The sequence below is a fragment of the Pseudomonas sp. FSL L8-0168 genome, from assembly GCF_037976155.1.
Lineage (GTDB): Bacteria > Pseudomonadota > Gammaproteobacteria > Pseudomonadales > Pseudomonadaceae > Aquipseudomonas > Aquipseudomonas paracarnis.
The window spans coordinates 2202515-2259858 of record NZ_CP150262.1; the positions used below are offsets into that span (position 1 = coordinate 2202515).

Consider the following 57344-nt stretch of genomic DNA (forward strand, 5'->3'; position numbering starts at 1 on the left):
GTAGAGCGCACTCATCTAATTTCTCCGCATTTCAATCCAATGCCTGAAGACTCAAACCTGCCCGCGGCCTAACCCGCATTGCGATCCAACCATTGCCCAGCCAGGGCTCGGGCCTTGGTGTCAGCCTCGAACACCGCCTCCAGGTCATTCACTGCCACTACCGGCTCACGCGCCAGGACGTCCTCGATGATACTCGCGATCTGCGGAAAGCGGATGCGCCGTTCAAGAAACGCCGCCACGGCCACTTCGTTGGCCGCGTTAAGCATCGCCGGGGCACTGTTACCCGCCTCGGCCGCTTGCCGCGCCAGGCGCAAACAAGGGAAACGCTGCTCGTCTGGAGCTTCGAAGTCCAGGCGCGCAATTGCAAACAGGTCCAACGGTGCTACGCCGGAATCAATCCGCTCAGGCCACGCCAAGGCGTTGGCGATCGGTGTGCGCATGTCCGGGTTACCCAACTGCGCCAACACCGAGCCATCCACGTAATCGACCAGGGAATGGATCACACTTTGTGGGTGAATGACCACCTCAACCTGGTCAGGCCGCGCATCGAACAGCCAGCATGCCTCGATCAACTCCAGGCCCTTGTTCATCATGCTCGCCGAATCCACGGAGATTTTGCGCCCCATGGACCAGTTCGGGTGAGCGCATGCCTGATCGGGAGACACATGGTCCAGCTCGGCCGACGGAGTCTGGCGGAATGGGCCACCCGATGCCGTCAGCAAAATCCGGCGCACGCCGACCTGGCTCAAGCCGCGGGCAAAATCACCGGGCATGCACTGGAAGATGGCGTTGTGCTCGCTGTCCAGAGGCAGCAGCACCGCGCCGCTCTTACGCACCGCCTGCATAAAGAGTGCGCCGGACATGACCAACGCTTCTTTGTTGGCCAGCAGGATTTTCTTGCCAGCATCGACTGCCGCCAAGGTCGGGCGCAAACCGGCTGCACCGACAATCGCCGCCACGACGGTATCCACGTCCGCATCGGCCGAGACCTGGCACAACCCTGCCTCGCCGACCAATACCTGAGTAGCCAGCCCGGCAGCCCGCAGATCCTCCTGCAGATTACGAGCCGCAGCCGCCTCAGGCACCACGGCAAAGCGCGGCGAGTGACGCACGCACAAGGCCAGCAACTCGCGCAAACGCGTGAAGCCGGTCAGGGCGAAAACTTGATAGCGATCGGGGTGACGCGCTATGACATCAAGGGTACTGAGCCCGACCGAGCCGGTCGCGCCCAGCACCGTAACCTGCTGCAGGCGGCTCACGAAGCGATCATCCACAACAGCACGGCAAAAATAGGCAGCGCAGCGGTGAGGCTGTCGATACGGTCAAGCACACCGCCATGGCCTGGCAGCAGGTTACTGCTGTCCTTGATGCCCGCCTGGCGTTTGAACATGCTCTCGGTAAGGTCGCCCACCACCGAGATGAAGACGACAATAGCCGTCCCCAGCAAGGCCAGAAGCACTTCCTTTACCGACCAGTTACGCACCACACCGACCACCAAGGTGATCAGCAGCGTCAAGGCCAGGCCGCCGTATACGCCTTCCCAGCTCTTGCCGGGGCTTACGGCCGGGGCCAGCTTGCGTTTGCCAAAGGCTCTACCCGAGAAGTAGGCGCCAATATCAGCACCCCATACCAATACCATTACAGCCAGGATCAATTCGTTGCCCAGCGGGTAACGCTTGATTTCCACCAGCCCTTGCCAGGCCGGCAACAGGATCGCCAGGCCGATCACCAGCTTGCAGGCCACGCTGGACCATTGGCCACTGGTGCGTGGATAGGTGAGTACCAGGAACGTCGCCAACGCCCACCACAACACTGCTGCTCCCAGCACCCAGGGCGCGATGTCCGGCAGGATGTACATGAAGAACAACAACAGCGCGACCACGGCGGCGTAGGCCACACGCGGCAACTGGTTGACGAAACCTGCCAGGCGCGCCCATTCCCACGCCCCAAGGGTCACGACCAAGCCGATGAACAGCGCAAAGCCGGAACCGTCGAGCAGGAAAAAACCGCACAAGGCAATCGGCAGCAGGATCAGCGCCGTGATGATTCGTTGTTTAAGCATTTAAACCCGGGCTCCAGCTTCGATCTGCTCGCTCGTTTTACCGAAACGACGCTGACGGGAAGCGAAATCGGCCAGTGCATTACGCATGGCATCGTGTTTGAAGTCCGGCCAGAACAGGTCGGAGAAGTACAGCTCGGTGTAGGCCAGCTGCCACAGCAGGAAATTGCTGATGCGATGCTCGCCACCGGTACGAATGCACAAGTCCGGCAACGGTAGGTCGCCGGTCACCAGGCAGGTTTGCAACAGTTCGGGCGTGATGTCGTCCGGGCGCAGATGGCCGGCCTGCACTTCGCGGGCCAGCCGCTGTGCAGCCTGGGCGATATCCCACTGGCCACCGTAGTTGGCTGCGATCTGCAGTACAAAACGGTTACTGCCGGCAGTGATGGCCTCGGCTTCGCGCATGGCCGTTTGCAGCTCCGGATGGAACCGCGAACGATCACCAATGATGCGCAGACTGATGTTGTTGTCATTGAGGCGCTTGGCCTCACGACGCAAGGCCTTGAAGAACAGGTCCATCAAGGCGCTGACCTCATCGGCAGGCCGCTGCCAGTTCTCACTGGAGAACGCGAACAAGGTCAGCACTTCGACCTTGGCCTCGGCGCACACTTCAATCACCGCCCTTACCGCGTCAACACCCGCTTTATGCCCGGCAACACCCGGCATAAAGCGTTTTTTCGCCCAGCGATTATTCCCATCCATGATGATCGCGACATGGCGCGGCACCACGGAGGGCACAGTCTGCTTGGTCTTTTCCATGAAGGCGTCCTGACCCCTTATACGGCCATCAGGTCCTTTTCTTTTTCTTCGGTCGCCTTGGTAATTTGGGCTTCGGCGTCCTTGGTCAGCTTGTCGATATCAGCGACGGCACGGCGCTCTTCGTCTTCGCTGATTTCCTTATCCTTGACCAGTTTCTTCAGGTCGCCCAGCGCATCGCGGCGGATGTTACGCACGGCAACGCGCGCATCTTCAGCAGCACTGCGCGCCTGCTTGGTGAAGCCCTTTCGGGTTTCTTCGGTCAGGGCTGGCATGGAGATCAGCAGCAACTCGCCCAGGTTGGTCGGGTTGAGGTTCAGGCCGGCACTCTGGATAGCCTTGTCGACAGCCGCGAGCATGTTGCGCTCGAAGGCCACAACTTGCAGGGTGCGCGAATCCTTCACGGTCACGTTGGCTACACCGCTCAGCGGGGTGTCGGAACCGTAGTAAGGCACCATCACGCTGCCCAGGATGCTTGGGTGCGCCTTGCCAGTACGGATCTGGCCAAAGGCGTGGCTCAAGGATTCCAGGGATTTCTGCATACGCGCCTGGGCGTCTTTCTTGATTTCGTTGATCATTGTTGGCCTTCCTCGATCAGAGTCCCTTCTGCGCCGCCGTGTACGATATTCAGCAGGGCGCCGGGCTTGTTCATGTTAAATACGCGCAGCGGCATCTTGTGGTCGCGGCACAGGCAGATAGCGGTCAGGTCCATGACACCCAGCTTGCGATCCAGTACTTCATCGTAGGTCAGATGATCGAACTTCTCGGCATGCGGGTCTTTGAATGGGTCTGCAGTGTAAACGCCATCCACCTTGGTCGCTTTCAACACCACGTCGGCATCGATTTCGATAGCACGCAGGCATGCGGCCGAGTCGGTGGTGAAGAACGGGTTACCTGTGCCAGCGGCAAAGATCACCACTTCCTTGGAGTTCAGGTGGCGCATGGCTTTGCGGCGATCATAATGATCGGTCACGCCAACCATGGAAATAGCCGACATCACAATGGCCGAGATATTGGCGCGCTCCAAGGCGTCGCGCATGGCCAAGGCGTTCATCACAGTGGCCAGCATGCCCATGTGGTCGCCGGTAACCCGGTCCATACCGGCAGCACTGAGTGCCGCACCGCGGAACAGGTTGCCACCACCAATCACCAGGCCGACCTGCACACCGATACCGACCAATTGGCCGACTTCCAGCGCCATGCGGTCAAGCACCTTGGGGTCGATCCCGAACTCTTCCGAGCCCATCAGGGCCTCGCCGCTGAGCTTGAGTAGAATGCGTTTATAGCGAGCCTGATAACCACTGCCCTGCTGAGCCATTGCGAATCTCTCCTGCGGCGTATTTTTTAAAAATTCTTGGCGAGCCGTTTTACGGCTTGCGTTCACTCTAGCTGGACGCTGTCACAGCGCCATCGGAACACGGCTTTGTAAGCCAGTTCCGAGAGGAAACCAAATAAAATTGGCCTTCCCATTTGAAAAGAGGCTGCGCGCGTGAGCGGGCAGCCTCTTTCGGCGACAGTTTGGAACTGTCTTATTGCTTGGCGGCAGCCAGCTGGGCAGCAACTTCTTCAGCGAAGTTGTCGACCGGCTTCTCGATGCCTTCGCCTACTTTGAAGTAAGTGAAGGAAACGATTTCAGCACCGGCTTTCTTGGCCAGTTCGCCAACCTTGATTTCAGGGTTCTTGACGAACGCCTGCTCAACCAGGCTTGCTTCGGCCAGGAACTTGCTGATACGGCCCTTGACCATGTTCTCAACAATGTTTTCTGGCTTGCCTTTGATTTTTTCTTCGTTCAGCTGCAGGAACACAGCTTTTTCACGCTCGATCGCTTCGGCCGAAACTTCCGAAGGCAGCAGGAACTCAGGGTTGCTTGCAGCAACGTGCATCGCGATGTCTTTGGCCAGCTCAACGTCGCCGCCTTTCAGAACAACTGCAACACCGATTTTGTTGCCGTGCAGGTAGCCACCAACTACGTCACCTTCAACGCGAACCAGGCGACGGATGTTGACGTTTTCGCCAACCTTGCCGACCAGTACCAGGCGAGCTGCTTCTTGAGCTTCGATCAGAGGCTCAACAGTGGTCAGCTTGTCAGCGAAAGCTTTTTCGACGCTGGCAGCAACGAATGCTTTGAAGTCGTCCTGCAGAGCCAGGAAGTCGGTCTGGGAGTTCACTTCCAGCAGAACGGCGGATTTGCCGTCTTCTTTCAGAGCGATAGCGCCTTCAGCAGCCACGTTGCCTGCTTTCTTGGCAGCCTTGATGGCGCCGGAAGCACGCATGTCATCAATGGCTTTTTCGATGTCGCCGCCGGCCTTGGTCAAGGCCTTTTTGCAATCCATCATGCCTTCGCCAGTACGCTCACGCAGTTCTTTAACCAACGCTGCAGTAATCTCTGCCATTTCAAAATCCTCTTGGATAGGTTTTCAACCATTCCACCCGATCAAACGGGCGATCAATTCTTCCCGAATCTCCGTTGTAGGCCGCTGCACGTTACAAATAATGTAGCTGCGCTGCCGACAAATGGTTTTCGAGGTGGCAAAAAGGGGGCCAAGCCCCCTTTTTGCTTACTGAGTCAACGCCAGGGCGTCAGTTACTCAGCGGCAGCTACCGGAGCTTCTTCAACGAACTGCTCGGTACCGCCAGCAACGTGGTTGCGGCCACGGATTACAGCGTCAGCCATCGAACCCATGTACAGCTGGATAGCGCGGATTGCGTCATCGTTGCCTGGGATGATGTAGTCAACGCCTTCCGGGCTGCTGTTGGTATCGACTACGCCGATAACCGGGATGCCCAGCTTGTTGGCTTCGGTGATCGCGATGCGCTCGTGATCAACGTCGATCACGAACAGTGCGTCAGGCAGACCGCCCATGTCCTTGATACCACCCAGGGAACGATCGAGCTTTTCCAGGTCACGGGAGCGCATCAGCGCTTCTTTCTTGGTCAGCTTGGCGAAAGTACCGTCTTCGGCTTGTACTTCAAGGTCACGCAGACGCTTGATGGAAGCACGGATGGTTTTGAAGTTGGTCAGCATGCCGCCCAACCAGCGGTGATCGACGTACGGCGAACCGCAACGTGCTGCTTCTTCAGCGACGATCTTGCCAGCGGAACGCTTGGTGCCGACGAACAGGATCTTGTTTTTGCCCTGGGCCAGACGCTCTACGAAAGTCAGCGCTTCGTTGAACATTGGCAGGGTTTTTTCAAGGTTGATAATGTGAATCTTGTTACGCGCGCCGAAAATGTACTTACCCATTTTCGGATTCCAGTAACGGGTCTGGTGACCGAAGTGCACACCGGCCTTCAGCATATCGCGCATGTTGACTTGGGACATGATAGTTCCTTAATAAGTCGGGTTTGGCCTCCACGTATCCCAATGACCAACCAGCGGCATCAAGGCCTCCGGCACCCAGGTCATCGTGTCGACACGTGTGTGGATTTAAGCTTTGCGGGGTATCCCCGGAAAGCGGCGCATTTTATACCACAGCATCGGCAAAAACGAAACCCGCAATCACATTTGCCGGTCGCCGCCTTTGCGTAAGCACTTGAATACAGCCAACATGCCTCTACCTCATAGAGAGAAGCGATCACCAGACGCGCATGATTTGCCAGCATCGTCTGTTAGAATCGCGTTTTTTGGGACTTGCGCGAATGTTGTAACCCTTTGTCGCGCCCCCCGTGAACCGTATTGATTTCAGCGCGTCGCGCTAGAGAGAGCCTGTATGACCGTTACCTTGAAAACCGCCGAAGACATCGCAGGCATGCGCGTTGCCGGCAAACTGGCTGCCGACGTGCTGGAAATGATCGCCGAACACGTCAAGCCCGGCGTCACCACTGAAGCGCTGGACCGTATCTGCCACGACTATATAGTCGACGTGCAAAAAGCCATCCCTGCCCCGCTGAATTACAAAGGTTTCCCCAAGTCGATCTGCACCTCGATCAACCACGTGGTCTGCCACGGCATTCCGGGCGACAAACCACTGAAAGACGGCGACACCCTGAACATCGACGTTACGGTGATCAAGGATGGTTACCACGGCGATACCAGCCGCATGTTCCACGTCGGTAACGTGCCGGTGTGGGCCGAGCGCCTGTCCCAGGTCACCCAGGAATGCATGTACAAGGCCATCGAGATCGTCAAACCCGGCTGCCGCCTGGGTGACATTGGCGAAGTGATCCAGAAGCACGCGGAAAAGAACGGCTTCTCGGTGGTGCGCGAATTCTGCGGCCATGGTATCGGCAAAGTGTTCCACGAAGAGCCGCAGATTCTGCACTACGGCCGTGCGGGCACCGGCATGGAACTCAAGGCCGGCATGACCTTCACCATCGAACCGATGATCAACCAGGGCAAGGCCGACACCAAGGTGTTGGGCGACGGCTGGACCGCCATCACCAAGGACCGCAAGCTCTCGGCCCAGTGGGAACACACCTTGCTGGTCACCGACACCGGTTATGAGATCTTCACCCTGCGCGCCGACGACACCATTCCACGCGTTTCGGCCTGAAGGCTGCCCAGGTTTTCCCACAGCGTGTTGTGACTGACTGATAGATAGAAAGGAAAGCCGATCGATGCCCCAGGTGGATCCCGAACTCTTCGACCGTGGCCAGTTCCAGGCCGAACTGGCATTGAAGGCAAGCCCCATCGCCGCCTTCAAGAAGGCCATCCGCCAAGCCCGCGAGGTGCTCGATGCGCGCTTTCGCAGTGGCCGGGATATTCGCCGCCTGATCGAAGACCGCGCCTGGTTCGTCGATAACATCCTGCAAAAGGCCTGGGAGCAGTTCAATTGGAGTTTCGACGCCGATATCGCCCTGGTGGCGGTCGGCGGCTACGGTCGCGGCGAACTGCACCCCTACTCCGACATTGACCTGCTGATCCTGCTGGACAAAGCCGATCACGAGACCTTTCGCGATTCCATCGAGCGCTTTCTGACGTTGCTGTGGGACATCGGCCTGGAAGTCGGCCAGAGCGTACGCTCGGTGGACGAATGCGCGGAAGAGGCCCGTGCGGACCTGACGGTGGTCACCAACCTGATGGAAAGCCGCACCATCTGTGGCCCCGAGCGCCTGCGCCAGCGCATGCTCGAAGTCACCAGCACCGCACACATGTGGCCAAGCAAAGACTTTTTCCTGGCCAAGCGCGCCGAACAAAAAGCCCGGCACCACAAGTACAACGACACCGAATACAACCTGGAACCCAACGTCAAAGGCTCACCGGGCGGGCTGCGGGATATCCAGACGATTTTGTGGGTAGCGCGCCGCCAATACGGCACGCTGAACCTGCGCGCCCTGGCTGGCGAAGGCTTTCTGGTGGAGAGCGAAAACACTCTGCTGGCATCGTCCCAGGAATTCCTGTGGAAGGTGCGCTACGCCCTGCACATGCTGGCTGGTCGTTCCGAAGACCGCCTGCTCTTCGACCACCAGCGCTCTATCGCTACCCTTCTGGGCTTTGAAGGCGAAGATGCGAAGACCAGCATTGAAAGCTTCATGCAGCAGTACTACCGGGTGGTCATGAGCATTGCTCAGCTCAGCGACTTGATTATCCAGCACTTCGAAGAAGTGATCCTGGCTCCCGAAGATGAAGCGCCGCCGCAGCCGATCAACGCGCGTTTCCAACTGCATGACGGCTATATCGAAGCGCGTAACGACAACGTGTTCCGCCGCACACCGTTCGCCATGCTGGAAATCTTTGTGTTGATGGCCCAGCAGCCGGAGATCAAAGGCGTGCGCGCCGACACCATCCGCTTGCTGCGGGAAAACCGTCACCTGATCGACGACGACTTTCGCAACGATATCCGCAACACCAGCCTGTTTATCGAGCTGTTCAAGTGCCGCATCGGCATCCATCGCAACCTGCGGCGCATGAACCGCTACGGCATTCTCGGGCGCTACCTGCCGGAGTTCGGCTTTATCGTCGGGCAGATGCAACACGACCTGTTCCATATCTATACCGTCGATGCCCACACCCTGAACCTGATCAAGCATCTGCGTAAGTTGCAGTACACCCAGGTGTCAGAGAAATTCCCGCTGGCCAGTAAGCTGATGGCCAAGCTGCCCAAGCCCGAGTTGATTTACCTGGCCGGCTTGTACCACGACATCGGCAAGGGCAGGCATGGCGACCACTCGGAGATCGGCGCGGTCGATGCCGAAGCCTTCTGCCAGCGCCACCAGTTGCCGGTGTGGGACAGCCGCCTGATTGTCTGGCTGGTGCAGAACCACCTGGTGATGTCGACCACGGCCCAGCGCAAGGACTTGTCCGACCCGCAGGTGATCCACGACTTTGCCGGCATCGTCGGCGATGAAACCCGCTTGGATTACCTGTATGTGCTGACCGTCTCCGACATCAACGCCACCAACCCGACGCTGTGGAACTCCTGGCGCGCCAGCCTGTTGCGCCAGCTGTACACCGAGACCAAGCGCGCCCTGCGCCGTGGCCTGGAGAACCCGGTGGACCGCGAAGAGCAGATCCGCCGTACCCAAAGCGCAGCCCTGGATATCCTGGTGCGCGGCGGTAACGACCCGGACGACGTCGAGCAACTCTGGTCGCAACTGGGTGACGATTACTTCCTGCGCCACACCGCCGGCGACGTGGCCTGGCACAGCGACGCGATCCTGCAGCAACCCGCCGATGGCGGCCCGTTGGTCCTGATCAAGGAAACCACCCAGCGCGAATTCGAAGGCGGCACGCAGATCTTCATCTACGCCCCCGACCAGCACGACTTCTTTGCCGTGACCGTGGCGGCCATGGACCAGCTCAACCTGAACATCCACGACGCCCGGGTCATCACCTCCAGCAGCCAGTTCACCCTCGACACCTACATCGTGCTCGACACCGACGGCGACTCAATTGGCGATAACCCGGCGCGGGTGAAAAAGATCCGCGAAGGTCTTACCGAAGCCCTGCGCAACCCCGACGACTACCCCACCATCATCCAGCGCCGGGTGCCGCGCCAGCTCAAGCACTTTGCCTTTGCGCCCCAGGTGACCATCTCCAACGACGCACAGCGACCGGTGACGGTGCTGGAGCTCAGCGCACCGGATCGCCCGGGCCTGCTGGCACGCATCGGCGGGATTTTCCTGGAGTTCGACCTGTCGTTGCAGAACGCCAAGATTGCGACCCTGGGCGAGCGTGTGGAAGACGTGTTCTTTATCACCGATGCCGATAACCAGCCGCTGTCCGACCCGCAGCTGTGCCTGCGCTTGCAAGCGGCGATCGTGGAGCAATTGAGCGTGAGCCAGGAACCCGGCGTCGAGCTGACACGCCTGACCATTTGAATTCTTAACTTTGTGAACAGGAGTCATGTGGGAGCTGGCTTGCCTGCGATGCAGACACCTCGGTGCGTCAGGTCGACCGCAGTGAGGCCATCGCAGGCAAGCCAGCTCCCACAGGATCCGCGCTCACCGTGACAGAGGCTTATATGAACAACGCCCTTAACCAGTTGCAGCCCTACCCCTTCGAGAAACTGCGCGCTCTGCTCGGCAGCGTGACGCCGAACCCGGACAAGCGCCCGATTGCGCTATCCATCGGCGAGCCCAAGCACACCTCACCGGCCTTCGTTGCCGAGGCCTTGAGCAATAACCTCGATCAAATGGCGGTGTACCCCACCACCTTGGGTATTCCGGCCCTGCGCGAAGCCATCGGCGCCTGGTGCGAACGTCGCTTCAACGTGCCCAAGGGCTGGCTGGACCCGGCACGCAACATCCTGCCGGTCAACGGTACGCGCGAGGCGCTGTTTGCCTTCACCCAGACCGTGGTCAACCGTGGCGACGACGCGCTGGTGGTGAGCCCCAACCCGTTCTACCAGATCTACGAAGGCGCCGCGTTCCTGGCCGGGGCCAAGCCGCATTACCTGCCGTGCCTGGACAGCAATGGCTTCAACCCGGACTTCGACGCCGTCTCCCCCGACATCTGGAAACGTTGCCAGATCCTGTTCCTGTGCTCCCCAGGCAACCCGACCGGCGCGCTGATCCCGGTCGACACCCTGAAAAAACTCATCGCCCTGGCCGACGAATATGACTTCGTCATCGCCGCCGACGAGTGCTACAGCGAGTTGTACTTCGACGAGCAAACCCCACCGCCGGGCCTGCTCAGCGCCTGCGTCGAGCTGGGGCGCCAGGACTTCAAGCGTTGCGTGGTGTTCCACAGCCTGTCCAAGCGCTCCAACCTGCCAGGCCTGCGCTCAGGCTTCGTGGCCGGCGACGCCGAGATCCTCAAGGCCTTTTTGCTGTACCGCACCTACCACGGCTGCGCGATGCCCGTGCAAACCCAGCTTGCAAGCATTGCGGCCTGGCAGGACGAAGCCCACGTACTGGCCAACCGTGACCTGTACCGCGAGAAATTCGACGCGGTGCTGGCGATCCTCAAGCCGGTGCTGGACGTGCAAAGCCCGGACGGCGGCTTTTACCTGTGGCCGAATGTAGAGGGTGACGACGCCACTTTCTGCCGCGATTTGTTCGTGGAAGAACATGTGACGGTGGTGCCGGGCTCTTACCTGTCGCGCGAAGTGGACGGCTTTAACCCTGGCGCGGGGCGTGTGCGCCTGGCATTGGTTGCGCCGTTAGCCGAATGCGTGGAAGCGGCTGAGCGGATTCGCGACTTTATCCAGCGTCGCCGTTAAGGGCCTACCGGTCACTTCATGTGACCCAAATTCGCCTCGCTCATATCCAACTCCGCCAACACCTCCCTCAACACGTCATCACCAATCTGGTGATGACGGCTCAAGCTGTACAACTCCAACCGTTGCGCGCGTAGGGCCTTGAGCCGCAGCTTGCGCTCCAATTGGTCCATCTGCAGCGCCAGCGCCTGGGCTTCAGCCGAATCATTAAACACGTCCAGTTGATGACGATACTCCGCCATCAGCCGCGCCTTGAGCTCGGTGGCCAGTGCCGCTTGAGCGGCGTCCGGTGTTTCGGCTTCAGCGGGTTCCTGGGCCTCCAGTGCATGGATTGCAGCCACGGCGGTCTTTTTCCAGGCCTCGCGCACTTCGTTGTGGCGTTTTTCATCCGGGCCTTTTTCGACGCCACGCAGCAGTAACGGCAGCGCGATGCAGGCAGCGACCAGCGACAGCAGGATCACCCCGGCAGCGATAAAGATCAGCAGGTCACGCTCAGGGAAATCCTGGCCCGGCGCCAGCAACAAGGGCACCGACATGACGCCCGCCAGGGTCACCGCTCCGCGAACACCGCCGACGGTCAGTAACCAGCAGGAGCGGGCCGTCGGCACCAGGGTCAGCGCGCTTTTGCCACGCAGCCTGCGCAGCAACCCCGACAGCCGCCAGATGCTCTGCACCCAGATAAAGCGCAATACCACCAGCACCAGGAAGATCGCCACCACATCCAGGCAGCGATACATCAAGGTGGGCCACAGCGTGGTTTCATGACTGACCACAGCCTTGATGATGTCCGGCAATTGCAGGCCGAGCAGCAGGAAAATCAGGCCATTGAAGGCAAACTCCAGCAGCGACCAGACGCTGCGGTTGAGCAAACGCGTGCTGGTCTGGCGCGGCAGCAGGTCGAGCCAGCTTTGCATCATGCCCGCCGCCACCGCCGAGAGAATGCCGGACGCGCCCAGGCGTTCAGCCAGTACGTACGCAGCAAAGGGCAGCAGCAACATGAACACCACATGGGTCGCCGGGTCATCCCAACCGCGCGCGATCATCCAGGCGCGCAGGCGGCCGACCAGCCAGCTCAGCGCCACGCCGATCGCCAACCCACCCACTGCCACCAGTACAAACGTCAGGCTGGCATCCGCCAGGGAAAAGACCCCGGTCAACGCCGCGGCCAGGGCAAATTTGAAGGTCACCAGGCCCGACGCGTCATTCATCAAGGCTTCGCCCTGGAGCATGTGCATCAGCGGCTTGGGCAAACGATTCTGGGAAATGGCCGACACTGCCACGGCGTCCGTCGGGGATAAAACCGCTGCCAGGGCAAAGGCCACCGGCAAGGGGATCGAGGGCAGCAACCAATGAATAAAGTAACCAGCGCCCACCACGGTGAACAGCACCAGCCCCACCGCCAACGTCAGGATCGGACCACGCAGGCGCCACAACTCGCGCTTGGGCATGCGCCAACCATCGGAAAACAGCAGCGGTGGCAGGAACAGAAACAGGAACAGCTCCGGGTCCAGCGCCACATGCAGCCCCAACGTGGGCCAGGCCAGCAAGGCGCCGGCGGCGATCTGCACCAGGGGCAACGGCAGTGGGATGATGCGCCCGACCAGGCGCGAAAGGCTGACCAGCATCAGCAGGATAAGAACGGTGTAGGCGGTTTGCATAACGCGGGTTTCCCGGACAATCGACTTGCAACGACACATCAGGCAACAACTGGCCGTTGAAGTGCCATATTACCCGGCTATGTTACCTGGCTATGTTACTCGCCTATGCTGCGCACTGGCACTTTGCGCAAAAGTCGCACGCTATTGACGAGCGGCGCCGAAACCCGCTGGTCGTGGCATAATCGGCGATCTTTCATTTTCATACGTCCAAAGGGGGGCAATTCCTTGAGTGCTTCAAGCAAAACCTTGCACCTTTTCGGCATCAAAGCCTGCGACACCATGAAAAAGGCGCGCACCTGGCTCGATGAGCACGGGGTGAGCTATGAGTTCCATGACTACAAAACAGCCGGTATCGACCGCGAACACTTGACCCAATGGTGCAACGAGCACGGTTGGCAGGTGGTTTTGAACCGTGCGGGCACCACCTTTCGCAAACTCGAAGACGAACGCAAAGCCGATCTCGATCAGTCGAAAGCCATTGAATTGATGCTCGCACAACCCTCGATGATCAAGCGCCCGGTGCTCGATCTCGGTGACAGAACCCTGATTGGCTTCAAGCCAGATAGTTATTCGGCGGCCCTCAAGTAGGCCAGCCTTCCATTTTTGTAGAGGTAACAGCATGTCCAATTCCCTGTTCAGCCTGGGCTTCGGCGTCGGCACTCAGAACCGCCAAGGTGCTTGGCTGGAAGTGTTTTACGCACAGCCCTTGCTCAACCCGTCGGCTGAAATCGTTGCCGCCATCGCACCGATCCTCGGTTACACCGAAGGCAACCAGGCGATCACCTTCACCGTGAGCCAGGCCCTGCAACTGGCCGACGCGCTCAAAGGCGTCGATGCTACCCAGGCCGCCCTGCTCAGCCGCCTGGCCGAAAGCCACACGCCGCTGGTCGCGACCTTGCTGGCCGAAGACGCAGCGCTGACCTCCACGCCTGAGGCCTACCTCAAGCTGCACCTGCTGTCCCATCGCCTGGTCAAGCCCCACGGCCTGAGCCTGGCCGGCGTGTTCCCGCAGTTGCCGAACGTGGCCTGGACCAGCCAGGGCGCTATCGACATCAATGAACTGGCCGAGCGCCAACTGGAAGCGCGCCTGCGTGGCGACCTGCTGGAAGTGTTCTCGGTGGACAAGTTCCCGAAAATGACCGACTACGTCGTACCGGCTGGCGTGCGTATCGCTGACGCTGCTCGTATCCGCCTGGGCGCGTACGTAGGCGAAGGCACCACCGTGATGCACGAAGGCTTCGTCAACTTCAACGCGGGCACCGAAGGCCCGGGCATGATCGAAGGCCGCGTATCGGCGGGCGTATTCGTCGGCAAGGGCTCGGACCTGGGCGGCGGTTGCTCCACCATGGGCACCCTGTCGGGCGGCGGCAATATCGTGATCAAGGTGGGCGAAGGCTGCCTGATCGGCGCCAACGCCGGTACCGGTATCCCATTGGGCGACCGCAACACCGTGGAGTCGGGCCTCTACATCACCGCCGGCACCAAGGTTGCCCTGCTGGATGAGCAGAACCAACTGGTCAAGGTGGTCAAGGCGCGTGAGTTGGCTGGCCAGCCAGACCTGCTGTTCCGTCGTAACTCCGAGACCGGTGCCGTGGAGTGCAAAACCCACAAATCGGCCATCGAACTGAACGAAGCGCTGCACGCTCACAACTAAGCAGCCACTCGATGCCACTAGCGGGCCGCACCTTCGGGGGCGGCTCGCTTATACGAGTCTTGATCACCATGCTTGTGCCCTCCCCCTGGCGCGCCGATTTCCCGGCCATCGCCACCCTGCAACGGCAAGACCAGACCTATCTGGACAGCGCCGCCACCACGCAAAAACCCCAAGCCCTGCTGGATGCCATCAGTCATTACTACGCCAATGGCGCAGCCAATGTGCACCGTGCTCAGCATTTGCCCGGAGCCCATGCGACCCAGGCGTTCGAAGACAGCCGCAGCAAGGTCGCGCAGTGGTTGAACGCAGGTGACAGCGGGCAGGTCGTGTTTACCCACGGCGCAACCTCTGCGCTGAACCTCCTGGCCTATGGCCTGGAGCACTTATTCAATGCGGGCGATGAGATTGCCATCAGCGCCCTGGAACACCACGCCAACCTGTTGCCCTGGCAGCAATTGGCCAAACGCCGCGCACTCACACTGGTGGTCTTGCCTCTGGACGATGACGGCGTCATCGACCTGGACGCCGCGGCCAGCTTGATTGGCCCACGCACACGCTTGCTGGCGGTGAGCCAGTTATCCAACGTGCTCGGTGCCTGGCAGCCGCTGCCAGCCTTGCTGATGATGGCCCAGGCACACGGCGCCCTCACGGTGGTGGACGGCGCCCAAGGCATCGTCCATGGCCGTCACGACGTGCAGGCCCTGGGCTGCGACTTCTACGTATTTTCCAGCCACAAACTCTACGGCCCGGACGGCGTGGGTGTGCTGTATGGCCGTAATGAGGCCCTGCACCACCTGCGCCACTGGCAGTTCGGCGGCGAGATGGTGCAACAGGCCGACTACCACAGCGCCAGCTTTCGCCCCGCGCCGCTGGGTTTCGAGGCCGGCACTCCTCCGATTGCCAGTGTGATCGGCCTGGGCGCGAGCCTGGATTACCTGAGTTCACTGGATCCCTCGGCGGTGATCGCCCACGAAGCCGCCCTGCATGACTACCTGCTGCGTGGGCTTAAGGCCCGCAATGGCGTACGCGTGCTGGGATCGCCGCAGGTGGCGCTGGTGAGTTTTGTGGTGGCGGGCGTGCACAACGCCGACCTCGCCCACCTGCTGACCGAGCAAGGCATTGCTGTGCGTGCCGGTCACCACTGCGCAATGCCGCTGTTGAAGGCGATGAATCTGTCAGGCGCCATCCGCGTTTCACTGGCGCTCTACAACGATTCCGACGACCTGGAGCGCTTTTTTGAAGCGTTGGACCAGGCGCTGGACATGCTGCGATGAGCTTGCCGCTGGAGGCACACGCCGCACTGCAAGCCTTCCAGGCCATTGGCAGTTGGGAGCAGCGCGCCCGGGTGCTGATGCAATGGGGTGAACGCTTGCCCGCCCTGGCCGATGATGAAAAGGTCGACGCCAACCTGGTGCAAGGTTGCGAAAGCCTGGTGTGGCTGGTGGGGCGGTTGCAGGACGGCCATTGGCAGTTTACGGCGAGCAGCGAGGCGCGGATGATTCGTGGGTTGGTGGCGTTGCTGCTGGCGCGGGTCAATGGGCTGTCGGCTGATGAACTGCAAGCGGTTGACCTGCCTGACTGGTTCAATCAACTGGGCTTGTCGCGCCAGTTATCGCCGTCGCGCAGCAATGGCTTGAATGCCGTACTGCAACGCATGCGAGACCTGACGCGTACACAGAAATAATGTGGGAGCTGGCTTGCCTGCGATAGCGGCGAATCAGTCAGTATTTTCAGTGGCTGACACACCGCTATCGCAGGCAAGCCAGCTCCCACAATTTGGATCTATGTTCGGCAATGAGATTTAGCTGGGTTTGATGCGCTCCGACGGCCTGCGCACTCCCGCCACGATCTTGTCTACCGCCTTGGTGGCCGCCACCATGCCGAACGTGGCTGTGACCATCATCACCGCGCCAAACCCGCCCGCGCAGTCCAGCTTCACGCCATCACCGACAAAACTCTTCTGCAGGCAAATGCTGCCATCGGGCTTGGGATAGCGCAGTTGCTCGGTGGAAAACACGCACGGCACGCTGTAATGACGAGTCACGGTGCGCGAAAAACCATAATCGCGGCGCAAGGTAGAGCGCACTTTCGAGGCCAACGGGTCATTGAAGGTGCGGTTCAGGTCACACACCTGGATCAGCGTGGGGTCAATCTGCCCACCGGCGCCGCCGGTGGTGATGATCTGGATCTTGCGGCGCTTGCACCAGGCAATCAGCGCCGCCTTGGCGTTGACCGCGTCGATGCAGTCGATCACACAGTCGATAGTCGGCGTGATGTACTCGGCCATGGTATCGCGGGTGACGAAGTCTGCCACCGCGTGCACGGTGCAATCGGGGTTGATGCCGCGCAGGCGCTCAGCCATCACTTCGACCTTGGGCTTGCCCACGGTGCTGTCCAGGGCATGCAACTGGCGGTTGCTGTTGCTGACGCAGACATCGTCCAGGTCAAACAGCGAAATCTCACCCACCCCGCAGCGGGCAATCGCTTCTGCCGCCCAGGAACCCACGCCGCCGACGCCGACAATCGCCACATGGGCCGCTTTCAAGCGTTCCAGGCCCTCAAGGCCGTACAAGCGGGCAACGCCTGCAAACCGCGGATCTTCTGTACTCATCATCATTACCCCAAAAACCGGCGCGCATTATAGGGCTACGCAGCAGCAAGTTTTAAGCTACAAGTTACAAGTGAAGAACTTAGATGGAGTTTCGCAGACTAACGTCCGGCTTTTCTCTGTCTGCTGTACGCTCAGGGAAGCGCCAGTGTAGGATGCGCGCCGTTCGGCGCAGGCCGACACCTCTTTCGTTCCGCACCCTTTGGAACCCGACATAACCATGGCATCGCGTAAATTTGGACTCAACCTGGTGGTGGTGCTGGCAATTGCCGCGCTGTTCACCGGTTTCTGGGCGCTGATCAACCGCCCGGTCACCGCTCCCAACTGGCCCGATCAGATCTCCGGCTTTTCCTACTCGCCGTTCCAGCAAGGCCAGTACCCGCAGAAAGGCCAGTACCCTACCGACGAACAGATGCGTCAGGACCTTGCGATCATGAGCAAGCTGACGGACAACATCCGTACCTACTCGGTGGACGGCCCCCTGGGCGATATTCCCAAGCTGGCCGAAGAGTTTGGCCTGCGCGTGACCCTGGGGATCTGGATCAGCCCGGACCTTGAGCGTAACGAGCGGGAGATCCAGCGCGCTATCGAGATCGCCAACACCTCGCGCAGTGTCGTGCGCGTAGTGGTGGGCAACGAAGCGTTGTTCCGGGAAGAAATCACCCCCGAAGCCCTGATCGTGCTGCTCGACCGCGTGCGCGCCGCCGTGAAAGTCCCGGTGACCACCTCCGAGCAATGGCACATCTGGGAAAAGAACCCGCAACTGGCCAAGCACGTCGACCTGATCGCCGCGCACATCCTGCCGTTCTGGGAATACATCCCAATGGACAAGGCCGGCCAGTACGTCCTGGACCGCGCCAAGGACCTGAAGAAAGCCTTCCCGAAAAAGCCACTGCTGCTGTCGGAAGTGGGCTGGCCGAGCAACGGCCGTATGCGCGGCGGCAATGAATCGTCGCCGGCAGACCAGGCGATTTACCTGCGTACGCTGGTCAACAAGCTCAACCGCCAGGGTTACAACTACTTCGTGATCGAGGCCTTCGACCAGCCGTGGAAGGTCAGCGATGAAGGTTCGGCGGGTGCGTATTGGGGTGTATTCAACGCCGCGCGCCAGCAGAAATTCAATTTTGACGGCCCGGTGGTGGCGATTCCGCAATGGCGGGTACTGGCCATCGGTTCAGTGGTGCTTGCGCTGCTGTCCCTGACCCTGTTGATGATCGATGGCTCGGCCCTGCGCCAGCGTGGCCGCACCTTCCTGACCTTTATTGCGTTCCTGTGCGGGTCGGTGCTGGTCTGGATCGGCTACGACTACAGCCAGCAATACAGCACCTGGTTCAGCGTGACGGTCGGTGTGTTGCTGGCACTCGGCGCCCTGGGCGTGTTCATTGTGTTGCTGACCGAAGCCCATGAGCTGGCGGAAGCAGTCTGGACCCACAAGCGTCGGCGTGAATTCCTGCCCGTGGAAGGCGATTCGGACTACCGCCCGAAAGTGTCGATCCATGTGCCGTGCTACAACGAGCCGCCGGAAATGGTCAAACAGACCCTCGACGCGCTGGCCGCCCTCGACTATCCGGACTACGAAGTCCTGATCATCGACAACAACACCAAGGACCCGGCGGTGTGGGAGCCGGTGCGCGATTACTGCGAAACCCTGGGCCCGCGCTTCAAGTTCTTCCACGTCGCGCCCCTGGCCGGTTTCAAGGGCGGCGCGCTGAACTACCTGATCCCGCACACCGCCAAGGATGCCGAAGTGATCGCGGTGATCGACTCGGACTACTGCGTATCGCCCAACTGGCTCAAGCACATGGTGCCGCACTTCGCCGACCCGAAAATCGCCGTGGTGCAGTCGCCCCAGGATTACCGCGACCAGAACGAAAGCACCTTCAAGAAGCTCTGCTACGCCGAATACAAGGGCTTCTTCCATATCGGTATGGTCACCCGTAACGACCGCGACGCGATCATCCAGCACGGCACCATGACCATGACCCGCCGCTCGGTGCTCGAAGAGCTGGGCTGGGCCGACTGGTGCATCTGTGAAGACGCCGAACTGGGCCTGCGCGTGTTCGAAAAAGGCCTGTCTGCGGCGTACTACCACGACAGCTACGGCAAGGGTTTGATGCCGGATACCTTTATCGACTTCAAGAAACAGCGTTTCCGCTGGGCCTATGGCGCGATCCAGATCATCAAGCGCCACACCGCCAGCCTGTTGCGCGGTAAAGACACCGAACTGACCCGTGGCCAGCGCTACCACTTCCTTGCGGGCTGGTTGCCGTGGGTGGCCGACGGCATGAACATCTTCTTTACCGTCGGCGCCCTGTTGTGGTCTGCGGCGATGATCATCGTGCCGACTCGGGTCGACCCGCCATTGCTGATTTTCGCGATCCCGCCGTTGGCGTTGTTTGTGTTCAAAGTCGGCAAGATCATCTTCCTCTATCGTCGTGCGGTAGGTGTGAACTTGAAAGATGCGTTCTGCGCGGCCCTGGCCGGTTTGGCGTTGTCCCATACCATCGCCAAGGCGGTGCTGTATGGTTTCTTCACCACCAGCATTCCGTTCTTTCGCACGCCGAAAAACGCCGATAACCACGGCTTCTGGGTGGCCATTTCCGAAGCCCGCGAAGAAATGTTCATCATGCTGCTGCTGTGGGGCGCGGCGCTGGGGATCTACCTGGTGCAAGGCCTGCCGAGCAACGACATTCGCTTCTGGGTGGTGATGTTGCTGGTGCAGTCGCTGCCCTATGTGGCGGCGCTGATCATGGCGTTCTTATCGTCGCTGCCCAAACCTTCGGCGGCGCCCGAGCCCGCACCGGCGGCGTAAAAAGTGACGCAATGCACTAAACGGCGGCCCTTGGCCGCCGTTTTGCTATAAGATAACGGCCCTTTTGTGAGACTTGGCCTGGCCCAATTCTATGTGGGAGCTGGCTTGCCTGCGATACAGACGCCGCGGTCTGACAGGCACACCGCAGCGATGCTATCGCAGGCAAGCCAGCTCCCACATTGGAGTTGCGTCGCTCCAGGCTCTGTATTTCCACATTCGTCCTGCGCCCATCACACGCTTTCCGGAGTTCCCCCCATGACGGCCCATGCCGACCTTTCGCCGACCCTTAAACTGGCCATCGACCTGATCCGTCGCCCGTCGGTCACGCCGATCGACGCCGATTGCCAGAAGCTGATGATGCAGCGCCTGGGCGACGCCGGTTTTGCGCTTGAACCGATGCGCATCGAAGATGTGGACAATTTCTGGGCCACCCATGGCAAGCATGAAGGTCCGGTGCTGTGCTTTGCCGGTCACACCGACGTGGTGCCGACCGGTCCGGTACAGGCCTGGCAGAACGACCCGTTCGACGCGTTGATCGATGAAAACGGCATGCTCTGTGGCCGTGGCGCGGCTGACATGAAAGGCAGCCTGGCGGCGATGCTGGTGGCAGCGGAACGTTTCGTCACCGACTACCCGGACCACAAGGGTTCGGTCGCCTTCCTGATCACCAGCGACGAAGAAGGCCCGGCGCACCATGGCACCAAGGCGGTGATCGAACGTCTGGCCGCGCGCAAGGAACGCCTGGACTGGTGCATCGTCGGCGAACCGTCGAGCACGACCCTGGTGGGCGATGTGGTCAAGAACGGCCGTCGTGGCTCCCTCGGTGCCACCTTGACCGTGCGCGGTGTACAGGGCCATGTGGCTTACCCGCATCTGGCGAAGAACCCGATCCACCTGGCTGCGGCGGCCCTGGCTGAATTGGCTGCCGAGCATTGGGATGACGGCAACGCCTTCTTCCCGCCGACCAGTTTCCAGATTTCCAACCTCAATTCGGGTACCGGCGCCACCAACGTGATCCCCGGCGACCTGACGGCGGTATTCAACTTCCGCTTCTCTACCGAGTCCACCGTCGAGGGTCTGCAACAGCGGGTCGCGGCGATCCTGGATAAACATGGCCTGGACTGGCATGTGGACTGGGCGCTATCGGGCCTGCCGTTCCTCACCGAGCCGGGTGCGCTGCTGGATGCGGTATCTGCCAGTATCAAGGCGATCACCGGGCGTGAGACCAAGGCATCCACCAGCGGCGGTACCTCCGATGGGCGCTTTATCGCCACGCTGGGCACTCAGGTGGTCGAGCTGGGCCCGGTCAACGCGACGATCCACCAGGTCAACGAACGCATCCTGGCCAGCGACCTCGATGTGCTGACCGAAATCTACTACCAGACCCTGATCAAGTTGCTCGCCTGATGCTTGCCTGCCCCATTTGCAGCGCACCGCTCAATGCGGTGGACAGTGGCGTGGCGTGCCCGGCCGGGCACCGTTTCGATCGCGCGCGCCAGGGTTACCTGAACCTGTTGCCGGTGCAGCACAAGAACAGCCGCGACCCAGGCGATAACCTGGCCATGGTCGAGGCGCGCCGCGACTTCCTCAACGCCGGGCACTACGCCCCGGTGGCCAAGCGCCTGGCCGAACTGGCCGCCGAGCGTGCACCGCAGCGCTGGGTCGACATTGGGTGTGGCGAGGGTTACTACACCGCGCAAATTGCCCAGGCCCTACCCCACGCCGATGGCTATGCCCTGGATATCTCCAAGGAAGCGGTCAAGCGCGCGTGCAAACGCAACCCGGCGCTGACCTGGTTGATCGCCAGCATGGCCCGCGTGCCATTGGCCGATGCCAGCTGCCAGTTCCTCGCCAGCGTGTTCAGCCCGTTGGATTGGCAAGAGGCCAAGCGCCTGCTCAGTCCCGGCGGCGGTTTGATGAAGGTCGGCCCGACCAGCGGCCACTTGATGGAACTGCGCGAGCGTCTTTACGACGAGGTACGCGAGTATACCGACGATAAACATCTGGCCCTGGTGCCGGATGGCATGCACCTGGCACACAGTGAAACACTGGAATTCACCCTGAGCCTGGCCGAAGCCCAGGACCGCGCCAACCTGCTGGCGATGACGCCCCACGGCTGGCGAGCCAGTGCCGAGCGCCGCCACGAGGTGATCGAGGCGGCCGAGCCGCTGCAGGTCACGGTGTCGATGCGTTACGATTATTTCGTGCTTCAATGACTGACGTTCACCCACCCGCGAATGGATTTTCGAATCCCGCAACGAGGAACATCCATGCGCCAACCCGATATTGAGATTTACCTGAAGGACGCCGACGTCGATCACAAGGCCATCGCCGCCTGGCTGGGCGCCGCCCTGGGCCCGTGCACCGACTGGGTCCAGAAAGGCCAGACCTACAAGTGCAAGGCCGGCAGCGTGCCGGTGACCTGGCTGCCCAAGGCGGTGGGCAAATGGAACAGCCTGTACCTGGAAAGCGACCAGACCCCGTGGGACGACGACATCGCCTGCGCCCGCGCCGCGTTTGCCGCGCTGAACGTCGAAGTGCGCTGCGCGCCGGGCACCTGGGTTGAAGAAGAGGGTGAGGAAAGTGCCGACACCTGGATTCGCATCAGCGTAGACGGTGAAGAACAGATCACTTGGAAAACCGCCTGACAGCCCATTGCCAACCCAATCAATGTGGGAGCTGGCTTGCCTGCGATGCAGACACCTTGGTCTATCAGTCAGACCACAGTGATGCTATCGCAGGCAAGCCAGCTCCCACAGTTGATTGTGGCTATCAAGACAACGTTGTTACAGGCCGACCACATCCTCCGCCTGCAAGCCCTTCTCGCCGGTCACCACGGCGTATTCCACCTGCTGGCCTTCGGCCAACGAGCGGTGGCCTTCACCGCGAATGGCGCGGTAGTGCACAAACACATCCTTGCCATCTTCACGCTGGATAAAGCCGTAGCCCTTTGCATCGTTGAACCACTTCACATTGCCGGTTTCACGCGTTGTCATCTGTTCACTCCCACTGGTTTTTTTATTGTTGAGTCGCTCGCATTGAACTGCCGAGTATAAGACAGGCTCAAAAACCATCAACTCAACTTTACATCGCTGCTTTTTTGCCGATTTTCGGCGAATACGGCACACTACCCGCCCGAGCGCCTGCTCGGTTTTTTCCACTTGAAGCAGTTCGCCTATGACCCGCTCCCCGTTCCGCCGTCTGGTGTTTGGCACCTTGCGCCGACTGTTGTACCTCTGGGTTCGCTCAGAGACGATCAACCAGTCGTCCCTCACCCTTAACCTGGACCGCAGCCGGCCGGTTTTCTACGTCCTGCAATCACCCTCCCTCACCGAGTTGGCAGTGGTCGACGCCGAGTGCACCAAGGCCGGCCTGCCACGCCCGGTGCTGCCAGTGTCAGTGGGGCCGTTGATGGAGCCTGCGGCGTTCTTCTACCTCACGCCGGATCCGGATTGGCTTGGGCGCCAGGACAAGCGTGGCGCACCACCCACCCTGACGCGGCTGGTCAATACCCTCACCGAACACGCCGAAGAGAATGCACAAATCATTCCGGTCAGTGTGTTCTGGGGCCAATCCCCCGAAAGCGAGTCCAGCCCCTGGAAGCTTTTATTCGCCGACAGCTGGGCGGTCACCGGGCGTCTACGCCGGTTGTTGAGCATCCTGATCCTGGGGCGCAAGACCCGTGTGCAATTCTCCGCGCCTATCAACCTGCGCGAATTGATCGAGCACAATAAAGGCCACGAACGCACCGTGCGCATGGCCCAGCGCATCTTGCGTGTGCACTTTCGTAACCTGAAGACGGCGGTGATCGGCCCCGACCTGTCCCACCGCCGTAATCTGGTGAAGGGCCTGGTCAATATGCCGCTGGTGCGCCAAGCCATTGCGGATGAGGCCGAACGCGAAAAGATCGCCCCGGAAAAAGCCAAGGCCCTGGCCCTGCGCTATGGCAACGAAATTGCCTCGGACTACACCTACACCGCGATCCGCTTCCTGGAAGTGGTCTTGAGCTGGTTCTGGAACAAGATCTACGACGGCATCAAGGTCAATAACATCGAAGGCGTGCAAAAGGTGGCCCAAGGCTACGAGGTAATCTACGTGCCTTGCCACCGCAGCCATATCGACTACCTGCTGCTGTCCTACCTGCTGTTCAAGAACGGCCTGACCCCACCGCATATCGCCGCCGGCATCAACCTCAACATGCCGGTGATCGGCAGCCTGCTGCGCCGTGGCGGTGCGTTTTTCATGCGCCGCACCTTCAAGGGCAACCCGTTGTACACCTCGGTGTTCAACGAATACCTGCACACCCTGTTTACCAAGGGCTTCCCGGTGGAGTACTTCGTCGAAGGCGGCCGCTCGCGCACCGGGCGCATGCTACAACCGAAAACCGGGATGTTGGCGATCACCCTGCGCAGCTTCTTGCGCTCCTCGCGCATGCCTATCGTGTTCGTGCCGGTGTATATCGGCTATGAGCGTGTCCTCGAAGGCCGCACTTACCTGGGCGAACTGCGTGGCGCCAGCAAGAAGAAAGAGTCGATCTTCGATATCTTCAAAGTGGTCGGCGCGCTCAAGCAGCGCTTCGGCCAAGTGGCAGTCAACTTTGGCGAACCGATCAAGCTGGCAGAGTTCCTCGACGCCGAGCAACCGGACTGGCGCGCCCAGGAACTGGGGCCGAACTACAAACCGGCCTGGCTCAACGAAACCACCAATCGCCTCGGCGAACAGGTGGCGCGTCATTTGAACGAAGCCGCTGCGGTGAACCCGGTGAACCTGGTGGCGCTGGCCCTGCTGTCCACCACCCGCCTGGCGCTGGATGAACAGGCCATGGCCCGCCAGCTGGACCTGTACCTGGCGCTGTTGCGTCGTGTGCCCTACTCGCCCCACACCACCCTGCCGGAAGGCGATGGCCTGGCGCTGATCAAGCACGTCAAGGACATGAACCTGTTGTCCGAGCAGAGTGACGCCCTGGGCAAAATCGTTTATCTGGATGAGCAGAATGCCGTCCTGATGACCTACTACCGCAACAACGTGCTGCACATCTTCGCCCTGCCGGCGTTGCTGGCGAGCTTCTTCCAGAGCAGCTCGCGGATGAGTCGCGAACAGATCCTGCGCTACACCCACGCGCTTTACCCGTACCTGCAATCGGAACTGTTTATTCGTTGGTCCTTGGACGACTTGGACAACGTGGTCGATCAATGGCTGGACGCGTTTGTCGAACAAGGCCTGCTGCGTTTCGAAAACGCCGTGTACCTGCCCCCGGCGCCGAGTTCGCGGCACTTTGTGCTGCTGACGCTGCTGTCCAAGAGCATCGCCCAGACCCTGCAACGCTTCTACATGGCGATCTCGTTGCTGCTCAACAGCGGCCAGAACAGTATCAGCGCCGAAGAGTTGGAAGACCTGTGCACGATCATGGCCCAGCGCCTGTCAATCCTGCACGGCCTCAACGCTCCGGAATTCTTCGACAAGAGCCTTTTCCGACATTTCATCCAGACGTTGCTGGAGCAAGATGTGCTGCGCCGCGATGAAGCCGGCAAGCTGGGCTATCACGACCTGCTCGGCGAACTGGCAGAAGGTGCGGCCAAACGCGTGTTGCCGGCGGATATTCGCCTGTCGATCCGCCAGGTGGCCTTGCACCGCGTGGACGGCGCAACCGAGACCGCGCCTGAACCGGTTGCCACCCCTCCTGAAGAAAAGCGCTAAATTGAACGAGGCGTCGGGCGGATTCCGGCGCCGTTGAAAAGGAGTTGCACCGTGAAAAAACTCATCCTCCTGGGCCTGACCGCCCTGCTCGGAGCCTGCCACTCGATGACCCCAACCCCAAAGGCCAGTCTGGACGGCGAAGTGTTCTACCTGCAACGCATCGCCCTGCCGCCGGCCGCCACCTTGAGTGTCAGCCTGCAGGACGTGTCCCTGATGGACGCCCCGGCCGTGACCCTCGCCGAACAGAAAGGCCCGGTCAAAGGCCAGGTGCCGCTGCCGTTTCACCTGAGCTATGACCCGGCTCAGGTCAAACCGGGCCACACCTATTCGGTCAGCGCTCGCATCGAGCTGGACGGCAAGCTACTGTTTATCACCACCGAGCGGCACACCGTGCAACTCAACGGCCAGGACCCACAACCGCTGCGCCTGCGGGTAGATGCGGCCGCACATTGATCATTCCCACTTCATAAGGAAGCGCCCATGCTCCGCAAATCTCTTCGCCTCACCGCCCTGTGTGCTGGCTTGCTGTTCGGCGCCAACGCCATGGCCCTGGATCTGGGCAGCCTGTCCCAGGGTGACGCCAGCGGCGGCCTCAAGGATGCCTTGACCCAAGGTGCACAGATTGCTGTGAAACAACTAGGGACGCCCGGTGGTTTCAGCAACAACCCGGACGTGAAGATCGGCCTGCCGGGCAAACTCGGCAAAGTCGCCGACAAGCTTAAAATGTTTGGTATGGGTGACCAGGTCACGCAACTGGAAACCAGCATGAACAAGGCCGCAGAAACCGCCGTGACCCAGGCCCAGCCAATTCTGGTCAACGCCGTGAAGAACATGAGCGTGACCGACGCCAAGGGCATTCTCAGTGGAGGCCAGGACTCCGCCACCCAGTACCTGAACAAAAGCAGCCGTGAAGAAATTCGCGCCAAGTTCCTGCCCATCGTCAAGGCCGCCACCGACAAAGTCGGCGTGGCTCAGCAGTACAACGCTCTGGCCGGCAAGGCCGCAGCCTTTGGCGCCGTGGATGCCAAGAGCGCCAACGTCGAAAACTACGTGACCGAGCAGGCGCTGGATGGTTTGTTCAAGATGATTGCGCAGCAGGAAGAAACCATTCGCAAGAACCCGGCGGCGGCAGCCACCAGCTTGGCCAAGAAGGTGTTTGGGGCACTTTAAGCCTTCGCCAGCGACTTGTACCGGGACGTAACGCGGCAAACACTCTGCGGGTGCAGAGTGTTTGCAATGGCTGAATATCAGAACTCAGCGCATTCAACGGCCGATTTGAGCGTTGGTATTCGCATTGCTGTTCGCGTTGGAAACGCTGTTGTTGATCGTAAAATTAGTGGTGGGCTGGGGATGATCGTATTTGAACGATTTGAGCGCGTCCGAAAGCTCACGCCGACTGACGGAGTCATTATGTGAATGTTTGGCGCAAGCGCCGCCCATCTGACCGCCGCCCAGTATCATACCAATCACCGAGTAAAAGTTTCCCACTGCTTGTAGGAGCATATCTATTTCGCCTCTATGAACGTTCTGGAAATGTTATCCACGTGATAAAAACCACCGAATAAAGTACCTGCGAACAGGTAACTATCTGTGGCAAGCCTGAAAAAAAGGTTCCCATTGGGCCCACCCAAAAACAGTCACAGATTTACTCCACGTCCTTCCTGATCCTGAACCAAGCCGCGTACAACGCCGGCAAGAACAACAGTGTCAACGCCGTCGCCACGATCAACCCCCCCATGATCGCCACAGCCATGGGCCCGAAGAACACACTGCGCGACAACGGAATCATCGCCAGCACCGCTGCCAGCGCCGTCAGCACAATCGGGCGAAAGCGTCGGACGGTGGCTTCGATAATTGCCTGCCAGGGTGCCAGGCCGGCCTTGATGTCTTGTTCTATCTGGTCCACCAGAATCACCGAATTACGCATGATCATGCCCGACAGCGCGATGGTGCCGAGCATGGCGACGAAACCGAAGGGTTGGCGGAACACCAACAGGAACAGGGTCACGCCGATCAGCCCCAACGGTGCGGTGAGAAAGACCATGGCCGTGCGCGAAAAGCTGCGCAGTTGCAGCATCAGCAAGGTCAGCACCACCACGATAAACAGCGGCACGCCGGCCTTCACCGAGTTTTGCCCCCGCGCAGAGTCTTCAACCGTACCGCCCACCTCCAACAGATAGCCGTCCGGCAGCTCGGCTCGCACATCGGCGAGCGTCGGCAAGATCTGCTGCACGAGGGTCGCCGGCTGTTCCTTGCCATAGATATCGGCCCGTACGGTCACTGTGGGCAGACGGTTGCGACGCCAGATGATGCCTTCTTCGAATCCATATTCGAGGGTGGCAATTTGCGACAGCGCCACGCTTTTACCATTGTCGGTGGGCACGGCCAGGCTTGGCAGGCGCGACAGCTCGCTACGCTCATGCACCGTGCCGCGCAGGAGGATCTCGATCAATTCGTTGTCCTCCCGATACTGGCTGACGCTGGCGCCGGTCAGGGAACTCTGCAGGAATTTCGACAGGTTGGCAGTGCTCACACCCAGGGCACGGGCACGGTCCTGGTCGATATTCAGGTATACGATTTTGCTCGGCTCTTCCCAGTCCAGATGCACATTCACCACATGGGTATTTTCGCGAACCTTGGCCGCCACTTTGCGCGCCAGCGAACGGACTTCTTCGATGTGCTCGCCAGTCACACGAAACTGCACGGGGTAGCCTACGGGCGGGCCGTTCTCCAGGCGCGTGACCCGCGAACGCAGCGCGGGGAATTGCTCGTTGAGGGTTTCGATCAGCCAGGTGCGCAGGCTTTCTCGCTCCTCGATGGTGTTAGCCAGCACCACAAACTGGGCGAAGCTGGCAGCGGGCAATTGCTGGTCCAGTGGCAGGTAAAACCGTGGCGAACCGGTGCCCGCGTAGGCGACATAGTTATTGATGCCGGCATGCTCCTTGAGCAACGTCTCCAGGCGCTTGACCTGTTCGGCGGTGTTGCTCAGGGAAGCGCCTTCGGCCAGTTTCAGGTCGACCATCAACTCCAAGCGACCGGAAGCCGGGAAGAACTGTTGCGGCACGAAGCGAAACAGTGCAACCGAGCCGATAAACAGCAGCAGGGTCAGCACGATCACGGTTTTACGCCGCTGCACGCACCACTCCACCAGACGCCTTACACGCTGATAGAAGGGTGTGCCGTAAGGGTCCGGGCCGTCGGTGCCGTGTTTGGCCGCATGAATCTTCGCCAGGTCGGGCAGGAGTTTTTCCCCCAGGTAGGGCACAAACACCACGGCCGCCACCCAGGAGGCCAGCAGTGCAATGGTCACCACCTGGAAGATCGAACGGGTGTATTCACCAGTGCTCGATTGCGCGGTGGCAATCGGCAAGAAGCCTGCGGCCGTGATCAGGGTGCCGGTGAGCATGGGGAATGCGGTGCTGGTCCAGGCGAAACTCGCGGCTTTGAGGCGGTCGTAACCCTGTTCCATTTTGATCGCCATCATTTCCACGGCGATGATCGCGTCATCCACCAGCAAGCCCAGGGCCAAGACCAAGGCGCCCAAGGAAATCTTGTGCAGGCCGATGCCCAGGTAATACATGGCGGCAAAGGTCATCGCCAGTACCAGCGGAATCGCCAGGGCGACGACCATGCCGGTGCGCACGCCGAGGGAGAAAAAGCTCACCAGCAAAACAATCGCCAGCGCTTCAGCCAATACCTGGACGAATTCTCCGACGCTGGTCTTCACAGCTGCCGGCTGGTCCGACACCTTGCGCAGCTCCATCCCTGCCGGAAGGTTCTTTTGCAGGCGTGCGAATTGCGCTTCAAGGGCCTTGCCCAGTACGAGGATGTCGCCACCGTCGCGCATGGCCACGGCCAGGCCGATGGCATCTGCGCCCATGTAGCGCATGCGCGGTGCCGGTGGGTCGTTGAAGCCTCGATGGATGTCAGCCACGTCACCGATGCGGAAGGTGCGATCCCCCACGCGTATCGGAAAGTTGCGGATCTCCTCTACTGTCTTGAAGTTGCCCGAAACGCGCAGTTGCACGCGCTCGGTGGGGGTTTCAAAGAAGCCGGCGGTGGACACCGCATTTTGCTCCTGCAACGCCTGTTGTACCGCAGCCAGAGGCAAGCCGAGGGTGGCGAGCTTGAGGTTGGACAGCTCGATCCAGATCTTCTCGTCCTGCAGGCCGAGCAGCTCGACCTTGCCCACATCCGGGACGCGTTGCAGCTGGATCTGGATGCGGTCGGCGTAGTCCTTGAGCACCGCATAGTCAAAGCCGTCGCCGGTCAGGGCGTAGATATTGCCGAAGGTGGTGCCGAACTCGTCGTTGAAAAACGGCCCCTGGATATCCGGCGGCAAGGTGTGGCGGATGTCGCTGATTTTCTTGCGCACCTGGTACCACAACTCAGGAATCTGCGCCGAACGCATCGAATCACGGGCAATAAAGGTGACCTGGGATTCACCAGGACGGGAGAAAGACACGATGCGTTCATACTCACCGGTCTCCATGAGTTTTTTCTCGATTCGCTCAGTGACCTGGCGCGAGACCTCCTGGGCCGTGGCTCCAGGCCAGTTGGTCTTGATCACCATGGCCTTGAAGGTAAAGGGCGGGTCTTCGCTTTGTCCCAACTTGGTGTAGGACAAGGTGCCAACCACGGCCAGCAGGATCATCAGGAACAGTACAATCTGGCGATTACGCAACGCCCATTCGGAAAGATTGAAACCCATGGGGACTACTCCTTGGTCGCCAGATTCACTACACGGTTGGAGCGATCCACCGGGCGCACGGGTTGGCCCTCATGGAGCACATGCACGCCTGCGGCCACCACCCAATCGGTGGCGGCCAAGCCTTCGAGTACCGGCACGGTGTTTTCGCCAAACGCACCAATGCGTACAGGGGTGCGTTCAAGGGTGTTGTCCGGTTTTACACGCCAAACGTAGGACGCACCGTTCTCGGCACTCAGGGCAGACAGCGGTACCGATAGGGGAATGACACCGTCGACCTGGATGAAAACCCGTGCGCTTTGGCCCAGTTCGGCGGGCACTTTGCCGCCGGTGAAGGCTACGCGCGCGGCGAAGGTGCGAGACTTGGGGTCGGCGGCAGGAGACAGTTCACGAATGCGCCCGGCGAAGCGTTGCTCTGGCTGGCTCCACAACTCCACCGACACCGGCTGGCCGATCTTGAAGCGGCCAAAGCCCTGCTCGGGCAGGCTGATCAAGACTTCACGCTCGCCATCGGTGGCCAGGGTGAACACCGTCTGGCCAGCGGAAACCACTTGCCCCACCTCGACGGCACGCTTGGCGACTACCCCATCCTGAGGCGCACGCAGCACGGCGTAGCCGGCCTGATTGCTGGACACATCGAACTCGGCCTTGATCTGCTTCAGGCGTGCTTCACCGGCTCGGTAGAGGTTTTCGGAATTGTCGTACTGCGACCGACTGACCATCTGACGGTCCATCAAGGTCTTGTAGCGATCTCGCTCCGCACGTACCAAGCTCAGATTGGCCTCTGCGGCGGCTACTTGGGCGCGGGTGGCCTCCAGTTGCAGGCGCACGTCCTGGGGGTCGAGTTCGGCCAGCGGCTGGTTGGCCTTGACCCGTTCGCCCTCCTCCACCAGGCGCTTGCTGACTTTGCCGCCGATGCGAAAGGCCAGGTCCGGCTCATAACGGGCACGCACCTCACCGGGGTAGCTGTCCATTGCCTGCGCCGACGGCTGCGGTTGCACCACCATGGCCGGGCGCACGGTGGTCTGGGCCGCTTCTTCATGGCCGCAAGCGGCCAACAGGAAGATCAGGCTGACAGGCAAAGCAAGGGGCAGGAAAGCGCTGCGCATGCTGAAGGACCTTTCGCAAATAGAGCTTGGAATAATTATACTGGCCGGTATGTTATTAATACCAAACTCACCAGTCCAGTATTAAAGGTGAAAATGTCCGACAATCCTCTGAACACCGCAAGCCCCGGGCGCCCCAAGGACATGGCAAAACGCCAGGCAATCCTCGAATCGGCAAAATCGCTGTTCCTGGACAAGGGCTATGCAAACACCAGCATGGACGCCGTCGCCCTGGCGGCCGGCGTATCGAAACTCACGGTCTACAGCCACTTCACCGACAAGGAGACGCTGTTCACCGCGGCGGTAGTGGCCAAATGTGAAGAGCAATTGCCGGTGATGTACTTCGAGCTTCCCGAAGGCATGCCCGTCGAGACGGTGTTGCTCAACATCGCACGCGGCTTTCATCGGCTGATCAACAGCGAGGAGTCGGTAAACCTGCATCGCCTGATGATGACCACCGGCAATCAGGACGTGAAACTCTCCCAGATCTTCTTCAACGCCGGCCCCATGCGCATGCTGCAAGGCATGGAGCGCTTGCTCGGCAAGATTGACCAGGGCGGCGCGCTGAGCATCGACACACCGTTCAAAGCCGCGGAGCACTTCTTTTGCTTGCTCAAGGGCACGGCGAACTTTCGCTTGTTGTATGGCTGCGGCGGACAACTGAGCGCGCAAGAGGCTGAAGAGCATGTGCAGGACGTGGTGCAGTTGTTTATGCGGGCCTATCGCAGCACGGGGCTCGACAGCACCGCATAGGCGGTAGCAACCGACGGTAACCACGATGCGAAGCGAGTCGCTCTTGATCTGCTCTTGATCTGCTTTTGATTTTGATCTTAAGCGCCCCGTCAAACCACGCTGGCCGGAATTCGACAGGGATTTGGGGGGTAAACCGGCAGGGATGCCGGTTTAGCCGCCCCGCGCCATGGATGGCGCGTGGCGGCGGCCCCCCAACTCACTGGCGGATTACGGGCACACCGAGCCCAGGCGAGGTGCCGAGTGGTGGGGCAAGAGCGTTTTGCTTACTTTTGCGCTTTTCAAAAGTGAGCCGCTGTCAGAGCGGAACCCTAGGTGGCCGTTACCGCAGGAATGGATATGTACACAATCCAACTGTGTTGACTGCCAGGCAGCCTTCGCGAGCAAGCCCGCTCCCACAGTTTGGATAGCGGGGCGTCAGGTAGACAGGTGTCGGCTTTCAGGCCGTCATCGCAGGCAAGCCAGCTCCCACATTTGGATTGCGGCGCGCCAGAGAGATAGGCATCGGCTGTCAGGCCGTCTTCGCAGGCAAGCCAGCTCCCACAGTTGGATCTCGCCGCACCTGGGAGATAAGTGCTGCTGTTTGCAGCTTACGGCTTGAGCGCTTTCTTGGGATAAATGTCGTAGCGGCTGGACTTGCCATCCAGCGCATGGCTCGGCTTCGGCCCCTCAATGCAGGGTGCCTTGCGCGGACGCTTGACCACCACACGATGGCTGGCCAGGGCCAGAGCCGCCGCGAGCAACGCCGGGGCATCCGGGTCATCGCCCACCAATGGGCGGAACAGGCGCATTTCCTTCTTTACCAGGGCGGTTTTCTCACGGTGCGGAAACATCGGGTCCAGGTAGATCACCTGAGGCGGCTCGCCCTGCCAGTTGAGCATCACGTCGATGGAGTTGCCCTTGAGCAGCTTCATGCGCGCCACAATCGGCGCCACGTCAAAATCCTCGGCAGCGCGGGCCAGACCATCTTCGAGCAAGGCGCCGATCAGCGGCTGGCGCTCGATCAGGCTCATCTCACACCCGAGGCTGGCCAGCACGAACGCGTCCTTGCCCAAGCCAGCCGTGGCATCCAGCACCCGCGGGCGCACGCCCTGGGCGATGCCCACCGCCTTGGCGATCATCTGCCCGCTGCCGCCGCCATACAACCGCCGATGTGCCGCGCCGCCTTCGACAAAGTCGACCCGCACCGGCCCTGGCGCATCAGGCCCAAGCTGTTGCAACTGCAAGCCGTGCTCCCCCACTTGCAGGGAAAAATCCGCATCGGCCACCTGCAGAGGCAACCCCAGCAGCGAAGCCCACTGTTCAGCGCGGGCCTGGAAGCTGTCAGCCAAGGCTTGGACCTGGATGCGGCTGGCCGCTGGTTGTTCGTTCATCAATCGCCACGCTCAAAAATATTAAGGATCGGCAAACAACGGCCGATAAAAATCACAGTCAGGTATTTTGCCAGAGCTGAGCGTCGACCGAGAAAAATGTCAGACATTCTTCCCCTTTCCATCGGTGTACTGCCGACCCACAACCATTACGGCCTGCGCAATACCCAAGCGCTGGCCGGGGTGAGTCATGTGTGGCAGGACTTCTTCGCCCGTGCGTTGGCCGAGCAGCTCGGTGAAACGTCGGACGCGCTCGCCGCCAAGACGCCTGCCCCGGCAGACCCGGCGGTTGAACCCCGCGAAGGCGCCGACCTGCTGGCGCAGATCCTCACCCAGCGTGAGTGCGATGTGAAAGACACCGAGATCGCCCCGCCGGAACCGCTCTTCCTGCCAATTGCCGAGTTCGAAACCGAGCTGCTGCCACCGGCCGCGACGCCGTTCCCGGAAGAAGAAGTTATCGTCCAGCAACGCCAACAAGCGTTTGAGAGCGAGTGGGTGCGCCCCATTGTGCTGAACGCCGGCCAACCGCTACCCGCGCCGGGCCCGGCGCCACAACCACGCCCACTGCACCTGCCGATTGCCGAATTCGAGCTGGACCTGCTGCCACCGGCCGCCACGCCGTACCCCGAAGAAGAACTGCTGGCGCAGCAAAAGGCCCTGGATTTCGATTACTACTGGGCGCGCCCGCTGGTGACCCACAACCTGCGCCTGGCCGCCTGAACCTTAGCGACACACCCACCAACGCCCCATGTCCAGATGGAAATGGTTGCGATGGGCGGCGTTGTAGTCCGGGCTCAACACCACGTTGAAATCATCACAGGCGCCATCGCGTACCAAGCGCAGGAAACGCGCACTGTCGCCCTGGCCCGGCCAATCCTTGAGCACGCTGATGCTGCGCCCATCCGCCAGGCGAAAACCGGCGATATCCAGGGCATTGGCCGACGCATGCTGGCTGAGTCGACCGTCGGCACGGTTGTTGTAGATATTACGGCAGGCAAAACTGCCCAAATGCTCGACGCGGCTCACCGCTTGGCCAAACACGGCCTGGGCCGCCGGTTGCAGGCTATGTCGCTCGAACAAGGCGAACGCCACCGCCAGCGGGCAACTGGCAAGAAAGCTGCTGCTCAAGGCCACGTCAGCGCCCTGCACGCGCAGGACACTGCGCAAGGGGCACGCTGCATCAGTCGGTGTATCGGCCTGGCGGCTCACGCGCAGACCAGAGGTGTTCAACACCTGGTCACACAGCGCTGGATCATCCTGCAAACGACTGAGCTTGTAGCGCGTCAACAGGTTGGGGCTCGCTCGCACATCCAAGGGCGCCCAGGGGTTCCATTCAGGCGGCATCGGCACCCAACCCCGCCAGACAGCCAGCGCAAATGCCCCCACCAGCACCAGCAACACACTCAATGTCTTGACCATACCCACGGCTCAACCCTCAAAGTAGTCCGAGCTGCTCCGCCACGGGTTCTCGATGCAAGGCAGGCAGCGGCGGTAGCCCTGGCAGGCGCACCATCAGCTTGGCGTGGAAGCGCAGCGCCAGCTGTGCCGCGAGACGGTTGTCCGACGTGTGCAGGAACATATAGGGCGTGCGGCCCTCTTCGATCCAACTGGCGATCTTTTCCACCCAGGGAATCAGGAACGGGTCATTGGCCTCAAGGTCCGGATGCCCGATGAAGCACACCTGGGGAAACTGCGTCAGGGCCGCCGGGCGCGGTGGCACCCGGGGCTTTTTTGACTGGGCATGCAGCACCGCTTCCGAGGTAGAAGTACAACTGAACAGTGCACGGGGATCGAGGCAGATGCGCTCGACACCGCGATCGCGCAACAGGCGGTTGAGCATGCGCTCAGCATCACCCTTGGCAAAGAACTGTTCATGACGCACCTCCACGGCCAGCGGCCGATCAATGCCATCGAGAAATCCAGCCAGCTCCGCCAGGCGTGGCGGCGTAAAGCTCTTCGAGAGCTGCAGCCACAGCGGTGAAACGCGCTCACCCAACGGGCTCATCAAGCCGACAAAACTTTCTGCCGCCGGCAACTGTTCACGTAAATCGCCAGCATGGCTGATATCGCCGGGGAATTTGGCGGTGAAGCGAAAATCATCAGGCATGATTTCGGCCCAGCGCTGCACAGTGGCGGCCGAGGGGCGAGCGTAAAAAGTGGTATTGCCCTCAACGGCGTTGAAGACCTGGGAATAGAGCCCGAGGTAATCGCTGGAACGTGCCTCAACGGGATACAGGTACTCGCGCCAGGCGTTTTCACTCCAGGACGGGCAGCCGATGTAATAAGGCAAACGCATCAGATATGGATATCGAGACCCAGCACTTCCATATCCCATTCGACAAAGCCGGCAGTGGTCAGGTAGCTGGCCAGGGCGGTGGCAACGCTTTTGCTCATGGAACGGGGAAAGACCATGTCTTGCTGACGGGCAGGAACGCCGCTGATACGTGCGCTCGAGGCGCCTTGAGCTTTGGAAGGCGTATCGATGTGTACTTCGATGAAGTCCGGTGAATCCTCGACGGACTCGTCTACCGTCACGCTCGCCTTGCGCGGCTTACGCTTGAGGGGGTACGACTGTGAGGAAAAACCGTCTATACGCATACATGCAGACTCGGTATCAATGATGGCAATTTAGCGGCACTTTCCATGGCGCGCAAATGCTCTGGTGATAACTAGAACACATAATTTGTAAAAGGTTTAAAAACCCAGGCAAATTCTGACGATTGGCGAAATTTGCCGCGTAACGCCCACATTTTTGGCGTCAAATAATCCCGCGTTCGGCCTTGGTCTGCGCGACTTTATCGCGCAGGTACACCGGTGCTGCCTGGTCCGCCGCAATCGCCTCGCCGCGCTCGAATGCGAAACGTGCCAACGCCAGCAGGTCTTCGGCGTGGGGCAACATCGCTGCGTCCTGCTCGGCACACGACACCTTGATGCGCTCGCCATAACCCCAGCCCGTGCCGGCACCGAACCAATCACCGCTGGCGTCAGCGGGCAACTGCGCAGCTTCGGGGGCAAGCACCGCTTCCGCACCGACCAGGCGCATTTCGCCTGCGGTCTCACGGTAGCAACCCCAGTAAACCTCATCCATGCGCGCATCAATTGCCGCTGCCACCTGCGATGCCCCGTGCTCACGCAACGCACGCTGGGCCAGTACCGCCAGGTTGGACACCGGCAACACCGGGCGCTCCAGCGCAAAGGCCAGGCCCTGCACCACGCCAATGGCAATGCGCACGCCAGTGAATGCACCGGGGCCACGGCCGAACGCGATGGCATCCACGGCAGCCAGGGTGGTACCGGCGTCTTCAAGCAGTTGCTTGATCATCGGCAACAATTTCTGCGCGTGCAGGCGCGGGATCACCTCGTAGTGGCTCGTGACCTTGCCATCGTGCAGCAAGGCAACGGAGCAAGCTTCAGTCGCGGTGTCCAGGGCCAGCAGGGTGCTCATCGGTGTGGGTGTCCAAGTCGGAAAAAAGTGCGCCAGTATAAACAACAACGGCCCGCAAGCGGGCCGTTGTCTGTGCCGCCGATTAAGGGATCAGCTCAGTGCTTGCAGCACCTTGGCGGTGATGGCCTCTACCGAGCCCACACCAGGGATGTGGCTGTATTTCGGCTTGCCCTGGGCTGCGGACAGCTTCTGGTAGAAGTCCACCAGGGGCTTGGTCTGGGAATGGTAGACCGACAGGCGATGACGCACAGTTTCTTCGGTGTCGTCTTTACGCTGCACCAGGTCTTCGCCAGTGACATCGTCCTTGCCTTCGACTTTCGGCGGGTTGTAGACGATGTGGTACACGCGGCCCGAGCCTTCGTGAACGCGACGGCCAGCGATACGCTGGACGATCTCTTCGTCTTCAACTGCGATCTCGACCACGGCGTCCAACTCCACGCCCGCCTTCACCAAGGCTTCAGCCTGGGGAATGGTGCGTGGGAAGCCGTCGAACAGGAAACCGTTCTTGCAGTCTTCCTGGCTGATGCGTTCCTTGACCAGGTTGATGATCAGGTCATCGGAGACCAGGCCGCCGCTGTCCATCACGCTCTTGGCGATCAGGCCCAGCTCGGTGCCAGCCTTGACGGCCGCACGCAGCATGTCGCCGGTGGAGATTTGTGGAATGCCGAATTTTTCAGTGATGAACTTTGCCTGAGTACCTTTACCGGCCCCGGGAGCTCCCAGCAGAATGACGCGCATCGATGTGCTCCTCAATTTTTTATAGAGATGACGCTCGGATTCGCCGCGTGGGGCCAATCTCGTAAAAATGTGGTTCTAGGCCGATCAAACGGCCAAAGGCTGATCAAGATACACAGCGGGCCCTCACCATACAAGCCGCCAAAAGTAGGAGAAACCCGCGCCGCACATGCGTCAGCGCCAGGGTGTGCCTGAGCGCAACCCGCCTGCTCAAAAGACGACCGCCCGTTTCCGGGCGGTCGTCGTGGTTTATCCGCAAACCATTGAGTACACGCAAAAAACCTCAACCGGTGTTGCGCAAACCGGCCGCAATACCGGCCACGGACACCAGCAGCGCCTGTTCCAGAGGGCTGTCTTGCGCAGCCTCCTGCTGACGGGAACGTGCCAACAACTCGGCCTGCAACAGGTGCAAGGGGTCCAGGTAGGTGTTGCGCAGGCGGATGAACTCCAGGGTGTCGGGGCTATGGGCCAGCAGCTGCGACTGGCCGGTCAGGCCAAGCACCACGTCACACGCCTGCGACAATAGGTCGCGTAAGTGCGCACCCAATGCCAGCAGGTCCGGCTGCACCAGACGCTCATCATAAAGACGGGCGATATCGGCATCGGCCTTGGCCAGCACCATTTCCAGCATGTCGATGCGCGTGCGAAAGAATGGCCACTGCTCGCGCATCTGCCCCAGCAATTGACCTTCACCGCGCTCCAGCGCCTTGCTCAGTGCCGCTTCCCAGCCGAGCCAGGCGGGTAGCATCAGACGCGTCTGGGTCCAGCCAAAGATCCATGGGATGGCGCGCAAGCTTTCTATCCCGCCCGCACGGCGCTTGGCCGGGCGACTGCCCAAGGGCAAACGGCCCAACTCCTGCTCCGGCGTGGACTGGCGGAAGTACTCGACGAACTGCGGATTTTCCCGCACCACGGCCCGGTAAGCGCTGACACCGTCTGCCGCCAGTTCGTCCATCAGATGACGCCAGGCAGGCTCGGGAGGGGGCGGCGGTAACAGGGTCGCTTCCAGTACCGCCGCCAGGTAGAGATTGAGGTTCTGCTCAGCGATATCCGGCAGACCGAATTTGAAGCGAATCATCTCGCCCTGCTCAGTGGTACGGAAACGCCCCGCCACCGAGCCCGGCGGCTGCGACAGGATAGCCGCGTGTGCCGGGCCACCGCCACGACCAACGGTGCCGCCGCGACCATGGAACAACAATAGCTCCACCTGTTGCTCGCGGCAGATATCCACCAGACGTTCCTGCGCCCGGTACTGCGCCCAGGCGGCGGCCGTGGTGCCCGCGTCCTTGGCCGAGTCCGAGTAGCCAATCATCACTTCCTGCGGGCCCTGCAAGCGTGCGCGGTAACCCGGCAATTGCAGCAGGCGCTCCATCACCGGTCCGGCGTTGTCCAGGTCGGCCAGGGTCTCGAACAACGGCACTACGCGCATCGGCCGTTGTACGCCCGACTCTTTCAACAGCAGTTGCACCGCCAATACATCCGACGCGGCGCCCGCCATAGAGATGACATACGAACCTAATGACGCCGCCGGTGCGGCGGCGATTTCCTTGCAGGTATTCAATACCTCGGCAGTGTCCGCCGAGGGTTTGAAGTAACCCGGCAGCAAGGGCCGCCGATTGGTCAGTTCCTGGGTCAGGAAGCTGATACGCGCATCCTCATCCCAGTCCTCATAACGCCCCAGGCCCAGGTAATCGGTGATTTCGGTCATGGCCGCCGAGTGACGGCTGGAGTCCTGACGCACATCCAGGCGCACCAGGAACAGGCCGAACGTCACGGCACGGCGCAGGCAGTCGAGCAGCGGGCCATCGGCGATCACGCCCATGCCGCATTCGTGCAGCGATTGGTAGCACAGTTGCAGCGGGTCGAGCAGGTCGCGGTTGTCCTGCAACACCTCGGCCGGCGCCGGGGTGGTGCTGGTCAACGAGGTGTGGGCCCACTGGCGCGTGGCGCGCAGGCGTTCGCGCAGTTGCTTGAGCAAGGCACGATAAGGTTCGACGCTGTCGCCGACTTTGGCTTGCAACGCCGGGCTGGCCTGTTGCATCGACAGCTCGGAAGCCAGTTGATCAATGTCACGCAGATACAAATCCGCCGCCATCCAACGCGCCAGCAGCAGCACTTCGCGGGTGACCGGCGCGGTGACGTTCGGGTTGCCGTCACGGTCGCCGCCCATCCACGAAGCAAAGCGAATCGGCGCAGCCTCCAGGGGCAGGCGCAAGCCGGTGGCGGCGTGCAGGGCCTGGTCGGCCTTGCGCAGGTAATTGGGAATGGCGTGCCACAGCGAATGCTCGATCACCGCAAAGCCCCATTTGGCTTCATCTACCGGCGTGGGGCGCACGCGCCGGATTTCTTCGGTGTGCCAGGCTTCGGCGATCAAGCGTTGCAAGCGCTCGCGAATCTGCTCGCGCTCGGCGGTGGTGAGATCGCGGTGATCCTGCAAGGCCAGTTGCGCGGCAATGGCATCGTATTTCTGAATCAGCGTGCGGCGGGCCACTTCGGTGGGGTGGGCGGTGAGCACCAGCTCGATGTCCAGCCGCGCCAGCTGCCGGGCCAAGGATTCATTGCTGTGCCCTTCGCTTTGCAGACGGGCCAGCAATTCTGGCAAGACGCGGGATTCGAACGGCGCAGATTGCGATTCATCGCGCCGATGAATCAACTGATATTGCTCGGCAATGTTGGCCAGGTTGAGGAACTGGTTGAAGGCCCGCGCCACGGGCAGCAACTCCTCCTCCTGCAACTGATTGAGGCTGGCGCTCAGTTCATCACCAGCGGCATTTTGCGAAACGGCTCCACGGCGGTCGGCCTTGGCGCCTTTGCGGATCTGCTCGATCTTATCGAGGAAAGCCTCGCCGTACTGCTCTCGAATGGTGTTGCCCAACAGCTCACCCAGCAGGTGAACATCCTCACGCAAGCGTGCATCGATATCACTCATCAGCCAATCTCCAGCCAGAAATCCGGGACGCGCAGGTGCTTCAGAGTGCCGCCGACGTCGGTTTCTGACAAGGCCGAACGCGAACGACTTTAAACCTTGGCGCTTACAGCTAGTCTCAACGATGAGTCGCCGCGTTATTTTCACGCAGGCGGCTGGTCACTCATCACCGCCTGCCATCGCAGGCTTTATTGAGGTAGCCATGAAAATTCGAGAACTGGCCCAGCATTGGGAAGAAACCGCCAAGGGTCGTTTGACCAAGACTGAATACGCCATTCATCTGGATGTAGAAGCCGCTGCCCGGCTGGCGGCCATTGCCGAGATGTACCCCAAGCGCCACGTCGAAGAACTGCTCGGCGAGCTGATCGGCGCCGCACTGGAAGAGCTGGAAGCCAGCTTTCCCTACATCCAGGGCCAGCAGGTGATTGCCACCGACGAAGAGGGTGATCCGCTGTATGAAGACGTCGGCCCCACCCCACGTTTTCTCACGTTATCCCGTCGCCATTTGCATGATTTATCAGCCGTTGCTGACGAACAAAAACACTGATAAACATTTATTGACGTCAATTAAACCCACGTATTCCGGGCCTTTTACAGGCCCGGAGGTACCGCTGCCCGCCGCGAAAGTTCCATTTTTTAAACATTGACCAGTCAGTCAGATATTTTTTTAGGCAAATCGCCATATCCGCTGAACTTTTGAAAAAAGCCTCCGGTCACAGCCAGTAGCCATCACTTGTGGAACGGTCGTTTGAACGGACGCCATGTGCTTTACCGACGGGCCCGAAATCGATACGCCCCGATGGATTTTGATGTTTTTCAGGAGTTATCCAATGGAGTTGAAGACGATGAACACCAGCACTGCCAAATCCTCGTTTAACCACCTGCGCGGGCTCAAATTGGCCGCGCTGGCAATCGGCACCAGCTTCGTTCTGGCGGGCTGCGCCGGCAACCCTCCAACCGAGCAGTACGCCGTAACCCAATCGGCCGTCAACAGCGCAGTCAGCGCCGGCGGTACCGAGTATGCGGCGGTGGAAATGAAGTCGGCCCAGGACAAGCTCAAAGAAGCTGAGATTGCCATGCACGACAAGAACTACGACAAAGCTCGCCAACTGGCTGAACAAGCCGAGTGGGATGCTCGCGTCGCTGAGCGTAAAGCCCAGGCTGCCAAGGCTCAACAGGCTGTGAAGGATTCCCAGAAGGCTGTTGACGAACTGCGTAAAGAAGGCATGCGCCCAGCTGCAATCATGCAGAAGTAAGCCGCTGCCACTTGACTGCATCGCACCTGATATCGAATTGAAAGGACGACACGACTATGCGTAAACAATTGATGATCCCTGCCCTGCTGGCGATGAGCGTTGCCTTGGCGGCCTGCTCCACCCCGCCGAACGCGAACCTGGAAAATGCGCGGACCAATTTCTCGTCCCTGCAAACCAACCCACAAGCCACCAAGCTGGCTGCGCTGGAAACCAAAGACGCCAGCGACTGGCTGGACAAGGCTGACAAGGCCTACCGCGACAAAGAAGACGAGAAGAAAGTCGACCAACTCGCATACCTGACCAACCAGCGCGTTGAAGTGGCCAAGGACACCATCGTCCTGCGCGAATCCGAAGCCAAGCTGAAAAACGCCGGTGACGAACGCGCCCGTGCCCTGCTGGACGCGCGTGATGCGCAGATCAAGCAACTGCAAAACAGCTTGAACGCCAAGCAAACCGATCGTGGCACCCTGGTGACTTTCGGTGACGTGCTGTTCGCCACCAACAAGTCCGACCTGAAATCCAGCGGCCTGGTGAACATCACCAAGCTGGCTCAGTTCCTGCGCGACAACCCAGACCGTAAAGTGATCGTCGAAGGCTACACCGACAGCACCGGTTCTGACTCGTACAACCAGAGCCTGTCGGAGCGTCGTGCCGCTTCCGTTCAACGTGCACTGGCTCAACAAGGCGTGGATATCTCGCGCATCGTGACCCAGGGCTATGGCAAGGAATATCCGGTTGCCGATAACGGCAGCGTTTCCGGCCGCGCCATGAACCGTCGCGTTGAGGTGACAATCTCCAACGACAACCAGCCGGTCAAGCCACGGTCTTCCGTCGCTAACTGATCATTGGTCTGGTAAAAAGCCCCGCCTTCAGGCGGGGCTTTTTCGTTGCCATTCATGAAAGCGTATTCAAGCTTTAGTCATTGAGGTATCCGAAGGTGATGCGATTGCCACAAAAAAACCACCAGAAACGGTGGTTTTTTTGACTAGGGAAACTTGATCATGCGATCAGTATCTTCATCCGGCGGCGTTATCTTTTTGTTATGACGGGAGGTATCAGATGAGCAACCTGCCAACTGATTACGCGCCTGTTCTTGCGCATCCGCCCGCTCCAACGCCTGATGCGCCCTGGCCATAGCCAGCATATTGCATATCGCATCAATTCTTATCACTGCCTTCCCGCCCCCACTGTGCGTAAGTTACATCGCCCTTTGTGGTACCTGACGCAATTAGGTTCCAAACAATTTCGTTACACGCCCCCGGTACGCCGATAAGTGCAATGCCGCTGACATGAAAAACCTGTCGATAACTGACAGGTTTTTAAGGGTTGCCTATCAGTAGGTGACTGAGCCTTGATTCTCGCCACCGCCGGCCTGAATCTGGCCTTGGCCAGCTGAGCCACCTTCACCGGCTTGGCCACTTTGAGCCGCTTTTTTTTCCAGCAGTTGCTTCAGCATTTCAAGCAGCTCTTCAATGCTTTCTCCCCCACCAGCGCCTTGGCTTGCTCCGGAACCTTGAGCGCCTCCACCCCCCTGGGAACCACCGGAACCAGAACCTTGCGAACCTTCACCGCGCTTAGCGCGGATTTGCTCTTGAAGTTGCTGGATTTGCTGATCAAGACCTTGCGAAGCCCCCTGAGAACCTCCCGAATTGCCGACGCCAATTGAAGGTGCTGCGCCAATACCATTCATAAAACTCGTACTCCAGATTGATGAAATAAAGTGCGCTGATCAGCCAGGCCAATCAGTACCTCATCTGTGGCGTACGAATGAAGATGGTTCCAATCTGTAAAGGCTCGAAAGCCCTTGAGCAACTAAGCTGCACACCGGATGGTTTTTGGGCTCACTGTTGCAACTGCGGGGTTTCCTGGCCCATGCAACGCACGGCCTGCTTCTTGTTATTGACCAGCACGCCGCTCAAGCCTTTCTGTTCGGTATCAAACATCACCAACACGCCGTCAACGCACTGCGCCACTTGCGCAGCCGGGGTCAGGGAGATCTTGTAATCCTCGCCCGGCACTGTCTTGAGCATGGTGAAGTCGCTGAGCAGCAACGCATCTTCGGGCTTGGCGAAGTGCAGGTAGCCGTAGTACCACAGGCAGCCTACGGTGCCGATGATGGTGCCGATGCCGGTGAGAATCAGCGGGATCATATTGCGTTCTTCGCTCATTGCGGGCTCTCTGATGAATCAACTTTAGGAACAGGGTAATTCGGGATTTCTCCCAGGCGGCGCAAGCCGTTGAAGTGCTGCGGGTCGTCCAGATAACGCAGCATGACGGTTTGCCAGGTTTTGTCGGCAAAGGTCTGCACATGGCCGCCACGGGTCAGTTGCAACACCCTGGGCGGGGGGGCGGCCTGATACAAGCGGATGCCATTGGACACCGGCACGATAGGGTCATCCAGGCTGTGGAACAGCAACTTGGGCACGCCGGTCAGCCCTGGCATGGCCTTGATCGCACTATCGCCGTCAGGCACCAGCCATGACAGCGGCACCTGCAACGGCCAGGTTAACCAGGAAGTGCTCAAGGCGAATTGTCCTACGTCACGATAACTGGCGGGTACGCCGTCCAATACCAGCGCCTTGAGTTGGGATTGGCGCTCCGGGTGGGCTGCCAGGTAATGCACTGCCAGTGCACCACCCAGGCTTTGGCCGAGGATAATCAGCGGTTGACCCTGGGTTTCAGGCGCCTTGTCGATCCAGCTGAAAGCGGCGTCGATATCCTGGTAGATCGCCGGCAACGATGGCTTGCCTTCCGAAAGCCCATAGCCACGATAGTCCAGCAACAGCACTTGATAGCCCTGTTCCGGCAACCACCAACTGCCCCCCAGGTGCCAGGCGAGGTTACCGCCATTGCCGTGCAAATGCAGGACGGTGCCCTTGAGCGGTACGCCGGGTTTGGCCGGCAGCCACCAGGCGTGCAGTTTCACGCCATCTGCGGTGGTGAGCGTGACGTCGCGGTAGGGAAGATGGGCTTTTTCCGGCGTGAAGGGCAGGCCGGGCTCGGGGTAGAACAGCAAGGAGCTGCAGCCGTTCAGTGTGAGTAGCAGGCATAAAATGCCGAGGATTCTCATCCGTTGAAGCCTCGCGAAAGTTCTGAAGACCCGTGCAGATCAAATGTGGGAGCTGGCTTGCCTGCTCCCACATTTTGATCCGGTTTCGTCAGTTAAAGGATATTGGAGTAATCCGCCTCGATCCGGTCCAGGCTCAAGTGGTTGAGGAAGTTGGAGAAGCACATCCAGGCCGCCAGCGCGTTCATGTCGCGAAACTGCTCCGGCAGGTACTTGGGCGGCACCACCAGGCCTTCGTCGACCAACTGGCGCAGGGTACGCATGTCTTCAAGGGTGGTCTTGCCGCAGAACAGCAGCGGCACTTGCTCCAGCTTGCCTTTACGTACAGCGAGCTGGATGTAGTTGTAGACCATGATAAAGCCCTTGAGGTAGGACAAATCCTTGGTAAATGGCAGACCGGTGGGCACCGAACCACGGAATACCCGGCTGGCATTCCCATAGCTTTCGGCCATTTCAAAGCCTTGCTCGCGGAAGAACTCAAACACCTGCAGGAAGTCCGCCCCCTCCTCCACCATATGGATGGCACGTGTCCGGTTGGTGAGTTTGCGCAGGCGGCTGGGGTAGGAGGCAAACGTGATGATTTCCATCAGGATCGCCAGGCCTTCCTGGGTGACGGTGGACGACGGCGGGCCTTTGGACAGGAACGTGCAGATCGGCTGGTTCTGGCCGTTGAGGGTGGTGCCCACATGCACCAGGCCTTCATGCACCTCCAAAGCGCGCACGTCGCGGTCGTTGAACATCGCGTCGGCGCGGATCTTGATGTAGTCAGCGCCCGCCGCTGCGTCGGCGACAATGCCATCGGACTCGAATACGCGGATGGTTTCTTCCGCCTCGCCAAATACCTTGTTCAGACGGGTTTGCAGCAGGCTGACCGCATCTTTGGCGGTGAGGGTCTTGGCTTCGTCCTTGAGGTCACCCCTACCGTCGATGTTGTTGAGGTAATCGGAGAGCATCAGGCCAAGGTCGGCCAGGGTCGGGTCGCCGGCGTGGAACGCATCGGAGGCGGCGCCGTACAGCTCTTGGGAAATCAGACCGAAGTCCTCGGTGCCGCGCGCTTCAAGCATGCGCACCACCATGCGGTATTCGCGGCACATGCGCCGCATGATCTGCCCCACCGGGCTGAATTGTCCAAGGCGACGGGTGATGTCGCGCTCGATGTTCTGGAATTCCAGCTTCACCGCGCTGGAGTCGAACGACAGCGGTCGGTTCAGGTAGTAATCACGGTCTACGGCAGGCATCGCCTTGCCCTTGGCCTTGAGAAATCCCTGGCGAATGTTTTCGTCCCATTTCACCGCATCGAGAACGCGGATCGGTGTTTGCGCCAGCACAATGCGATCGGACAAGGTGCGTATCGTCTGCTGGTAATCGTCCACCCGGTGCTTCCTCTTTAAACGTTATTGGCCCACGCGCAGGTAGCGCACGGCTTCAGCAGCAAGCCCAGCTCCCCCCAAAGCAGATTGCGCACAGGGCTAGACCGAGGCCAATACCAGGTGCATGTAACGCTTGAGAATTTCAAGCATCTCGTCACCGGTCAGAGGCTCTGCGCCGCCCAACAGGCCCTGATATTCCATCCGACTGATGATAGCCGTCAACACCTTGGCATCCTGCTGCGGCTCACGGGAGCCCAATACCTGGAAAAACTGCCCGGTACCCTGCAACAGGATCTGTTGATGGGAGCGTACCAGTTCGGCCAGCCGCGGGTTCAATAGGGCTTCCTGGCGAAAAGCCTGCTCAGCCATCAGGTATTCGCGCCGGTTGGTCAGCTGGCGCAGTACATAGTCAGCGGTCAGGCGCGCGATATCATCGGCCAGTTGCGAGCGCGACTCCGGACTGCCATCGCCATAGGCGACCATCTCGCGCAACAGGCCTTCGTTGCGCACCCACAGTTTGCCCATGAAAGCGGCGCTGCGTTCCACGTACTGGGCGAAGGTATCGGTGAGCAGGTCGTCGATGTCTTTGAAGTAATAGGTGGTGGCCGACAGCGGCACCCCCGCCTCTGCCGCCACTGCCCGGTGACGTACGGCCCGCACGCCATCGCGCACGACGATACGCATGGCCGCATCGAGAATGTCTTGCCGGCGTTGCTCGCTGCCCCGTCGGCTGGCCTTGCGGCCCTGGTACTGAACGCTTTCAGCCACGGCAGCAGCAATGCCGGCGGCACCTTCTTGAGCTATTACGCGGTTCACCACACTTCTTCCTTTAGAGGTGACGCGGAGCGTCACAGGGTGCATTCCCACGCGGAGCGTGGGAACGATCACTGACGAGCACCACTTGAACAGGCCACATAAAAAAGCCGCCTTATAAAAGGCGGCTTCGGATTTCGCTACGGTTACGCTTGCGGCCGCATGTGCGGGAACAGGATCACGTCGCGGATCGACGGCGAGTTGGTCAACAACATCACCAGACGGTCAATGCCGATACCTTCACCGGCAGTCGGCGGCATGCCGTACTCCAGGGCCCGAACGAAGTCGGCATCGTAGTGCATGGCTTCGTCATCACCGGCGTCCTTGTCGGCCACCTGGGCCATGAAACGCTCGGCCTGGTCTTCCGCGTCGTTAAGCTCGGAGTAGGCGTTGGCGATTTCGCGGCCACCGATGAACAGCTCGAAACGGTCGGTGACGTTGGGGTTGTCGTCGTTGCGACGGGCCAGCGGCGACACTTCGAACGGGTACTGGGTAATGAAGTGCGGCTGCTCCAGCTTGTGCTCCACCAGTTCTTCGAAAATCATCACCTGCAGCTTGCCCAGGCCTTCGAAGCCCAGCACCTTGGCGCCGGCTTTCTTGGCAATGGCACGGGCCTTGTCGATGTCGTTGAGGTCGTCAGCGGTCAGCTCGGGGTTGTACTTGAGGATCGAGTCGAACACCGACAGGCGCACGAATGGCTCGCCGAAGTGGAACACCTTGTCGCCGTACGGCACGTCAGTGCTGCCCAGCACCAGCTGTGCCAGCTCGCGGAACAGTTCTTCGGTCAGGTCCATGTTGTCTTCGTAGTCGGCGTAGGCCTGGTAGAACTCCAACATGGTGAATTCAGGGTTGTGACGGGTCGAGACGCCTTCGTTACGGAAGTTGCGGTTGATCTCGAACACCTTTTCAAAGCCGCCCACCACCAAGCGCTTGAGGTACAGCTCCGGCGCGATACGCAGGAACATTTCCATGTCCAGCGCGTTGTGGTGGGTTTCGAACGGTTTGGCTGCGGCACCACCCGGGATGGTCTGCAGCATCGGGGTTTCCACTTCCAGGAAGTCACGCTGCATCAGGAAGCTGCGGATGTGAGCAATGACTTGCGAGCGTACGCGGAAGGTCTGGCGCACGTCTTCGTTGACGATCAGGTCAACGTAGCGCTGGCGATAGCGCTGTTCGGTGTCGGTCAGGCCGTGGTGTTTGTCTGGCAGCGGGCGCAGGGACTTGGTCAGCAGGCGCACATTGGTCATCTCGACGTACAGGTCGCCCTTGCCGGAACGGGCCAGGGTGCCTTCGGCTGCGATGATGTCGCCCATGTCCCAGGTTTTCACCGAGGCCAGGGTTTCTTCGGACAGGGTCTTGCGGTTGACGTAGACCTGGATGCGACCGGTCATGTCCTGGATCACCATGAACGAGCCACGGTTGAGCATGATGCGACCTGCCACCTTGACCGGGATCGCAGCCTCTGCCAGTTCTTCCTTGGTCTTGTCCGCGTATTGCTTCTGCAAGGCATCGCAGTAGTTGTCGCGACGGAAGTCGTTGGGGAAGGCGTTACCCTTGGCGCGCTCGGCAGCAAGCTTTTCCTTGCGCAGGGCGATCAGGGAGTTTTCTTCCTGTTGCAGGGCTTGCGGGTCGAGTTGTTGGTCGCTCATGTCTTTAAATATTCCATCAGGTTCGTTGCCCCCAGCCTTCGGCGGGGGATCGCGGGCAAGCCCGCTCCCACAGAGGGTATTAGAGGCCGGATTTCAGGCTGGCTTCCAGGTATTCGTCGATATCGCCGTCGAGTACCTTGTCGCAGTCGCTGCGTTCGATGTTAGTGCGCAGATCCTTGATCCGCGAGGCATCGAGCACGTACGAACGGATCTGATGGCCCCAGCCGATATCCGACTTGGTGTCTTCCAGCGCCTGGGAAGCGGCGTTGCGCTTCTGCATTTCCTGCTCGTACAACTTGGCCCGCAGCATTTTCATGGCGGTGTCCTTGTTGGCGTGCTGGGAACGTTCGTTCTGGCAGCTGACCACGGTGTTGGTCGGTACGTGGGTAATACGTACGGCCGAGTCGGTGGTGTTTACGTGCTGGCCACCGGCGCCGGAGGAACGGTAGGTGTCGATCCGCAGGTCGGCCGGGTTGATCTCGATTTCCACTTTGTCGTCGATCTCTGGCGAGACGAACACCGCAGAGAATGAGGTGTGGCGACGATTGCCGGAGTCGAACGGGCTCTTGCGCACCAGGCGGTGCACGCCGATCTCGGTGCGCAGCCAGCCAAAGGCATATTCGCCCTTGATGTGCACGGTCGCGCCCTTGATACCGGCCACTTCACCGGCGGACAGTTCCATGATGGTCGCGTCGAAACCGCGTTTGTCGGCCCAGCGCAGGTACATGCGCAGCAGGATGTTGGCCCAGTCCTGGGCCTCGGTGCCACCGGAACCGGCCTGGATATCCAGATAGGCGTTGTTCGGGTCCATTTCATGGCTGAACATGCGGCGGAATTCAAGCTTGGCGAGGTTTTCCTCGAGACGGGCCAGCTCGGCGACGACATCGCCCACTGCGCCTTCGTCGTTTTCTTCGACGGCCATGTCCAGCAGGTCGCGGCAATCACCCAGGCCGGTGTTCAGTTCGTCGAGGGTATCGACGATCTGTGCCAGCGCAGCGCGCTCGCGCCCCAGTTCCTGGGCGTACTCAGGTTTGTTCCAGACACTCGGATCTTCAAGCTCGCGATTGACCTCGGTCAGACGCTCATGCTTTTGATCGTAGTCAAAGATACCCCCGAATAGTTTCGGAGCGCTCGGACAGGTCCTTGATGGTGTTAAGGATCGGGTTGATTTCCATGGCGGGCAGCACTCGTTGGCGAACTTTTGAAAGCCGGCGAGTATAACGGCAAACGGCTGCGAACGGCAGTCCGCTTGGCCGAAAAGGCGGTGGTTTGTACAGGATCCATAGCCAGATAGCGATCAAATGTGGGAGCTGGCTTACCTGCTCCCACAGAGGCGCCCGGCGCTTGGGATTATTCGATGCCCACCTGATTACGCCCATTATTCTTGGCCGTGTATAACCCCTTGTCCGCCGCCATGATCAACTGCCGACAATCGGTACCCTGGACAGGCGTCAACGTCGACAGCCCAATACTGATGGTCAGGCTGGCACCTTCAGCCGGGGCGATGTGCGGGATTTTCAACGCCGCTACCGCCATGCGCAGCTTTTCCGCGACCAGGCGTGCGCCGCCCGGTGAGGTGTTGGGCAGGACCAGCGCGAACTCCTCGCCGCCGTAGCGCGCCGGCAAATCCGAAGGGCGGCTGCTGGCTTCACGGATGGTGTTGGCGACTTTGCGCAAGGCTTCGTCGCCCTCGACGTGGCCGAAGCTGTCGTTGAAGGTCTTGAAGAAATCCACGTCGATCATCAGCAGCGACAGTTGGGTCTGGTCGCGCATGGCGCGGCGCCATTCCAACTCCAGGTATTCGTCGAAGTGGCGGCGGTTGGACAGCCCGGTCAGGCCATCGGAGTTCATCAGGCGTTGCAGCACCAGGTTGGTGTCCAGCAACTGTTGCTGGCTGACGCGCAACGCGCGGTAGGCCGCGTCGCGCTGCAACAGGGTCATGTAGGAGCGCGAGTGGTAGCGGATGCGCGCCACCAACTCGATGTTGTCCGGCAGCTTGACCAGGTAATCGTTGGCCCCGGCCGCAAAGGCCGCGCTCTTGATCAGCGGGTCTTCTTTGGTGGACAGCACGATGATCGGAATATTCGCGGTGGCCGGGTGATTGCGGTATTCGCGCACCAGAGTGAGGCCGTCCAGGCCCGGCATCACCAGGTCCTGCAAGATCACTGTGGGCTTGATGCGGATCGCCTGGGCAATCGCCTGGTGCGGGTCGGCACAAAAGTGGAAGTCGATGTTTTCTTCATGGGCCAGGCCACGCCGCACGGCTTCACCGATCATGGCCTGGTCGTCGACCAGCAACACCATGGCGGCGTTTTCGTCGGTCTTGAAGTCGTCGAGCTGTAAATCATTCATGTGCAGTCACCTGAATTACTACCTGCAAGCCAGCACGGCGGGAGATTTTTGTTCATTTTGCAAAGACCTCCAGCAATCGGGGCGCAATTCTATCCAGTGGGCGAATTTCAACAGCGGCATCAATCGCCGCCGCCGCTTTGGGCATGCCATACACCGCCGAACTCTGTTGGTCCTGGGCGATGGTCAAATATCCTTGTTCCCGCATCAGCTTGAGGCCCTGGGCGCCGTCGCGCCCCATGCCCGTGAGCAAGACACCGACGGCGTCACCGTTCCAGTGGCTGGCGACGCTTTCGAAAAACACGTCGATCGATGGCCGGTAAATCTCGTTCACCGGCTCTGCGGTATAGGCTAGCGTGCCATTTTTCAACAAGCGAATATGGTGGTTGGTGCCGGCCAGCAATACCACGCCGGGTTGAGGCGGCTCGCCTTCACAGGCCAGGCGCACCGGCAGGCCGGAAGCGCTGCTCAGCCACTCGGCCATGCCAGCGGCAAACACCTGGTCCACATGCTGCACTAGCACGATGGCGGCAGGGAAATCCCGGGGCAACCCCTTGAGCAGAACTTCCAGGGCCGCCGGCCCACCGGCCGAAGAACCAATCGCCACCAGCCGTTGACGCTTGCCGGTGACCCGCTGCGGCGGGGTTTCGGCACGCACCCGCGTGCCGCGCTGGCCGATCAGCCAGCCAATATTGAGGATCTTGCGCAACAGGGGCGCCGCCGCATCCTTGGGGTTGCCCACGCCCAGTGCCGGGGTGTCCACCACATCCAGGGCCCCGTGGCCCATGGCTTCGAATACACGGCTGACGTTGGCCTGGCGGTCAACGGTGACGATCACGATCGGGCATGGCGTGTCGGCCATGATCTGGCGGGTAGCTTCCACGCCGTCCATCACCGGCATGATCAAGTCCATCAGGATCAGGTCCGGGGTCAGCTCGGCGCAACGCTGCACCGCTTCCAGGCCATTGCTGGCCACCCACACCACCTCGTGGGCGGGCTCGTAACTCAAGGCACGGCGCAAGGCCTCTACGGCAAGGGGCATGTCATTGACGATCGCAATCCTCATGCCCGGGCGCCTCCAATCAGTTCAACCACGGCGTCGAGCAAGGCGTCGTCATGGAAACTGGCTTTGGCTAGATAATAGTCGGCCCCGGCGTCGAGGCCACGGCGGCGGTCTTCTTCACGATCCTTGTAGGAAACCACCATCACCGGCAATGATTGCAGGCGACTGTCACGGCGCAAAAGTGTGACCAATTCAATACCGTCCATGCGAGGCATATCAATATCCGTGATAAGCAGGTCGAAGTCCTCGGAGCGCAATGCGTTCCAGCCATCCATGCCATCGACCGCCACGGCAACTTCATAACCCCGGTTGAGTAACAATTTGCGTTGCAGCTCGCGCACCGTCAGTGAGTCGTCCACCACCAGCACGCGCTTGCGCGGCGCTTCGGTGGCCTGCTGGTTGCGCCGGGCGATGCGCTCCAGGCGGCCGGTATTGAGCAGCTTGTCCACTGAACGCAGCATGTCTTCGACATCGACGATCAACACCACCGAGCCGTCATCGAGCAAGGCCCCGGCAGAAATGTCCTGGACCTTGCCCAGGCGATCATCCAGCGGCAACACCACCAACGTGCGCTCGCCGATAAAGCGCTCCACGGCAATCCCGTACACGGCATCGCGTTCGCGGATCACCACCACTTTCAAGGTATCTGAAGGGGTCTGCCCCGGCGGGCGCTGCAGCAACTGACTGGCGGCAACCAGGCCGACGTGTCGGCCTTCATGCCAGAAGTGCTGGCGGCCTTCCAACTGCACGATGTCGTCGGGGGCTAGGTCGCACATGCGTTCGATATGCGCCAGGGGAAACGCATAGGCTTCTTCGCCGACTTCCACCACCAGGCTGCGCACCACCGACAGGGTCAGCGGCACCTCAAGATGGAAGCGACTGCCCTGCCCCGCCGTCTGTTCCAGCACCACTGCGCCGCGCAACTGGCGAACCATATGCTGCACCGCGTCCAGGCCCACACCGCGCCCGGACACTTCGGTGACTTTGTCCCGCAGGCTGAACCCCGGCAGGAACAGGAAGGTCAGTAGCTCCTCTTCGCTCAGGCGCAGAGCCGTTTCCACCGGAGACAAATTCCGGTCGACAATAGTGCCGCGCAGGCGCTCGAGGTCGACACCGTTGCCGTCATCGCTCAATTCCAGCACCAGCAACCCGGCCTGATGGGACGCGCGCAGGCGAATCAAGCCCTCCGCCGGCTTGCCCGCCAGCACGCGCTGCTCAGGGGTTTCGATGCCGTGGTCGACGGCATTGCGCAATAAATGGGTGAGCGGCGCTTCGAGTTTTTCCAGCACGTCACGGTCGACCTGGGTCTTTTCGCCTTCAATCTCCAGGCGCACTTGCTTGCCCAGGCTGCGACCGAGGTCACGCACCATACGCACCTGCCCGGCCAGCACATCGGCAAACGGCCGCATGCGGCAGGCCAATGCGGTGTCGTAGAGCACCTGGGCGCGCTGGCCGGCCTGCCAGCCGAACTCATCCAGCTCGGCGTTTTTTTCCGCCAGCAGGGCCTGGGCTTCACTCAGCAGGCGACGGGTATCGGCCAGGGCTTCCTGGGCTTCCAGGTTCAGATCCAGGGATTTTAGCTGGCCATCCAGGGCATCCAGTGCACGCAAGCTGTTGCTCTGAATGCGCTTGAGGCGTTGCAGGCTGGCCAGGTACGGCTTGAGCCGCTGGGTTTCCACCAGGGATTTGCTGGACAAGTCCAACAGGCTGTTCAAGCGCTCGGCCGTCACCCGCAGCACGCGCTCGCCGCCTTCAGTCATGCGTTTGCTCTGGCGCGGCGCTTCACTGCTGACCGGCGCGGGCTCCAGCTCAGGCTCCAGCAGCAATGCGTCAACCCGCGGCGCGGGGATGGGCTCGGGATTTGGCACGGGCGTGGCAATCGGCTGCGAGGGATCGAGCAAGCGCTCCATCAGCGCTACGTACGCCTCGATATCCGCCGGCCCCACGTCATTGCCCGGCGTGGCGATTCGCATCAGCAGGTCGGTGCCTTGCAGCAACGCGTCGATATGTTCAGGTTGCAGGTACAGGCGGCCTTCCTGGGCACTGACCAGGCAGTCTTCCATGACGTGGGCCACGCTGACCCCGGCATCCACGCCGACAATCCGCGCCGCCCCTTTAAGTGAATGCGCGGCGCGCATGCAGGCTTCGAGCTGGTCGGCCTGGGTCGGGTTGCGTTCCAGCGCCAGCAGGCCCGCGCTCAACACCTGGGTCTGCGCATCGGCTTCCAGGCTGAACAGTTCCAACAGCGAGGCATCGCGCATCTGGTCGGGGGTCATGCGAGGCTCCGGGTCACGGCGGACAACAATTGCGCTTCGTCCAGCCAGCGCAGACTGCGACCTTTCCACTGCAACACGCCTTGGGTGTAGCGTGCGCTGGCCTGGGTGCCGGACACCGACGCAGCGTTCAAGGTGCGCTCATCGATGGCGTGGATGCCGTCTACTTCATCTACCGGTACGACGACCGGGCCGTCCTGGGCAGCGATGATCAGCATGCGCGGCATGATCCGCCCGCCGCTGGCGCCGGCACTGGTGCTGTCCAGGCCCAGCAGTTCCACCAACGACAGGCACGCCACCAGCGCCCCGCGTACGTTGGCCACGCCCAGCAGCGCTCGGGAGCGCTGGTGCGGCAGCGAGTGGATCGGCTGCAACGGCGCCACTTCCACCAGGCAGCGGGTGGCGATACCGAGCCATTCTTCGCCGAGGCGGAACATCAACAGCGAACGGGTGACCACATCGCTATCCGCTTCGGCAGCTGCCTGCGCGTGATGGTCGTCCTGTTGCAGTGCGTAGCGGTCGAGCAGGCGTGTGGCGGCGGCGGAATACACCAAGCAATTGCGGCAGTGGATATGCTCGGCCAACAGCGGGCAGGACTTGTCGCCATGAATACCGATGCGGTTCCAACAGTCGTCAATGGCTTGGGTATCGGTCAGCGTCAGGTCCAGGCCTGCGGTGTCGAGCGCGTCAGGGCTACTCATCGTTTGGTCTCACTGTCAGCTCGCTCGCTACGGGCGGCGCGTGCCTGAAGACGACGCGCGCCGACACTGTCACCCTGGGACTCGAGCAACGCGGCCAGGTGCATCAGGGCCTGGGGATGCTGCGGTTCCAGATACAGAGCTTTTCGGTAATACCCCTGGGCCTCCAGGGCACTGCCAGCCACATCGCTGAGCAGCCCCAACCAGTAAAACACCTGGGCGGCCGGCGGGTGACTGCTCAAATACCGTTCGCAGGCCGCTCGGGCCTCGGCACTTTTGCCCTCGTTGGCCAGGGTTGCGATCTGGCTGAGCAAATCCCCGGCATCGGTAGGCATCACTTTGACCGGTGGCACGTTGGGGCTGACGGTGCTGAACGGCCGCGGCTTGAGCGGTATCGGCGCCGCCCTGCGCTGCGGTAGCGGCGCGGGCGTCGGTTTGACCACAGGTGCAACCGGCGGGGCCGGTTCTACATGCCGACTGAAGGCAAAGGACTGCGGCACGCCGATGGAGCGCATGCCGTGGCGCCCCAGCAGGCTGCCCTCGGCCGGGCCGATAAACAGCACGCCGTCCACGTGAGTCAATGCCTTGAGCACATCAAAGACCTGTTTCTGGGTCGGCTGGTCGAAGTAGATCAGCAAGTTGCGGCAGAACACAAAATCGTAGGTCGGCTCGTTCGCCAGCAGTGCCGGGTCCAGCAAGTTGCCGACTTGCAGGCGCACTTGTTCACGCACCCGGTCGGCGATGCGGTAAACGCCTGCGTCTTCAGTGAAGTGGCGGTCGCGAAATTCAAGATCGGCGCCGCGAAACGAGTTCTTGCCATACACGCCCCGCCGCGCGCGCTCCACCGACAGCGGGCTGACGTCCATGCCTTGCACTTTGAACTGGTGGGGCGCCAACCCCGCATCGAGCAAGGCCATGGCAATCGAATAGGGCTCTTCGCCGGTCGAACACGGCAGACTGAGAATACGCAGGGCGCGCAGCTGGTTGATCTCGGCCAAGCGTGCCTGGGCCAGGCGAGCCAGGGTTGCAAAGGATTCGGGATAGCGGAAAAACCAGGTTTCGGGGACGATCACCGCTTCGATCAGCGCCTGCTGCTCGTCATGGGAGGTTTGCAGGTGTTGCCAGTAAGCCTCCGCCGACGGCGACTGGGACGACTGGCAGCGCTGGCGCACCGCGCGCTCGATGATCGCCTCGCCCACCGAAGCGACGTCCAGGCCGATGCGTTCTTTCAAGAACGCGAAAAACCGCGGGTCATTGCTCATAGGCTCAACTCGGCGGAAAACAGCAAGGCACGCACTGGCGCGGTCAACAGATCCGCGACGCCAATCCACTGCATCAAGCCCTGTGCGTCCTCGCGCACCGGCCCCAGGTATGGCGCCTGCTGATTGTCCAGGCCATAGGGCTGAAATTCGGCGGGGTCGCAACGCAGGGTGTCGGTGGCCTGTTCCAGGATCAGCCCTAGCCAACGCGCCTCACTCCAAGGCTGCGGCTGATAATTGACCAACACCAGGCGCGTACTGGTACGCGCCTGGGCCGAAGTGCCGAACGTCAGGGCGCTCAAGTCGATGACCGGCACCAGCGCCCCACGATGGGCGAAGATACCCGCCACCCATAAGGGCGCTTGGGCGATAGGTTTAAGCGTCAGGCGCGGCAGCACCTCGGCCACTTCTGTGGCCTTGAGGGCAAAGCGTTCGTTGCCGATGCGAAACACCAGAAACAATGCCTTTTTCGCTGCCGGGACGGCACCGCGTTTAGACGCGAGCTCACTCATCAGACTTTGAAACGCGAGACGCCGCTGCGCAGACCGACCGCAACCTGGCTCAGTTCATCAATGGCAAAGCTGGCCTGGCGCAGGGATTCGACGGTCTGGCTGCTGGCATCGCCCAATTGCACCAGCGCATGGTTGATCTGCTCGGCGCCGG

At 60.7% G+C, this 57344-nt stretch carries 54 protein-coding genes (2 of these 54 running past the window's edge); 19 read left to right on the plus strand and 35 right to left on the minus strand.

Annotated elements, in window-relative coordinates:
• The 8 genes from rseP to rpsB all read right to left on the minus strand — a co-directional run.
• On the minus strand, positions 1–15 hold the 5' portion of the coding sequence (gene rseP, locus MHH62_RS09595) for a sigma E protease regulator RseP (RefSeq protein ID WP_014717233.1). 1338 nt of this gene lie to the left of the window's left edge; only the first 15 of its 1353 coding nucleotides appear in the window; the start codon lies at positions 13–15; its stop codon lies off the left edge, out of view.
• Positions 16–68: 53 nt separating this feature from the next.
• Complete coding sequence (ispC, locus tag MHH62_RS09600; RefSeq protein ID WP_019817859.1) at positions 69–1259, minus strand: 1-deoxy-D-xylulose-5-phosphate reductoisomerase; 1191 nt, start codon at positions 1257–1259, stop codon at positions 69–71.
• A complete protein-coding gene (locus MHH62_RS09605; protein ID WP_198833780.1) occupies positions 1256–2062 on the minus strand; it encodes a phosphatidate cytidylyltransferase in 807 nt (268 codons plus the stop codon). Before MHH62_RS09605 ends, ispC begins: the two co-directional genes overlap by 4 nt.
• Positions 2063–2818: a polyprenyl diphosphate synthase gene (gene uppS, locus MHH62_RS09610; RefSeq protein WP_003189167.1), complete on the minus strand. Its 756-nt coding sequence runs from the start codon at positions 2816–2818 to the stop codon at positions 2063–2065.
• A gap of 17 nt (positions 2819–2835) precedes the next feature.
• Positions 2836–3393 (minus strand): ribosome recycling factor, encoded by a 558-nt coding sequence (gene frr, locus MHH62_RS09615; protein WP_003189163.1) that lies wholly within the window; start codon positions 3391–3393, stop codon positions 2836–2838.
• Positions 3390–4133: a UMP kinase gene (gene pyrH, locus MHH62_RS09620; protein ID WP_003189161.1), complete on the minus strand. Its 744-nt coding sequence runs from the start codon at positions 4131–4133 to the stop codon at positions 3390–3392. The genes frr and pyrH overlap by 4 nt, the downstream gene beginning before the upstream one ends.
• 211 nt (positions 4134–4344) lie before the next feature.
• Positions 4345–5208, minus strand: coding sequence for a translation elongation factor Ts (gene tsf, locus MHH62_RS09625; RefSeq protein WP_005785711.1), 864 nt, complete (start codon positions 5206–5208; stop codon positions 4345–4347).
• 191 nt (positions 5209–5399) lie between these two features.
• Positions 5400–6137: a 30S ribosomal protein S2 gene (rpsB, locus tag MHH62_RS09630; RefSeq protein WP_003189158.1), complete on the minus strand. Its 738-nt coding sequence runs from the start codon at positions 6135–6137 to the stop codon at positions 5400–5402.
• 388 nt (positions 6138–6525) lie between these two features.
• Here rpsB and map point away from each other — a divergent pair, with 388 nt between their 5' ends.
• From map to dapC, 3 genes are all read left to right on the plus strand, one after another.
• Entirely contained in the window at positions 6526–7308 is a 783-nt protein-coding gene (map, locus tag MHH62_RS09635; RefSeq protein ID WP_003189156.1) for a type I methionyl aminopeptidase, read from the plus strand.
• Between the two features lie 64 nt (positions 7309–7372).
• Entirely contained in the window at positions 7373–10075 is a 2703-nt protein-coding gene (locus MHH62_RS09640; RefSeq protein ID WP_014717230.1) for a [protein-PII] uridylyltransferase, read from the plus strand.
• Positions 10076–10218: 143 nt separating this feature from the next.
• Positions 10219–11418 (plus strand): succinyldiaminopimelate transaminase, encoded by a 1200-nt coding sequence (dapC, locus tag MHH62_RS09645; RefSeq protein WP_020300963.1) that lies wholly within the window; start codon positions 10219–10221, stop codon positions 11416–11418.
• An 11-nt stretch (positions 11419–11429) separates the two neighbouring features.
• On the opposite strand, the gene MHH62_RS09650 is transcribed toward dapC, so the two are convergent.
• Positions 11430–13073, minus strand: a complete 1644-nt coding sequence (locus tag MHH62_RS09650) for a Na+/H+ antiporter (RefSeq protein WP_014717228.1) — start codon at positions 13071–13073, stop codon at positions 11430–11432.
• 225 nt (positions 13074–13298) lie between these two features.
• Here MHH62_RS09650 and MHH62_RS09655 point away from each other — a divergent pair, with 225 nt between their 5' ends.
• From MHH62_RS09655 to MHH62_RS09670, 4 genes are all read left to right on the plus strand, one after another.
• Positions 13299–13661, plus strand: a complete 363-nt coding sequence (locus tag MHH62_RS09655; RefSeq protein ID WP_014717227.1) for an ArsC family reductase — start codon at positions 13299–13301, stop codon at positions 13659–13661.
• A gap of 31 nt (positions 13662–13692) precedes the next feature.
• Positions 13693–14727 (plus strand): 2,3,4,5-tetrahydropyridine-2,6-dicarboxylate N-succinyltransferase, encoded by a 1035-nt coding sequence (gene dapD / locus MHH62_RS09660; protein ID WP_014717226.1) that lies wholly within the window; start codon positions 13693–13695, stop codon positions 14725–14727.
• A gap of 68 nt (positions 14728–14795) precedes the next feature.
• A complete protein-coding gene (locus MHH62_RS09665; RefSeq protein ID WP_103451940.1) occupies positions 14796–16001 on the plus strand; it encodes a cysteine desulfurase in 1206 nt (401 codons plus the stop codon).
• A complete protein-coding gene (locus MHH62_RS09670) occupies positions 15998–16411 on the plus strand; it encodes a SufE family protein (protein WP_014717224.1) in 414 nt (137 codons plus the stop codon). Before MHH62_RS09665 ends, MHH62_RS09670 begins: the two co-directional genes overlap by 4 nt.
• A 117-nt stretch (positions 16412–16528) precedes the next feature.
• Here the strand turns inward: MHH62_RS09670 and tcdA are convergent, their stop codons facing one another.
• On the minus strand, positions 16529–17344 hold the full coding sequence (gene tcdA, locus MHH62_RS09675; protein WP_032873074.1) for a tRNA cyclic N6-threonylcarbamoyladenosine(37) synthase TcdA: 816 nt from the start codon (positions 17342–17344) through the stop codon (positions 16529–16531).
• A gap of 211 nt (positions 17345–17555) precedes the next feature.
• Between tcdA and MHH62_RS09680 the strand changes: the two genes are divergently transcribed.
• From MHH62_RS09680 to MHH62_RS09695, 4 genes are all read left to right on the plus strand, one after another.
• Positions 17556–20147: a glycosyltransferase gene (locus MHH62_RS09680; RefSeq protein WP_168223763.1), complete on the plus strand. Its 2592-nt coding sequence runs from the start codon at positions 17556–17558 to the stop codon at positions 20145–20147.
• A 255-nt stretch (positions 20148–20402) separates the two neighbouring features.
• On the plus strand, positions 20403–21554 hold the full coding sequence (dapE, locus tag MHH62_RS09685; protein ID WP_339232865.1) for a succinyl-diaminopimelate desuccinylase: 1152 nt from the start codon (positions 20403–20405) through the stop codon (positions 21552–21554).
• Positions 21554–22363 carry a putative RNA methyltransferase gene (locus MHH62_RS09690; RefSeq protein WP_014717221.1) on the plus strand — a complete coding sequence of 270 codons (810 nt, stop codon included), beginning with the start codon at positions 21554–21556 and terminating at the stop codon, positions 22361–22363. The genes dapE and MHH62_RS09690 overlap by 1 nt, the downstream gene beginning before the upstream one ends.
• A gap of 54 nt (positions 22364–22417) precedes the next feature.
• On the plus strand, positions 22418–22795 hold the full coding sequence (locus MHH62_RS09695; RefSeq protein ID WP_014717220.1) for a hypothetical protein: 378 nt from the start codon (positions 22418–22420) through the stop codon (positions 22793–22795).
• A 138-nt stretch (positions 22796–22933) separates the two neighbouring features.
• Here the strand turns inward: MHH62_RS09695 and MHH62_RS09700 are convergent, their stop codons facing one another.
• Entirely contained in the window at positions 22934–23143 is a 210-nt protein-coding gene (locus MHH62_RS09700; protein ID WP_003189131.1) for a cold-shock protein, read from the minus strand.
• A 181-nt stretch (positions 23144–23324) separates the two neighbouring features.
• Here MHH62_RS09700 and plsB point away from each other — a divergent pair, with 181 nt between their 5' ends.
• From plsB to MHH62_RS09715, 3 genes are read left to right on the plus strand one after another with little or no spacing between them, the layout of a single operon-like run.
• The gene (gene plsB, locus MHH62_RS09705) at positions 23325–25844 is read left to right on the plus strand and encodes a glycerol-3-phosphate 1-O-acyltransferase PlsB (RefSeq protein WP_339232866.1); all 2520 of its coding nucleotides are present in this window, start codon (positions 23325–23327) and stop codon (positions 25842–25844) included.
• Positions 25845–25895: 51 nt separating this feature from the next.
• Positions 25896–26297 (plus strand): YbaY family lipoprotein, encoded by a 402-nt coding sequence (locus tag MHH62_RS09710; protein ID WP_014717218.1) that lies wholly within the window; start codon positions 25896–25898, stop codon positions 26295–26297.
• A 27-nt stretch (positions 26298–26324) separates the two neighbouring features.
• Complete coding sequence (locus MHH62_RS09715) at positions 26325–27014, plus strand: DUF4197 domain-containing protein (RefSeq protein ID WP_003189124.1); 690 nt, start codon at positions 26325–26327, stop codon at positions 27012–27014.
• Between the two features lie 93 nt (positions 27015–27107).
• Here the strand turns inward: MHH62_RS09715 and MHH62_RS09720 are convergent, their stop codons facing one another.
• From MHH62_RS09720 to MHH62_RS09730, 3 genes are all read right to left on the minus strand, one after another.
• A complete protein-coding gene (locus tag MHH62_RS09720; protein ID WP_019817869.1) occupies positions 27108–27347 on the minus strand; it encodes a hypothetical protein in 240 nt (79 codons plus the stop codon).
• 142 nt (positions 27348–27489) lie between these two features.
• Complete coding sequence (locus MHH62_RS09725; RefSeq protein ID WP_339232867.1) at positions 27490–30555, minus strand: efflux RND transporter permease subunit; 3066 nt, start codon at positions 30553–30555, stop codon at positions 27490–27492.
• Between the two features lie 5 nt (positions 30556–30560).
• Positions 30561–31661, minus strand: coding sequence for an efflux RND transporter periplasmic adaptor subunit (locus MHH62_RS09730; RefSeq protein WP_336826842.1), 1101 nt, complete (start codon positions 31659–31661; stop codon positions 30561–30563).
• A 93-nt stretch (positions 31662–31754) separates the two neighbouring features.
• On the opposite strand from MHH62_RS09730, the gene MHH62_RS09735 reads away from it, so the two are divergent.
• Positions 31755–32411, plus strand: a complete 657-nt coding sequence (locus MHH62_RS09735) for a TetR/AcrR family transcriptional regulator (RefSeq protein WP_019817872.1) — start codon at positions 31755–31757, stop codon at positions 32409–32411.
• A gap of 587 nt (positions 32412–32998) precedes the next feature.
• On the opposite strand, the gene MHH62_RS09740 is transcribed toward MHH62_RS09735, so the two are convergent.
• Positions 32999–33781: a class I SAM-dependent methyltransferase gene (locus tag MHH62_RS09740; RefSeq protein WP_014717213.1), complete on the minus strand. Its 783-nt coding sequence runs from the start codon at positions 33779–33781 to the stop codon at positions 32999–33001.
• Positions 33782–33877: 96 nt separating this feature from the next.
• Between MHH62_RS09740 and MHH62_RS09745 the strand changes: the two genes are divergently transcribed.
• Positions 33878–34498: a hypothetical protein gene (locus MHH62_RS09745; protein ID WP_032903259.1), complete on the plus strand. Its 621-nt coding sequence runs from the start codon at positions 33878–33880 to the stop codon at positions 34496–34498.
• A gap of 3 nt (positions 34499–34501) precedes the next feature.
• On the opposite strand, the gene MHH62_RS09750 is transcribed toward MHH62_RS09745, so the two are convergent.
• From MHH62_RS09750 to ppc, 6 genes are all read right to left on the minus strand, one after another.
• Positions 34502–35197 (minus strand): extensin family protein, encoded by a 696-nt coding sequence (locus MHH62_RS09750; RefSeq protein WP_339232868.1) that lies wholly within the window; start codon positions 35195–35197, stop codon positions 34502–34504.
• A 16-nt stretch (positions 35198–35213) separates the two neighbouring features.
• Positions 35214–36074, minus strand: coding sequence for a DUF72 domain-containing protein (locus tag MHH62_RS09755; protein ID WP_339232869.1), 861 nt, complete (start codon positions 36072–36074; stop codon positions 35214–35216).
• On the minus strand, positions 36074–36376 hold the full coding sequence (locus MHH62_RS09760) for a hypothetical protein (RefSeq protein WP_339232871.1): 303 nt from the start codon (positions 36374–36376) through the stop codon (positions 36074–36076). The genes MHH62_RS09755 and MHH62_RS09760 overlap by 1 nt, the downstream gene beginning before the upstream one ends.
• Positions 36377–36536: 160 nt before the next feature.
• The gene (gene tsaB / locus MHH62_RS09765; RefSeq protein ID WP_019817729.1) at positions 36537–37223 is read right to left on the minus strand and encodes a tRNA (adenosine(37)-N6)-threonylcarbamoyltransferase complex dimerization subunit type 1 TsaB; all 687 of its coding nucleotides are present in this window, start codon (positions 37221–37223) and stop codon (positions 36537–36539) included.
• A 90-nt stretch (positions 37224–37313) separates the two neighbouring features.
• Positions 37314–37961, minus strand: coding sequence for an adenylate kinase (gene adk, locus MHH62_RS09770; RefSeq protein ID WP_003189104.1), 648 nt, complete (start codon positions 37959–37961; stop codon positions 37314–37316).
• Positions 37962–38241: 280 nt separating this feature from the next.
• Positions 38242–40887: a phosphoenolpyruvate carboxylase gene (gene ppc, locus MHH62_RS09775; RefSeq protein WP_060767075.1), complete on the minus strand. Its 2646-nt coding sequence runs from the start codon at positions 40885–40887 to the stop codon at positions 38242–38244.
• A gap of 199 nt (positions 40888–41086) precedes the next feature.
• Between ppc and MHH62_RS09780 the strand changes: the two genes are divergently transcribed.
• From MHH62_RS09780 to MHH62_RS09790, 3 genes are all read left to right on the plus strand, one after another.
• The gene (locus MHH62_RS09780) at positions 41087–41431 is read left to right on the plus strand and encodes a hypothetical protein (protein ID WP_014717206.1); all 345 of its coding nucleotides are present in this window, start codon (positions 41087–41089) and stop codon (positions 41429–41431) included.
• Positions 41432–41714: 283 nt separating this feature from the next.
• On the plus strand, positions 41715–42140 hold the full coding sequence (locus MHH62_RS09785) for a DUF4398 domain-containing protein (RefSeq protein ID WP_003189094.1): 426 nt from the start codon (positions 41715–41717) through the stop codon (positions 42138–42140).
• A 56-nt stretch (positions 42141–42196) separates the two neighbouring features.
• The gene (locus tag MHH62_RS09790; RefSeq protein WP_003189093.1) at positions 42197–42982 is read left to right on the plus strand and encodes an OmpA family protein; all 786 of its coding nucleotides are present in this window, start codon (positions 42197–42199) and stop codon (positions 42980–42982) included.
• Positions 42983–43473: 491 nt separating this feature from the next.
• Here the strand turns inward: MHH62_RS09790 and MHH62_RS09795 are convergent, their stop codons facing one another.
• The 14 genes from MHH62_RS09795 to MHH62_RS09860 all read right to left on the minus strand — a co-directional run.
• Entirely contained in the window at positions 43474–43830 is a 357-nt protein-coding gene (locus tag MHH62_RS09795; protein ID WP_014717203.1) for a hypothetical protein, read from the minus strand.
• Positions 43831–43981: 151 nt separating this feature from the next.
• Entirely contained in the window at positions 43982–44308 is a 327-nt protein-coding gene (locus MHH62_RS09800; RefSeq protein WP_003172217.1) for a hypothetical protein, read from the minus strand.
• Complete coding sequence (locus MHH62_RS09805; protein ID WP_014717202.1) at positions 44305–45210, minus strand: alpha/beta hydrolase; 906 nt, start codon at positions 45208–45210, stop codon at positions 44305–44307. The genes MHH62_RS09800 and MHH62_RS09805 overlap by 4 nt, the downstream gene beginning before the upstream one ends.
• A gap of 92 nt (positions 45211–45302) precedes the next feature.
• On the minus strand, positions 45303–46580 hold the full coding sequence (locus MHH62_RS09810) for a flavohemoglobin expression-modulating QEGLA motif protein (RefSeq protein ID WP_014717201.1): 1278 nt from the start codon (positions 46578–46580) through the stop codon (positions 45303–45305).
• Positions 46581–46676: 96 nt separating this feature from the next.
• Positions 46677–47393 carry a TetR family transcriptional regulator gene (locus tag MHH62_RS09815; RefSeq protein ID WP_014717200.1) on the minus strand — a complete coding sequence of 239 codons (717 nt, stop codon included), beginning with the start codon at positions 47391–47393 and terminating at the stop codon, positions 46677–46679.
• A gap of 143 nt (positions 47394–47536) precedes the next feature.
• Positions 47537–49039: a lysine--tRNA ligase gene (gene lysS / locus MHH62_RS09820; RefSeq protein ID WP_003189082.1), complete on the minus strand. Its 1503-nt coding sequence runs from the start codon at positions 49037–49039 to the stop codon at positions 47537–47539.
• Positions 49040–49118: 79 nt separating this feature from the next.
• Positions 49119–50214 (minus strand): peptide chain release factor 2 gene (prfB, locus tag MHH62_RS09825; RefSeq protein WP_096001736.1). Its coding sequence is split into 2 segments (ribosomal slippage): positions 49119–50141 and positions 50143–50214, totalling 1095 coding nucleotides; the frame shifts between segments, so codons are not numbered across the junction.
• 175 nt (positions 50215–50389) lie between these two features.
• Positions 50390–51391 carry a PleD family two-component system response regulator gene (locus tag MHH62_RS09830; RefSeq protein ID WP_014717198.1) on the minus strand — a complete coding sequence of 334 codons (1002 nt, stop codon included), beginning with the start codon at positions 51389–51391 and terminating at the stop codon, positions 50390–50392.
• A 52-nt stretch (positions 51392–51443) separates the two neighbouring features.
• On the minus strand, positions 51444–52454 hold the full coding sequence (locus MHH62_RS09835; RefSeq protein ID WP_003189079.1) for a chemotaxis response regulator protein-glutamate methylesterase: 1011 nt from the start codon (positions 52452–52454) through the stop codon (positions 51444–51446).
• Entirely contained in the window at positions 52451–54727 is a 2277-nt protein-coding gene (locus MHH62_RS09840; RefSeq protein ID WP_032903262.1) for a hybrid sensor histidine kinase/response regulator, read from the minus strand. The genes MHH62_RS09835 and MHH62_RS09840 overlap by 4 nt, the downstream gene beginning before the upstream one ends.
• Positions 54724–55425, minus strand: a complete 702-nt coding sequence (locus MHH62_RS09845) for a chemotaxis protein CheW (RefSeq protein WP_201491241.1) — start codon at positions 55423–55425, stop codon at positions 54724–54726. Before MHH62_RS09845 ends, MHH62_RS09840 begins: the two co-directional genes overlap by 4 nt.
• Complete coding sequence (locus tag MHH62_RS09850; RefSeq protein ID WP_339232875.1) at positions 55422–56684, minus strand: CheR family methyltransferase; 1263 nt, start codon at positions 56682–56684, stop codon at positions 55422–55424. The genes MHH62_RS09845 and MHH62_RS09850 overlap by 4 nt, the downstream gene beginning before the upstream one ends.
• On the minus strand, positions 56681–57193 hold the full coding sequence (locus MHH62_RS09855; protein WP_020301149.1) for a chemotaxis protein CheW: 513 nt from the start codon (positions 57191–57193) through the stop codon (positions 56681–56683). The genes MHH62_RS09850 and MHH62_RS09855 overlap by 4 nt, the downstream gene beginning before the upstream one ends.
• Positions 57193–57344, minus strand: the 3' portion of a protein-coding gene (locus tag MHH62_RS09860) for a methyl-accepting chemotaxis protein (RefSeq protein ID WP_014717193.1). It continues 1471 nt past the right edge of the window; the window shows 152 of its 1623 coding nt (coding positions 1472–1623); its start codon lies off the right edge, out of view; its stop codon occupies positions 57193–57195. The genes MHH62_RS09855 and MHH62_RS09860 overlap by 1 nt, the downstream gene beginning before the upstream one ends.

Coding starts and splice junctions, on each gene's coding strand:
- pyrH (WP_003189161.1), bottom strand. CDS start 4,133: ATGGCTCAGCAGGGCAGTGGTTATCAGGCTCGCTATAAACGCATTCTA.
- MHH62_RS09730 (WP_336826842.1), bottom strand. CDS start 31,661: ATGCGCAGCGCTTTCCTGCCCCTTGCTTTGCCTGTCAGCCTGATCTTC.
- tcdA (WP_032873074.1), bottom strand. CDS start 17,344: ATGATGATGAGTACAGAAGATCCGCGGTTTGCAGGCGTTGCCCGCTTG.
- MHH62_RS09845 (WP_201491241.1), bottom strand. CDS start 55,425: ATGAGTAGCCCTGACGCGCTCGACACCGCAGGCCTGGACCTGACGCTG.
- MHH62_RS09740 (WP_014717213.1), bottom strand. CDS start 33,781: ATGAACGAACAACCAGCGGCCAGCCGCATCCAGGTCCAAGCCTTGGCT.
- dapE (WP_339232865.1), top strand. CDS start 20,403: ATGACGGCCCATGCCGACCTTTCGCCGACCCTTAAACTGGCCATCGAC.
- MHH62_RS09665 (WP_103451940.1), top strand. CDS start 14,796: ATGCTTGTGCCCTCCCCCTGGCGCGCCGATTTCCCGGCCATCGCCACC.
- tsf (WP_005785711.1), bottom strand. CDS start 5,208: ATGGCAGAGATTACTGCAGCGTTGGTTAAAGAACTGCGTGAGCGTACT.
- MHH62_RS09605 (WP_198833780.1), bottom strand. CDS start 2,062: ATGCTTAAACAACGAATCATCACGGCGCTGATCCTGCTGCCGATTGCC.
- MHH62_RS09640 (WP_014717230.1), top strand. CDS start 7,373: ATGCCCCAGGTGGATCCCGAACTCTTCGACCGTGGCCAGTTCCAGGCC.
- MHH62_RS09750 (WP_339232868.1), bottom strand. CDS start 35,197: ATGGTCAAGACATTGAGTGTGTTGCTGGTGCTGGTGGGGGCATTTGCG.
- MHH62_RS09680 (WP_168223763.1), top strand. CDS start 17,556: ATGGCATCGCGTAAATTTGGACTCAACCTGGTGGTGGTGCTGGCAATT.
- MHH62_RS09830 (WP_014717198.1), bottom strand. CDS start 51,391: ATGAATGATTTACAGCTCGACGACTTCAAGACCGACGAAAACGCCGCC.
- MHH62_RS09700 (WP_003189131.1), bottom strand. CDS start 23,143: ATGACAACGCGTGAAACCGGCAATGTGAAGTGGTTCAACGATGCAAAG.
- MHH62_RS09760 (WP_339232871.1), bottom strand. CDS start 36,376: ATGCGTATAGACGGTTTTTCCTCACAGTCGTACCCCCTCAAGCGTAAG.
- MHH62_RS09715 (WP_003189124.1), top strand. CDS start 26,325: ATGCTCCGCAAATCTCTTCGCCTCACCGCCCTGTGTGCTGGCTTGCTG.
- MHH62_RS09690 (WP_014717221.1), top strand. CDS start 21,554: ATGCTTGCCTGCCCCATTTGCAGCGCACCGCTCAATGCGGTGGACAGT.
- MHH62_RS09850 (WP_339232875.1), bottom strand. CDS start 56,684: ATGAGCAATGACCCGCGGTTTTTCGCGTTCTTGAAAGAACGCATCGGC.
- MHH62_RS09650 (WP_014717228.1), bottom strand. CDS start 13,073: ATGCAAACCGCCTACACCGTTCTTATCCTGCTGATGCTGGTCAGCCTT.
- frr (WP_003189163.1), bottom strand. CDS start 3,393: ATGATCAACGAAATCAAGAAAGACGCCCAGGCGCGTATGCAGAAATCC.
- MHH62_RS09795 (WP_014717203.1), bottom strand. CDS start 43,830: ATGAATGGTATTGGCGCAGCACCTTCAATTGGCGTCGGCAATTCGGGA.
- MHH62_RS09720 (WP_019817869.1), bottom strand. CDS start 27,347: ATGCTCCTACAAGCAGTGGGAAACTTTTACTCGGTGATTGGTATGATA.
- MHH62_RS09780 (WP_014717206.1), top strand. CDS start 41,087: ATGAAAATTCGAGAACTGGCCCAGCATTGGGAAGAAACCGCCAAGGGT.
- MHH62_RS09840 (WP_032903262.1), bottom strand. CDS start 54,727: ATGACCCCCGACCAGATGCGCGATGCCTCGCTGTTGGAACTGTTCAGC.
- uppS (WP_003189167.1), bottom strand. CDS start 2,818: ATGGAAAAGACCAAGCAGACTGTGCCCTCCGTGGTGCCGCGCCATGTC.
- MHH62_RS09790 (WP_003189093.1), top strand. CDS start 42,197: ATGCGTAAACAATTGATGATCCCTGCCCTGCTGGCGATGAGCGTTGCC.
- MHH62_RS09725 (WP_339232867.1), bottom strand. CDS start 30,555: ATGGGTTTCAATCTTTCCGAATGGGCGTTGCGTAATCGCCAGATTGTA.
- plsB (WP_339232866.1), top strand. CDS start 23,325: ATGACCCGCTCCCCGTTCCGCCGTCTGGTGTTTGGCACCTTGCGCCGA.
- dapC (WP_020300963.1), top strand. CDS start 10,219: ATGAACAACGCCCTTAACCAGTTGCAGCCCTACCCCTTCGAGAAACTG.
- MHH62_RS09855 (WP_020301149.1), bottom strand. CDS start 57,193: ATGAGTGAGCTCGCGTCTAAACGCGGTGCCGTCCCGGCAGCGAAAAAG.
- adk (WP_003189104.1), bottom strand. CDS start 37,961: ATGCGCGTCATTCTGCTGGGAGCTCCCGGGGCCGGTAAAGGTACTCAG.
- MHH62_RS09735 (WP_019817872.1), top strand. CDS start 31,755: ATGTCCGACAATCCTCTGAACACCGCAAGCCCCGGGCGCCCCAAGGAC.
- lysS (WP_003189082.1), bottom strand. CDS start 49,039: ATGAGCGACCAACAACTCGACCCGCAAGCCCTGCAACAGGAAGAAAAC.
- map (WP_003189156.1), top strand. CDS start 6,526: ATGACCGTTACCTTGAAAACCGCCGAAGACATCGCAGGCATGCGCGTT.
- ppc (WP_060767075.1), bottom strand. CDS start 40,887: ATGAGTGATATCGATGCACGCTTGCGTGAGGATGTTCACCTGCTGGGT.
- MHH62_RS09755 (WP_339232869.1), bottom strand. CDS start 36,074: ATGCGTTTGCCTTATTACATCGGCTGCCCGTCCTGGAGTGAAAACGCC.
- MHH62_RS09745 (WP_032903259.1), top strand. CDS start 33,878: ATGTCAGACATTCTTCCCCTTTCCATCGGTGTACTGCCGACCCACAAC.
- dapD (WP_014717226.1), top strand. CDS start 13,693: ATGTCCAATTCCCTGTTCAGCCTGGGCTTCGGCGTCGGCACTCAGAAC.
- tsaB (WP_019817729.1), bottom strand. CDS start 37,223: ATGAGCACCCTGCTGGCCCTGGACACCGCGACTGAAGCTTGCTCCGTT.
- MHH62_RS09785 (WP_003189094.1), top strand. CDS start 41,715: ATGGAGTTGAAGACGATGAACACCAGCACTGCCAAATCCTCGTTTAAC.
- MHH62_RS09800 (WP_003172217.1), bottom strand. CDS start 44,308: ATGAGCGAAGAACGCAATATGATCCCGCTGATTCTCACCGGCATCGGC.
- MHH62_RS09805 (WP_014717202.1), bottom strand. CDS start 45,210: ATGAGAATCCTCGGCATTTTATGCCTGCTACTCACACTGAACGGCTGC.
- MHH62_RS09670 (WP_014717224.1), top strand. CDS start 15,998: ATGAGCTTGCCGCTGGAGGCACACGCCGCACTGCAAGCCTTCCAGGCC.
- MHH62_RS09835 (WP_003189079.1), bottom strand. CDS start 52,454: ATGAGGATTGCGATCGTCAATGACATGCCCCTTGCCGTAGAGGCCTTG.
- MHH62_RS09695 (WP_014717220.1), top strand. CDS start 22,418: ATGCGCCAACCCGATATTGAGATTTACCTGAAGGACGCCGACGTCGAT.
- rpsB (WP_003189158.1), bottom strand. CDS start 6,137: ATGTCCCAAGTCAACATGCGCGATATGCTGAAGGCCGGTGTGCACTTC.